56 protein-coding genes (2 of these 56 only partly in view) are annotated in these 55,306 nt (G+C 72.3%); 28 read left to right on the top strand and 28 right to left on the bottom strand.

Annotated features, from left to right (window positions below; all coding sequences use genetic code 11):
- From BR98_RS05355 to BR98_RS05320, 8 genes are all read left to right on the top strand, one after another.
- A protein-coding gene (locus BR98_RS05355) for a bifunctional 3,4-dihydroxy-2-butanone-4-phosphate synthase/GTP cyclohydrolase II (protein WP_035840624.1) crosses the window boundary here: on the top strand, positions 1–818 show its 3' portion. Its footprint begins 463 nt before the window's first position; only the last 818 of its 1,281 coding nucleotides appear in the window; its start codon lies off the left edge, out of view; it ends in the stop codon at positions 816–818.
- Between the two features lie 49 nt (positions 819–867).
- Positions 868–1,353, top strand: coding sequence for a 6,7-dimethyl-8-ribityllumazine synthase (gene ribH / locus BR98_RS05350; protein WP_035840621.1), 486 nt, complete (start codon positions 868–870; stop codon positions 1,351–1,353).
- Between the two features lie 114 nt (positions 1,354–1,467).
- Complete coding sequence (locus tag BR98_RS05345) at positions 1,468–1,740, top strand: phosphoribosyl-ATP diphosphatase (protein ID WP_035840620.1); 273 nt, start codon at positions 1,468–1,470, stop codon at positions 1,738–1,740.
- A gap of 48 nt (positions 1,741–1,788) precedes the next feature.
- Positions 1,789–2,634, top strand: coding sequence for an ATP phosphoribosyltransferase (gene hisG / locus BR98_RS05340; protein ID WP_035840618.1), 846 nt, complete (start codon positions 1,789–1,791; stop codon positions 2,632–2,634).
- Positions 2,635–2,660: 26 nt separating this feature from the next.
- The gene (locus tag BR98_RS05335) at positions 2,661–3,131 is read left to right on the top strand and encodes a PH domain-containing protein (RefSeq protein ID WP_035840616.1); all 471 of its coding nucleotides are present in this window, start codon (positions 2,661–2,663) and stop codon (positions 3,129–3,131) included.
- 169 nt (positions 3,132–3,300) lie between these two features.
- Entirely contained in the window at positions 3,301–4,611 is a 1,311-nt protein-coding gene (locus BR98_RS05330; RefSeq protein WP_035843068.1) for a hemolysin family protein, read from the top strand.
- Positions 4,608–5,669, top strand: a complete 1,062-nt coding sequence (locus tag BR98_RS05325; protein WP_035840614.1) for a hemolysin family protein — start codon at positions 4,608–4,610, stop codon at positions 5,667–5,669. The genes BR98_RS05330 and BR98_RS05325 overlap by 4 nt, the downstream gene beginning before the upstream one ends.
- Before the next feature lie 302 nt (positions 5,670–5,971).
- On the top strand, positions 5,972–7,099 hold the full coding sequence (locus tag BR98_RS05320) for an MFS transporter (RefSeq protein ID WP_051969604.1): 1,128 nt from the start codon (positions 5,972–5,974) through the stop codon (positions 7,097–7,099).
- 31 nt (positions 7,100–7,130) lie between these two features.
- On the opposite strand, the gene BR98_RS05315 is transcribed toward BR98_RS05320, so the two are convergent.
- Both BR98_RS05315 and BR98_RS05310 read right to left on the bottom strand, forming a co-directional pair.
- Positions 7,131–9,044 carry an AAA family ATPase gene (locus tag BR98_RS05315; protein WP_083976360.1) on the bottom strand — a complete coding sequence of 638 codons (1,914 nt, stop codon included), beginning with the start codon at positions 9,042–9,044 and terminating at the stop codon, positions 7,131–7,133.
- Between the two features lie 324 nt (positions 9,045–9,368).
- The gene (locus BR98_RS05310; RefSeq protein ID WP_051969330.1) at positions 9,369–10,004 is read right to left on the bottom strand and encodes a uridine kinase family protein; all 636 of its coding nucleotides are present in this window, start codon (positions 10,002–10,004) and stop codon (positions 9,369–9,371) included.
- Between the two features lie 126 nt (positions 10,005–10,130).
- Between BR98_RS05310 and BR98_RS05305 the strand changes: the two genes are divergently transcribed.
- Complete coding sequence (locus tag BR98_RS05305) at positions 10,131–11,294, top strand: acyl-CoA dehydrogenase family protein (protein WP_035840608.1); 1,164 nt, start codon at positions 10,131–10,133, stop codon at positions 11,292–11,294.
- Between the two features lie 52 nt (positions 11,295–11,346).
- Here the strand turns inward: BR98_RS05305 and BR98_RS05300 are convergent, their stop codons facing one another.
- Positions 11,347–11,805: a hypothetical protein gene (locus BR98_RS05300; protein WP_051969329.1), complete on the bottom strand. Its 459-nt coding sequence runs from the start codon at positions 11,803–11,805 to the stop codon at positions 11,347–11,349.
- A 194-nt stretch (positions 11,806–11,999) separates the two neighbouring features.
- Between BR98_RS05300 and BR98_RS05295 the strand changes: the two genes are divergently transcribed.
- The 4 genes from BR98_RS05295 (at position 12,000) to fxsA (ending at position 16,512) form a co-directional block, all read left to right on the top strand.
- Positions 12,000–12,440 (top strand): Lrp/AsnC family transcriptional regulator, encoded by a 441-nt coding sequence (locus BR98_RS05295; protein ID WP_035840605.1) that lies wholly within the window; start codon positions 12,000–12,002, stop codon positions 12,438–12,440.
- Between the two features lie 44 nt (positions 12,441–12,484).
- On the top strand, positions 12,485–14,083 hold the full coding sequence (locus BR98_RS05290) for an amidohydrolase (RefSeq protein ID WP_035840602.1): 1,599 nt from the start codon (positions 12,485–12,487) through the stop codon (positions 14,081–14,083).
- A 151-nt stretch (positions 14,084–14,234) separates the two neighbouring features.
- On the top strand, positions 14,235–15,905 hold the full coding sequence (lnt, locus tag BR98_RS05285; RefSeq protein WP_051969328.1) for an apolipoprotein N-acyltransferase: 1,671 nt from the start codon (positions 14,235–14,237) through the stop codon (positions 15,903–15,905).
- A gap of 46 nt (positions 15,906–15,951) precedes the next feature.
- Positions 15,952–16,512, top strand: coding sequence for an FxsA family membrane protein (fxsA, locus tag BR98_RS05280; protein WP_035840601.1), 561 nt, complete (start codon positions 15,952–15,954; stop codon positions 16,510–16,512).
- A gap of 103 nt (positions 16,513–16,615) precedes the next feature.
- Here fxsA and BR98_RS05275 read toward each other — a convergent pair whose 3' ends face one another.
- The 3 genes from BR98_RS05275 to BR98_RS05265 all read right to left on the bottom strand — a co-directional run bounded on the left by BR98_RS05275 (position 16,616) and on the right by BR98_RS05265 (position 19,169).
- Complete coding sequence (locus BR98_RS05275) at positions 16,616–16,990, bottom strand: RNA polymerase-binding protein RbpA (protein WP_035840598.1); 375 nt, start codon at positions 16,988–16,990, stop codon at positions 16,616–16,618.
- A 223-nt stretch (positions 16,991–17,213) separates the two neighbouring features.
- Entirely contained in the window at positions 17,214–18,818 is a 1,605-nt protein-coding gene (locus BR98_RS05270; protein WP_051969327.1) for an FtsK/SpoIIIE domain-containing protein, read from the bottom strand.
- Between the two features lie 156 nt (positions 18,819–18,974).
- Positions 18,975–19,169 carry a hypothetical protein gene (locus BR98_RS05265; RefSeq protein WP_035840595.1) on the bottom strand — a complete coding sequence of 65 codons (195 nt, stop codon included), beginning with the start codon at positions 19,167–19,169 and terminating at the stop codon, positions 18,975–18,977.
- 277 nt (positions 19,170–19,446) lie between these two features.
- On the opposite strand from BR98_RS05265, the gene BR98_RS05260 reads away from it, so the two are divergent.
- The 3 genes from BR98_RS05260 to BR98_RS36025 all read left to right on the top strand — a co-directional run bounded on the left by BR98_RS05260 (position 19,447) and on the right by BR98_RS36025 (position 21,397).
- Positions 19,447–19,866 carry an ankyrin repeat domain-containing protein gene (locus BR98_RS05260; protein ID WP_035840593.1) on the top strand — a complete coding sequence of 140 codons (420 nt, stop codon included), beginning with the start codon at positions 19,447–19,449 and terminating at the stop codon, positions 19,864–19,866.
- Between the two features lie 77 nt (positions 19,867–19,943).
- A complete protein-coding gene (locus BR98_RS05255; protein ID WP_035840591.1) occupies positions 19,944–20,432 on the top strand; it encodes a GNAT family N-acetyltransferase in 489 nt (162 codons plus the stop codon).
- Between the two features lie 317 nt (positions 20,433–20,749).
- A complete protein-coding gene (locus BR98_RS36025) occupies positions 20,750–21,397 on the top strand; it encodes an acyl-CoA thioesterase (RefSeq protein ID WP_051969326.1) in 648 nt (215 codons plus the stop codon).
- Positions 21,398–21,505: 108 nt separating this feature from the next.
- On the opposite strand, the gene BR98_RS05245 is transcribed toward BR98_RS36025, so the two are convergent.
- Genes BR98_RS05245 through BR98_RS41925 form a run of 3 tightly spaced genes read right to left on the bottom strand, consistent with a single transcriptional unit; the run spans position 21,506 to position 22,831 of the window.
- Positions 21,506–21,913 carry a RidA family protein gene (locus tag BR98_RS05245; protein ID WP_035840589.1) on the bottom strand — a complete coding sequence of 136 codons (408 nt, stop codon included), beginning with the start codon at positions 21,911–21,913 and terminating at the stop codon, positions 21,506–21,508.
- Between the two features lie 46 nt (positions 21,914–21,959).
- On the bottom strand, positions 21,960–22,700 hold the full coding sequence (locus tag BR98_RS05240) for an IclR family transcriptional regulator (protein ID WP_035840587.1): 741 nt from the start codon (positions 22,698–22,700) through the stop codon (positions 21,960–21,962).
- On the bottom strand, positions 22,697–22,831 hold the full coding sequence (locus tag BR98_RS41925; RefSeq protein WP_267886039.1) for a hypothetical protein: 135 nt from the start codon (positions 22,829–22,831) through the stop codon (positions 22,697–22,699). The genes BR98_RS05240 and BR98_RS41925 overlap by 4 nt, the downstream gene beginning before the upstream one ends.
- A gap of 116 nt (positions 22,832–22,947) precedes the next feature.
- Between BR98_RS41925 and BR98_RS05235 the strand changes: the two genes are divergently transcribed.
- The 3 genes from BR98_RS05235 to BR98_RS38995 are packed head-to-tail and all read left to right on the top strand — an operon-like array spanning position 22,948 to position 25,945.
- Positions 22,948–24,210 carry a type III PLP-dependent enzyme domain-containing protein gene (locus tag BR98_RS05235; RefSeq protein WP_035840585.1) on the top strand — a complete coding sequence of 421 codons (1,263 nt, stop codon included), beginning with the start codon at positions 22,948–22,950 and terminating at the stop codon, positions 24,208–24,210.
- On the top strand, positions 24,210–25,805 hold the full coding sequence (locus BR98_RS05230; RefSeq protein WP_035840582.1) for an N-acyl-D-amino-acid deacylase family protein: 1,596 nt from the start codon (positions 24,210–24,212) through the stop codon (positions 25,803–25,805). Before BR98_RS05235 ends, BR98_RS05230 begins: the two co-directional genes overlap by 1 nt.
- Complete coding sequence (locus BR98_RS38995) at positions 25,802–25,945, top strand: hypothetical protein (protein ID WP_157537407.1); 144 nt, start codon at positions 25,802–25,804, stop codon at positions 25,943–25,945. Before BR98_RS05230 ends, BR98_RS38995 begins: the two co-directional genes overlap by 4 nt.
- 36 nt (positions 25,946–25,981) lie before the next feature.
- Here the strand turns inward: BR98_RS38995 and BR98_RS05225 are convergent, their stop codons facing one another.
- The 3 genes from BR98_RS05225 to BR98_RS05215 all read right to left on the bottom strand — a co-directional run bounded on the left by BR98_RS05225 (position 25,982) and on the right by BR98_RS05215 (position 29,582).
- The gene (locus BR98_RS05225) at positions 25,982–26,857 is read right to left on the bottom strand and encodes an SGNH/GDSL hydrolase family protein (RefSeq protein WP_035840579.1); all 876 of its coding nucleotides are present in this window, start codon (positions 26,855–26,857) and stop codon (positions 25,982–25,984) included.
- Between the two features lie 179 nt (positions 26,858–27,036).
- Positions 27,037–28,605, bottom strand: a complete 1,569-nt coding sequence (locus BR98_RS05220; protein WP_051969118.1) for an IS1182 family transposase — start codon at positions 28,603–28,605, stop codon at positions 27,037–27,039.
- 68 nt (positions 28,606–28,673) lie between these two features.
- Positions 28,674–29,582: a hypothetical protein gene (locus tag BR98_RS05215; RefSeq protein ID WP_035840576.1), complete on the bottom strand. Its 909-nt coding sequence runs from the start codon at positions 29,580–29,582 to the stop codon at positions 28,674–28,676.
- A gap of 215 nt (positions 29,583–29,797) precedes the next feature.
- Between BR98_RS05215 and BR98_RS05210 the strand changes: the two genes are divergently transcribed.
- The 6 genes from BR98_RS05210 (at position 29,798) to BR98_RS05185 (ending at position 37,054) form a co-directional block, all read left to right on the top strand.
- Positions 29,798–30,238 carry a DUF6299 family protein gene (locus BR98_RS05210; protein ID WP_035840574.1) on the top strand — a complete coding sequence of 147 codons (441 nt, stop codon included), beginning with the start codon at positions 29,798–29,800 and terminating at the stop codon, positions 30,236–30,238.
- Positions 30,239–30,753: 515 nt separating this feature from the next.
- On the top strand, positions 30,754–32,391 hold the full coding sequence (locus BR98_RS05205) for an APC family permease (RefSeq protein ID WP_035840573.1): 1,638 nt from the start codon (positions 30,754–30,756) through the stop codon (positions 32,389–32,391).
- A gap of 199 nt (positions 32,392–32,590) precedes the next feature.
- Positions 32,591–33,853 carry an esterase/lipase family protein gene (locus tag BR98_RS05200; RefSeq protein ID WP_035840572.1) on the top strand — a complete coding sequence of 421 codons (1,263 nt, stop codon included), beginning with the start codon at positions 32,591–32,593 and terminating at the stop codon, positions 33,851–33,853.
- Positions 33,854–33,864: 11 nt separating this feature from the next.
- Positions 33,865–34,890 (top strand): alpha/beta fold hydrolase, encoded by a 1,026-nt coding sequence (locus tag BR98_RS05195; RefSeq protein WP_083976358.1) that lies wholly within the window; start codon positions 33,865–33,867, stop codon positions 34,888–34,890.
- Positions 34,891–34,934: 44 nt separating this feature from the next.
- The gene (locus BR98_RS05190; protein ID WP_232247249.1) at positions 34,935–36,002 is read left to right on the top strand and encodes a right-handed parallel beta-helix repeat-containing protein; all 1,068 of its coding nucleotides are present in this window, start codon (positions 34,935–34,937) and stop codon (positions 36,000–36,002) included.
- A gap of 23 nt (positions 36,003–36,025) precedes the next feature.
- Positions 36,026–37,054 carry a methyltransferase gene (locus BR98_RS05185; protein ID WP_035840563.1) on the top strand — a complete coding sequence of 343 codons (1,029 nt, stop codon included), beginning with the start codon at positions 36,026–36,028 and terminating at the stop codon, positions 37,052–37,054.
- Positions 37,055–37,060: 6 nt separating this feature from the next.
- Here the strand turns inward: BR98_RS05185 and BR98_RS05180 are convergent, their stop codons facing one another.
- From BR98_RS05180 to BR98_RS05135, 10 genes are all read right to left on the bottom strand, one after another.
- Positions 37,061–38,443: an acetyl-CoA carboxylase biotin carboxylase subunit gene (locus BR98_RS05180; RefSeq protein ID WP_035840561.1), complete on the bottom strand. Its 1,383-nt coding sequence runs from the start codon at positions 38,441–38,443 to the stop codon at positions 37,061–37,063.
- 12 nt (positions 38,444–38,455) lie between these two features.
- A complete protein-coding gene (gene accB / locus BR98_RS05175; RefSeq protein WP_232247248.1) occupies positions 38,456–38,989 on the bottom strand; it encodes an acetyl-CoA carboxylase biotin carboxyl carrier protein in 534 nt (177 codons plus the stop codon).
- Positions 38,986–40,713, bottom strand: a complete 1,728-nt coding sequence (locus BR98_RS05170; protein ID WP_051969323.1) for an acetyl-CoA carboxylase carboxyl transferase subunit — start codon at positions 40,711–40,713, stop codon at positions 38,986–38,988. The genes accB and BR98_RS05170 overlap by 4 nt, the downstream gene beginning before the upstream one ends.
- A gap of 1 nt (position 40,714) precedes the next feature.
- Entirely contained in the window at positions 40,715–41,038 is a 324-nt protein-coding gene (locus BR98_RS05165; protein WP_035840558.1) for a TcmI family type II polyketide cyclase, read from the bottom strand.
- 19 nt (positions 41,039–41,057) lie between these two features.
- Complete coding sequence (locus BR98_RS05160) at positions 41,058–41,519, bottom strand: SRPBCC family protein (RefSeq protein WP_035840556.1); 462 nt, start codon at positions 41,517–41,519, stop codon at positions 41,058–41,060.
- A 1-nt stretch (position 41,520) separates the two neighbouring features.
- On the bottom strand, positions 41,521–41,778 hold the full coding sequence (locus tag BR98_RS05155; protein ID WP_035840555.1) for an acyl carrier protein: 258 nt from the start codon (positions 41,776–41,778) through the stop codon (positions 41,521–41,523).
- A 28-nt stretch (positions 41,779–41,806) separates the two neighbouring features.
- Positions 41,807–43,063 carry a beta-ketoacyl synthase N-terminal-like domain-containing protein gene (locus BR98_RS05150; protein WP_232247247.1) on the bottom strand — a complete coding sequence of 419 codons (1,257 nt, stop codon included), beginning with the start codon at positions 43,061–43,063 and terminating at the stop codon, positions 41,807–41,809.
- Positions 43,060–44,346 carry a beta-ketoacyl-[acyl-carrier-protein] synthase family protein gene (locus BR98_RS05145; protein ID WP_035840552.1) on the bottom strand — a complete coding sequence of 429 codons (1,287 nt, stop codon included), beginning with the start codon at positions 44,344–44,346 and terminating at the stop codon, positions 43,060–43,062. The genes BR98_RS05150 and BR98_RS05145 overlap by 4 nt, the downstream gene beginning before the upstream one ends.
- A complete protein-coding gene (locus tag BR98_RS05140; protein WP_035840550.1) occupies positions 44,343–44,732 on the bottom strand; it encodes a cupin domain-containing protein in 390 nt (129 codons plus the stop codon). Before BR98_RS05140 ends, BR98_RS05145 begins: the two co-directional genes overlap by 4 nt.
- Positions 44,733–44,804: 72 nt before the next feature.
- Positions 44,805–45,968, bottom strand: a complete 1,164-nt coding sequence (locus BR98_RS05135; RefSeq protein WP_035840547.1) for a SchA/CurD-like domain-containing protein — start codon at positions 45,966–45,968, stop codon at positions 44,805–44,807.
- 161 nt (positions 45,969–46,129) lie between these two features.
- On the opposite strand from BR98_RS05135, the gene BR98_RS05130 reads away from it, so the two are divergent.
- Positions 46,130–47,749: an FAD-dependent oxidoreductase gene (locus tag BR98_RS05130; RefSeq protein WP_035840543.1), complete on the top strand. Its 1,620-nt coding sequence runs from the start codon at positions 46,130–46,132 to the stop codon at positions 47,747–47,749.
- A 48-nt stretch (positions 47,750–47,797) separates the two neighbouring features.
- On the opposite strand, the gene BR98_RS05125 is transcribed toward BR98_RS05130, so the two are convergent.
- From BR98_RS05125 to BR98_RS05110, 5 genes are all read right to left on the bottom strand, one after another.
- Complete coding sequence (locus BR98_RS05125) at positions 47,798–49,045, bottom strand: multicopper oxidase domain-containing protein (RefSeq protein WP_035840540.1); 1,248 nt, start codon at positions 49,043–49,045, stop codon at positions 47,798–47,800.
- 244 nt (positions 49,046–49,289) lie between these two features.
- Positions 49,290–49,739: an SRPBCC family protein gene (locus tag BR98_RS05120; protein ID WP_035840538.1), complete on the bottom strand. Its 450-nt coding sequence runs from the start codon at positions 49,737–49,739 to the stop codon at positions 49,290–49,292.
- Between the two features lie 4 nt (positions 49,740–49,743).
- A complete protein-coding gene (locus BR98_RS38990) occupies positions 49,744–49,893 on the bottom strand; it encodes a hypothetical protein (protein WP_157537405.1) in 150 nt (49 codons plus the stop codon).
- 153 nt (positions 49,894–50,046) lie between these two features.
- Positions 50,047–50,745: a thiaminase II/PqqC family protein gene (locus tag BR98_RS05115; protein ID WP_198042127.1), complete on the bottom strand. Its 699-nt coding sequence runs from the start codon at positions 50,743–50,745 to the stop codon at positions 50,047–50,049.
- Between the two features lie 125 nt (positions 50,746–50,870).
- On the bottom strand, positions 50,871–51,779 hold the full coding sequence (locus BR98_RS05110; protein ID WP_035840526.1) for a glutaminase: 909 nt from the start codon (positions 51,777–51,779) through the stop codon (positions 50,871–50,873).
- Between the two features lie 92 nt (positions 51,780–51,871).
- Here BR98_RS05110 and BR98_RS05105 point away from each other — a divergent pair, with 92 nt between their 5' ends.
- Together BR98_RS05105 and BR98_RS05100 are read left to right on the top strand one after the other, a co-directional pair.
- Positions 51,872–52,738 (top strand): Fpg/Nei family DNA glycosylase, encoded by an 867-nt coding sequence (locus BR98_RS05105; RefSeq protein WP_035840523.1) that lies wholly within the window; start codon positions 51,872–51,874, stop codon positions 52,736–52,738.
- Between the two features lie 84 nt (positions 52,739–52,822).
- Positions 52,823–54,460 (top strand): AMP-binding protein, encoded by a 1,638-nt coding sequence (locus BR98_RS05100; protein ID WP_035840521.1) that lies wholly within the window; start codon positions 52,823–52,825, stop codon positions 54,458–54,460.
- A gap of 15 nt (positions 54,461–54,475) precedes the next feature.
- On the opposite strand, the gene BR98_RS05095 is transcribed toward BR98_RS05100, so the two are convergent.
- A protein-coding gene (locus tag BR98_RS05095; protein ID WP_035840519.1) for an elongation factor G-like protein EF-G2 crosses the window boundary here: on the bottom strand, positions 54,476–55,306 show its end. Its footprint extends 1,281 nt past the window's final position; the window shows 831 of its 2,112 coding nt (coding positions 1,282–2,112); the start codon falls outside the window, past its right edge; the stop codon is at positions 54,476–54,478.

Here is a 55,306-nt window from a genome sequence, read left to right as displayed (position 1 = left end):
TGGTCCGCCCCGGACACACCGAGGCCGGCGTCGACCTGGCCCGGCTCGCCGGACTGCCCCCGGCCGCCGCGATCTGCGAGGTGGTCAACGACGACGGCACCATGGCCCGGCTGCCCGAGCTGGTCGCCTTCGCCCGTGAGCACGGCCTGTCGATCATCTCCATCGAGGACCTGATCGCCTACCGCCGCCGCACCGAGCAGCACGTGGAGCGGGTCGCGGTCACCTCGCTGCCCACCGAGCACGGCGACTTCACCGCGGTGGGCTACCGCGGCACCATCGACGGCATCGAGCACGTCGCCCTGGTGGCCGGCGGCCTCGACGCCGAGGGTCGGCTGCCGGAGGGCGAGGACGTACTGGTCCGGGTCCACTCCGAGTGCCTGACCGGCGACGTCTTCGGCTCGCTGCGCTGCGACTGCGGCCCGCAGCTGCAGGCCTCGCTGGCCCAGGTCGCCGCCTCCGGCAAGGGCGTGGTGCTCTACCTGCGCGGCCACGAGGGGCGCGGCATCGGTCTCGGCCACAAGCTGCGCGCCTACCAGCTGCAGGAACAGGGCCGCGACACGGTGGACGCCAACCTGGAGCTGGGCCTGCCGGCCGACGCCCGCGACTACAGCATCGGCGCCCAGATGCTCACCGACCTCGGTGTCCGGTCGCTGATCCTGCTCACCAACAACCCCGACAAGCACGCGGCGCTCACCGAGCACGGCCTCAAGGTCAAGGGCCGCGAGCCGATCCCGGTGCAGGCCGGCGAGCACAACCTCGCCTACCTGCGGACCAAGCGCGACCGGATGGGCCACGACCTGCCGTGGCTCGTCGGCTGAACTCCCAGAGCCGAATCCCAGAACTCGAGCAGAACCCAAGGAGAACATCGTGGCTGGCCACGGAGCCCCCGAGCTGACCGTCAAGAACGCCCAGGACCTGCGGGTCGCGGTGATCGCCGCCCAGTGGCACACCCAGGTGATGGACGGGCTGCTGAACGGTGCCCACCGCGCCCTGAAGGAGCTGGGGATCAGCGAGCCGACCGTCGTCCGGGTCCCCGGGACCTTCGAACTCCCGGTCGCGGCGAAGCAGTTGGCCGAGCGCGGCTATGACGCGGTGGTCGCCCTCGGGGTGGTCATCCGCGGCGGCACCCCGCACTTCGACTACGTCTGCGAGGCCGCCACCCTCGGCCTCACCCAGGTCAGCGTGAACACCGGCGTGCCGGTCGGCTTCGGCGTGCTGACCTGCGACAACGAGCAGCAGGCGCTGGACCGGGCGGGCCTGCCGGACTCCGCCGAGGACAAGGGCCACGAGGCGGTCACCGCCGCCGTGGCCACCGCCGCCACGCTGCGCGGGCTGCGCGAGCCCTGGCACTGAGCCCGGTCGCGAGCCCGCGGGTGGGAGGCGTCCCGCACGGCCGTCCCAGACGGGTGTCCACCGTCCGGGACGCTTCCCACCAGCTCCGCGATTGCCCGTATGGTGAGTCCCATCATGGCTTCGAAGACATTCGAGGAGCTCTTCACCGAGCTCCAGCAGAAGGCCGCCTCCGGCGACCCCGCGTCCTCCCGTACCGCCCAGCTCGTCCAGCAGGGCGTCCATGCCATCGGCAAGAAGGTGGTCGAGGAGGCAGCCGAGGTCTGGATGGCCGCCGAGTTCCAGACCAAGGAGCAGACCGCCGAGGAGATCTCGCAGCTCCTGTACCACCTTCAGGTGATGATGGTCGCCCGCGGGCTGACGCTCGACGACGTCTACGCCTACCTCTGAACCACCCTCCGTACCACCATCCGCGACCTAGCGAAGGATCCTCCTCCCATGCTGCGCATCGCCCTCCCCAACAAGGGTTCGCTCTCGGGTCCCGCGGCGGAGATGCTGCATGAGGCCGGCTACCGCCAGCGCAAGGACCCCAAGGAACTGGTCCTGGTCGACCCCGAGAACCAGGTCGAGTTCTTCTTCCTACGCCCGCGCGACATCGCGGTCTACGTCGGCTCCGGCCGGCTGGACGTCGGCATCACCGGGCGCGACCTGCTGCTGGACTCCGCCTCCAACGCCGAGGAAGTGCTCGCCCTCGGCTTCAGCGGCTCGACCTTCCGGTTCGCCGGACCGGTCGGCTCGCCCAAGGACGTGCACGGCCTGCAGGGTCTGCGGATCGCCACCTCCTACACCGGCCTGGTCGAGCAGCACCTGGCCGAGCACGGCGTGCAGGCCACCGTCACCAAGCTGGACGGCGCGGTCGAGACCGCGGTGCAGCTCGGCGTCGCCGATGTGATCGCCGACGTGGTGGAGACCGGTACCAGCCTGCGCAACGCCGGCCTGGAGGTCTTCGGCGAGCCGATCCTGGTCTCGGACGCCGTGGTGATCCGGCCCAAGGGCGCCGGCGAGGACCAGGCCGTGGATCAGTTCCTGCGCCGCCTGCAGGGCGTGCTGGTGGCCCGCCGCTACGTGCTGATGGACTACGACATCCGGGCCGAGAAGGTCTCCGAGGCGGTCGCCCTGACGCCGGGTCTGGAGTCGCCCACGGTCTCCCCGCTGCACACCGAGGGCTGGGTCGCGGTCCGCTCGATGGTGCTCCGCAAGGAGGCGCAGCGGATCATGGACGACCTCTGGGGGATCGGCGCCCGCGGCGTCCTGGTCACCAACATCCACGCCTGCCGTCTCTGACCGGCACCTTCAGGAGTACCAGCGCCATGCCCGTCGGAGAGCTGCCCGAGCTGCCCACCCTGCCCGTCACCTGGCTGCCGCGTCGCAACCGCGCGGTCCTGCTGACGGCCAGCGGGGTGCTCGCGGTGCTCTTCGTCGGCATGGCGCTGGCGCTCCCGGCCAACTGGCAGCTGAACGACCGGGTGATGCTCACCTGCCTGGGCCTCGTCTTCTCCTCGGTCGGCCTGATGCTGGCCCGCCCCAAGGTGGTCGCCGACGCCGACGGGGTGACCGTGGTCAACCTGGTCCGGATGCGGCGGCTGCACTGGGCCGAGATCGTCCGGGTGAACCTCCGTCAGGGCGACCCCTGGGTGACCCTGGACCTGGCCGACGGCACCTCGCTGGCCGCCATGGGAATCCAGCCCAGCGGCGGGCGGGAGCAGGCCGTCCGGGCCGCCCGCGCACTGCGCGACCTCGCCGAATCCCATGGCGCGGCCGCCGAGCCCGCCACTGCGTGACCTTCCGCAGCAATCGAACAGGTATCGTCTAGGCTGGTAAAGCCGGGGCAAAGTACGCCCCTGTGTGGAGCCCGCGACCTGAGGAGTGAGCCTTCCCCTCGATGGACGATCCGTCCGGTAGTACCGACGCCGCCGTGCACCCGATAGCCGGAGAGCAGGCGGCACTGTGATCACCGCCTGGCTGCTGTTGCTCGCGGCCCTGCTGCTCATCCTGGCCAACGGCCTCTTCGTCGCCGCCGAGTTCTCCTTCGTGACCGTGGACCGCGGCGAGGTGGACCGGGCCGCCCAGGCCGGCGACCGCCGCGCGGTCGGTCTGCGCAAGGCGCTGCGCAAGCTCTCCTTCGAACTCTCCGGGGCCCAGCTCGGCATCACCATCACCTCGCTGGTCGTCGGCATGCTCGCCGAACCGGCCCTGTCGGTGCTGCTCCGCCCGCTCTTCCGCGGCCTCGGCGTGCCCGCGGCCGGCGCCACCGGAGTGGCGCTGGTGGTCGGCATGCTGCTGGCCACCGTGCTGCAGATGGTGATCGGCGAGCTGGTCCCGAAGAACTGGGCGATCTCCCGCCCACTGCAGGTGGCCCGCGCGGTGGCCGCCCCGCAGCAGCTCTTCTCCACCGCCTGCCGCCCGCTGATCAGCGCCCTCAACGGCTCCGCCAACCGCCTGGTCCGGGCCCTCGGCATGGAGCCCGCGGAGGAGTTGGACCAGGCCCGGACCCCCGGCGAACTGGCCTTCCTCGCACAGCACTCGGCCAAGGCCGGAGCCATTGCGGAGGACGCGGCGCTGCTCTTCGTGCGCACCCTGAGCCTGGGCGAACTGACCGCGGAGAGCGTGATGACGCCCCGGGTGGACGTCGCCGCGCTGCAGCAGGACGCCACCGCCGCCGACGTGGTCAACCTGACCCGGGCCACCGGCTTCTCCCGCTTCCCGGTCTACCAGCACAACCTGGACGAGGTCACCGGCACGGTCACCCTCAAGGACGCGCTCGGCGTGCGGCCCGAACGCCGCGCCGAGGTGACGGTGGCCCAGCTGGCAAGCGCCCCGCTGCTGGTCCCCGAGACCCTGCCGGCCGAGCGGCTGCTCGACCAGCTGAGGCGCCGTCAGCCGATGGCCATCGTGATCGACGAGTACGGCGGTACAGCCGGCGTGGTGACCCTGGAGGACATCGTCGAGGAGATCGTCGGCGAGGTGCGCGACGAGCACGACCCGGGCGCCACCCCCGAACTGCTCGCGGTGCCGCCGGCGGCCGGCCACCCGGCCTGGCTGGCCGACGGCCGGGCCCGGCTCGACCAGCTGGAGTCGATCGGGCTGCACGCCCCGCACGGCCCGTACGAGACGCTGGCCGGACTGCTGGCCGACCTGCTCGGCAAGATCCCGGACCCCGGTGACACGGTCACGCTGCCCGGCTGGCAGCTGACCGTGCGGGCCGTGGACCGGCACCGGACCACCCAGGTGCTGCTGGTCCACCAGGGGGAGTCGGCGTGATCTTCCTCCAACTCCTCGCCTCGCTCCTGCTGCTGCTCGGCAACGCGTACTTCGTCGGTGCCGAGTTCGCGGTGATCTCGGTGCGCCGCAGCCAGGTCGAGCCGCTCGCCGAGGCCGGCGACAAGCGGGCCCGCACCGTGCTGCACGCGCTCTCCAACGTCTCGGCCATGCTGGCCGCCGCCCAGCTGGGCATCACGGTCTGCTCGCTGCTGCTCGGCGCGCTCGCCGAGCCGACCATCGCGCACCTGCTGGAAGGCCCCGCCCAGGCGGCCGGCCTGCCCGACGTCCTGGTGCACACGCTCGCCTACGCGCTGGCGCTGGCCCTGGTGGTCTTCCTGCACATGGTGATCGGCGAGATGGTGCCCAAGAACATCGCGCTGGCCTCGCCCGAGCGGGCCGCGCTCTGGCTCGGCCCGCCGCTGGACCGGCTGGCCCGGCTGCTCGCCCCGGCGATCCGCTTCCTGAACGCCTTCGCCAACCTGGTGCTGCGGCTGTTCAAGGTGGAGCCCAAGGACGAGGTGGAGACGGTCTTCACCGCCGAACAACTGCTCTGGATCCTCGCCGAGTCGCGGGCCGCCGGCCTGCTGGAGGCGGGGGAGCAGGAACGGCTGGAGGACGCCCTGGAACTGGGCCGCCGACCGGTGCGCGAGGTGCTGCTGCCGCTGGACCGGCTGGTCACGGTGGACGCCTCGGTGACGGCCCGGCAGGTGGAGGAGCGGGCGGTGGCCACCGGGTTCTCCCGCTTTCCGGTGGTCGACCCGGCCGGCTCCATCCTCGGCTACCTGCACGTCAAGGACGTGCTGGAGGCCGAGGACCCGGACGCCCCGCTGCCGGTCCGGCTCTGGCGCCCGGTCACCGTGGTGACCGACCGCCTCCCGCTGGACGACGCGCTGACCGCGATGCGCCGCGCCGCCGCCCACGTGGCCGCCGTCACCACCCCCGACGGCCGCACCCTGGGCCTGGTCACCCTCGAGGACGTCCTCGAGGAACTGGTCGGCGAAATGCACGACCCCGACCACCGGACTGCTACTCGCCCACTCGCCTCCGGGCCCCTCTGACCCGGTGTCGACGTTCTCCCCCAGCCTGGCGGCTGGGAGGTGCCCCCACGCTCCGGCGCTCCCTCGTTCCTCGGTCGCTTGTCCCTCGTCGCTTTCGACACCGGCGGGGCCCTTCGGCTCGGGGCGGGTCGCCCGCTCGCCTCCGGGCCGGGTCGTCCGCTCAACTGACGGAAATGCCAGTGGTGGTCGAGAAGGCTCACTAGGTTGGGGGCGTGATCGTTCAAGACGCAGGGACTCAGGGCACAGCGACAGGTCGCGCCCGCGGCTGGTACCTCGCGGCCGCGGGGGTGTTCGCGGTCGGCATGGCGGGCACCACGCTGCCGACGCCGCTCTACGGGCTCTACCGGGAACAGATCGGGTTCTCCGAACTGATGGTGACGGTGGTCTTCGCGGTCTACGCGCTCGGCGTGATCGCCGCACTGCTGGTCGCCGGTGACTTCTCCGACGTGCTGGGCCGGCGCCCGGTGCTGCTCTTCGCGCTGGGGCTGTCGATCCTCAGCGCGGTCTGCTTCCTGGCCGAGGACGGGCTGCCGCTGCTGTTCGCCGGGCGGTTGCTGTCGGGCTTCGCCGCCGGGCTCTTCAGCGGGGCCGCGACGGCCGCCGTCCTCGAACTGGCACCTCCGGGGCAGCGGGCCCGGGCGGGACTCGCCGCCACGGCCGCCAACATGGGCGGCCTGGGCTGCGGTCCGCTGCTGTCGGGGATCCTGGCGCAGTACACCCGACGGCCGCTCCAACTCCCCTTCCTGGTGCACATCGCGCTGCTCCTGGCGGCCTTCGTGGTCACCCGCGCGCTGCCCGAGACGGTGGCCCGGCACACGCCCCGGCCGCCGCTGCGCCCGCAGGGGATGGTGGTCCCCGAGCAGACCCGCGCGGTGTTCGTGCCGGCCGCGCTGGCCGCCTTCGCCGGCTTCGCCCTGTTGGGGCTGTTCACCGCGGTGTCGCCCAGTTTCCTCGCGCAGACCCTCGGAGTGCACAACCTGGCGGTGACCGGCCTGGTCGTTTTCACGGTGTTCTGCTCCTCCACCGCCGGCCAGCTGCTGATGAGCCGGGTGGGCGTGCGGCGCGCGCTGCCCGCCGGATGTGCGGTGCTGACGGTCGGCATGGCCGTCGTGGCGGCCTCCCTGCTGCTGGAGTCCCTGCCGGTGCTGGTCCTCGGCGGAGTGGTCGGCGGGCTCGGCCAGGGCCTGGGGTTCCGAGCGGCCGTGACCGGGGTGAGCGCCGCGGCACCGGCGGAGCACCGCGGCGCGACGATCTCGGCCTTCTTCGTCGTCGCCTACGTCGGAATCTCCCTGCCGGTGGTGGGGGTCGGGGCGCTGACCCTGGCGCTGGGGCTGCGTGGTGCGGGGCTGGTCTTCGCGGGCTGCGTGATCCTGCTCGCGGCCGGCGTCGGGGTGTTCCTGGCGCGGCGCTCCGATCCCGTGGCCCCCTAGGGCCTGTCCGGCAAGATCGGCCGGACAGGCCCTAGTTTCGGCCGTCGATGAGTTCGCCGTAGGCCTGGACCAGGTCGGGGAGCCGCAGAGTGGCCAGGTCCTCGCGGTCGGGGAGTTCGCGGGAGAGGGAGAGCCGCAGGTCACGGTAGGCGCAGGACTTCTCGTAGAGGGTTCTGATGAACCGTCCGTTGCCCAGCTCGTCGATCCACCCCTCGCCGACCACGTGGGCGCAGATGCTGGCCAGCTCGTCGGCCGCGTCCTCGTCCCAGCTGTCGCCGTCCCGGGCGGCCAGCGCGCTGCCGATCGCGGTCAGCTCGACGGGGCGGTAGCTGGGGAAGTCGACCCGGGTGGTGAACCGCGAGTTGAGCCCCGGATTGGCGGCCAGCAGGCGGTTCATCCCCTCCGGGTAGCCGGCCAGGATCACCACCAGCCGGTCGCGGTTGTCCTCGGCCCGCTTGAGCAGCACCTGCAGCGCCTCGTCCCCGTAGGCATCGCCCTTGCTGTAGCCGGAGTTGGCCAGGCTGTACGCCTCGTCGATGAAGAGCACGCCGTCCAGCGCCGAGTCGATCAGCTCGTTCGCCTTGACCGCCGTCTGGCCGAGGAACTCGCCCACCAGGTCGGCTCGCTGGGCCTCCACCAGGTGCTCGCCGGAGAGCAGGCCGAGGGCGTGGAAGACCTGCCCGAGGATCCGCGCCACGGTCGTCTTGCCGGTGCCGGACGGGCCGGAGAAGACGAAGTGCCGCTTCGGCGGCTGTACCGGCAGGCCCTGCTCGGCGCGCAGCCCGGCCATCCGCAACTGTGCGGACAGCGCTCGTACCTGGCGCTTCACCGGTTCCAGTCCGACCATCCGTTCGAGTGCGGCGAGTGCCGCGTCCAACCGCTGCTGGCTGCCGGCCGGTTCGATGGCCGGTCCGGGTTCGAGCAGTGCCCTCCCGCGCAGGGCCGGCGCGGGTGCGGCGCCGCCCGGGCCCTCGGTGGGGCCGTCGCCGCCGCCGTCGCCGGAGCGCTCCGCCAGCGGCAGCGGATCGGGCTCCGTCTCGCCGACGTACTCGGGTGAGTAGTCCTGCGGGTACGGGGCTGCCGCGATGCCGCTGATCAGGTCGAGGGTCGCCGCGTCGGTCAGCCCGCCGAGGCCGTCGCCCGAGCCCTCGCCGAGCCCCTCGCCGAGCCCGTCCCCGAACCCGTCCCCGAGTCCCTCGCCGATGCCGAAAGCCGGCAGCTCCTCCAGCAGCCCGAGCCCGTCCTCGGCGGCGATCGCCGCCAGTCGTGCGGCGGCGTCCATGAACGCGGGGTCGGCCCGGTGCACCGAGCGGTACAGCGGCAGCGCGGCCGCACTGCGCCCGGCTCCCTCGTAGGCCCGGGCCAGCCAGTACCGCAGCTCCTTGCGCTGCGGCTGCTCGGAGCGGCAGCGGGCCAGCGAGGCGGCCAGCGGGGCCTGGGCCTGGGCGCACATGTCGAGTCTGACCCGGGCCATCCCGCCGAACAGGCCGGCCTCGATGCCGAGCAGTGCGTCGTCCAGCAACTGGTCGGTCTCCCTGATCAGTTGCTCCCAGTCCTTGAGCAGATAGCAGCGGCAGGCGTGCAGGAAGCGCACCGAGGGGTCCTGATCGGGCGCGGGGCACTGGGAGATCGCGCGGTCCAGCTCGGCCAGGTGCCGGCCGTCCAGCCAGTGCGAGGCGTGGGCGAGGGCCAGGTCGCGCTCGTCCTCCAGGACCGGCTGGACCCACCAGCCCAGCCAGTACCAGGAGCTGAGCGGCCGTTGGTGGCGGCGGCGCTGCTCGCCGAAACGTTTCTTGTGGCGGTTCATGGCCAGCAGCGCACCCGAGGTGTCGCAGCGCAGCGCGTGCAGGCCGAGCCAGGCGTCGGCCATGCCCGGGTCCAGTCGCACGGCCGTGCGGAACTCCTCCTCGGCGCGGGCGTAGGCGCCGGCCGTGTAGGCGTCCATGGCACGCAGCCAGGCCCGGTCGGCCGGCCCATGTGGGCCGGAACTGCCGGAGTTGTCAACCGTGATCACTCACGCCCCCCGTGATGTGCACCGAGGCCCGGTCGTTGGCGGGTCAGCGCCGCGCACCCGGGGCGCGTATGCGCCTGCCGGAATCGTACCCGGGTGAGGCTGATCCGGAAGCGTGTTGCACGAGGCCAAATCGCCGCCATGGGTAGACCGTTGGCGTACCGACGGGTTGTCGCCGGGGGTGTCCGGGCAGACGAAACGGCACCTCCGGCTCACGGGGGAACAAGCCGGAGGTGCCGCATCTTGTTGCGCGATCAACTAATCCGGCAACGAGGGAAAACTTAGTTCCTCCCCACCTTCCCGGTCAAGCGACCGCTTAGCCCTCTGGGGCCGCAGAAACTCGCCGGTCCGGCCGTCCACCATGAGCTGCGCGAACGGCCGGCTCGGGTCCGCGGCGAAGTGCGCCGTCTCGGCCGCCGACCAGCGCTCCCAGAAGTCGGCCAGCCCCGGACCGTCCCGCCGCAGGCCACGTGCCCGGGCGTCGTCGAACGGCAGCTCCATCCAGATCAGGGCGGCCAACCAAGGGCGCAGCAGTCGGCGCCCGGCGCCCACTCCCTCCAGCAGCACCGCGGGCGCGGGCGGAACCGCGCGCGCCCCTTGGAAGCGCTCCGCCACCCAGTCGTAGGCCTCGAAGCGGGCGGTCGACCCCTGGGAGAGCGGCGCCAGCACCCGGTCGAGCAGCCGTTCGGTCCAGCCGAAGAACTCCTGCTGGGTGGCGAAATCGTCCAGGTGTACCACCGGCGCGCCGCCGAGCGCCTCGGCCAGTCGCCCGGCGAAGGTGGTCTTGCCCGATCCCGCATGACCGTCCACCGCGACCAGCCGCACTGGTCCGCAGGACGGCGGCTGTGCGAGGAGGTGGGTGGCGAGCGCGGACAGGCCCCTCGGGTGCTCCATGCGGCGAACCCTACGCCGTCTGACCAGGCATTGTGCCGGGCCGTGACGGACGGCTCGGGATCGGGCATACTCACTTCGCACCCCATGTGAACGCTCGTTCACCGCGCCCAGGAGGCGACCGTCCTGATGAACGCCGCACCGCCCAAGCCCGTCGAGCGCCAGCTGCCCAGCGAGGAGGCGCGCGCACTGCTCACCCTGACCCGCGAGCTGGTCCACCGTGAGCTGCTGCCCCGGGCCGCCGAGGACGAGGCGGCCGGCCGGTTCCCGCGCGAGGTCTTCGCCACCCTGGGCGAGGCGGGCCTGCTCTCGCTGCCCTACCCCGAGCAGTACGGCGGCGGCGAGCAACCCTACGAGGTCTACCTCCAGGTCCTGGAGGAGCTGGCGAGCGGCTGGCTGGCGGTGGCCCTGGGAGTCAGCGTGCACACCCTCTCCTGCCACGCCCTGGCCGGCTTCGGCGCCGAGGAGCAGCGCGGACGCTGGCTGCCCGGCATGCTCTCCGGCGCCCAGCTCGGCGCCTACTGCCTCTCCGAGCCGCAGGCCGGCTCGGACGCCGCCGCACTGCGCACCCGCGCCGACCGGGAGGGCGAGGACTACGTCATCCGCGGCACCAAGGCCTGGATCACCCACGGCGGCGTGGCGGACTTCTACAGCGCGATCGTGCGCACCGGCGAGGACGGCCCGCGCGGCATCAGCTGCCTGCTCGTCCCGGGCGAGGCCGAACAGCTCTCGGCCGCACCGCCGGAGCACAAGATGGGCATGAACAGCTCGCCCACCGCGCAACTGCACTTCGACGGCGTCCGGGTGAACGCCGACCGCCTGATCGGCGAACCGGGCCAGGGCTTCCAGATCGCGCTCGCCGCCCTGGACTCGGGCCGGCTCGGCATCGCCGCCTGCGCGATCGGCCTGGCCCAGGCCGCCCTCGACCTCGCGGTCCAGTACGCGGGCAGCCGCAAGCAGTTCGGCCGCCCGATCGCCGAGTTCGAGGGCCTGTCCTTCATGCTCGCCGACATGGCCACCCAGATCGAGGCCGGCCGCGCGCTCTACCTGGCCGCAGCCCGCCGCCGGGACGCCGGACTCGCCTTCGGCAAGGAGGCGGCGATGGCCAAGCTGTTCTGCACCGACACGGCGATGCGGGTCACCGTCGACGCCGTCCAGGTGCTCGGCGGCTACGGCTACACCCAGGACTTCCCGGCCGAGCGGTTCCTGCGCGAGGCCAAGGTGCTGCAGATCGTGGAGGGCACCAACCAGATCCAGCGCCTGGTGATCGGCCGTCACCTCAGCAGCGGCTGAAGGCGCCTGAGGGAGGGTCAGCCCTCGTGGGGCCCCGCCCTCCCTCGGTCGCTCAGTGCCGGACCAGCCGCTCGCGCTGCGTCGGTACCCGGCGCACCAGCGGCACCGAGGCGGGGTCGGCCACGTGCGAGAAGGGCTGGGTGCGCCAGTCCAGCTCGGCCGGGAGGCTGAGCAGCGCCTCCAGCGTGTCGGCCGGACGGGTGCCGGGCTCGGACTCGACCTCCTCGAGGTCGTCCGTCGGCAGCCCGGAGCCCGGGCAGAGCGCGGGCGAGAACGGGTGCCAGGCGGTCCGCAGTACGGCGTGCTGCGGCAGCTGCTCCTCGTCGCCCACCAGGGCGATCGCCCGGTGGCACTCCGGGCAGTGCACGCGGATGATCTCCCAGGTCTCGGCCTCGCCCGGGTCACTGCCCGGGGCGTGCGCCGAACCCGGGGCGAGATCCTCGCCCTCCGGTTCGTCGTGCGAGGTCAGGGTGGAGTCGGCGCGCAGAACGCGCTGCTCGGCTGCAGGCATGTGATCCCCCTTGGATCGGGCCCGGCCAACTCGGCCAGGGCCAACACCAGCACTTCCCGGTGGCGGGGTGTCATAACCCTGCAGGTGGTGGCAAGGTGATGCACCGTGGTGTGGCCTTCGCCACATTCCGCTGGCATGTGCCCCGGGCGCCGCCCGGCAGTCGGCACTCCGGCGGTCGGGTAGGTTTGACGACTGTGGAGGATCTCGACCAGCGCATCGTTCAGCTGCTCGTCCAGGACGGGCGGATGAGCTACACCGATCTCGGCAAGGCCACTGGCCTGTCCACTTCGGCGGTTCACCAGCGGGTTCGCCGCCTGGAGCAGCGCGGGGTGATCCGCGGCTACTCGGCCATCATCGACCCGGACGCCGTCGACCTCGCGCTGACCGCCTTCATCTCGGTCAAACCCTTCGACCCCAGCGCCCCGGACGACGTGCCCGAGCGGCTGGCCCCGCTGCCGGAGATCGAGGCCTGCCACAGCGTGGCGGGGGACGAGAGCTACATCCTCAAGGTACGGGTCGGCGCCCCCGGCGACCTGGAGGACCTGCTGGCCCGGATCCGCAGCGCGGCCGGCGTCTCCACCCGCACCACCGTGGTCCTCTCCACCCCGTACGAGGCTCGCCCGCCCAAGCTCTAGGGTCGATTCATATACCCGGACAACACGGGTGCAGACTGTCCCTCATGACCGAACGCACCTCCCGCACCGTGCTGCTGCGCGGCGGCACCGTCTACAGCCCGGCCGACCCCTTCGCCACCGCGATGCTGATCGAGGGCGAGCAGGTCGCCTGGGTCGGCAGTGAGGGCGCCGCCGATGCGTATGCGACGGTCGCCGACGAGGTGGTCGACCTGGCCGGTGCGTTGGTCACCCCCGCCTTCGTGGACGCGCACGTGCACGCCACCTCCACCGGCCTGGCCCTCGCCGGGCTGCAGCTGGGCGACGTCGCCTCGCTCACCGAGGCGCTGCACCGGATCGCCGGCCACGCGCGGTTCAACGGCGGCATCCTGATCGGCCACGGCTGGGACGAGACCCGCTGGCCCGAGGGCCGTCCGCCGACCCTGGACGAGCTGGACCGTGCCGTGGACGGCGCCCCGCTCTACCTCTCCCGCACCGACGTGCACTCCGCCCTGGCCAGCACCGCGCTGCGTGAGCTGACCCCCGGCCTGGCCGAGCTGCCCGGCTACCACCCCACCGGCCCGCTCACCCGCGACGCCCACCACGCCGTGCGCCGCACCGCGCTGGCCTCGCTGACGGACGATCAGCGCCAGGAGGCCCAGCTCGCCACCCTGCGCCAGGCCGCCTCGCTCGGCATCGCGGCCCTGCACGAGTGCGCCGGCCCGGAGATCTCCTCCACCCAGGACCTCGCCGCGCTGCTCGAGCTGGCCGCCAAGACCGACGGCCCCGAGGTCTACGGCTACTGGGGCGCGCTCGACGACACCGAGACCGCCCACCGGCTGGGCGCTCTCGGGGCGGGCGGCGACCTCTTCGTGGACGGCTCGATCGGCTCGCACACCGCCTGCCTGCACGCCCCCTACCAGGACGGCGACCACACCGGCGTCGCCTACCTGACGGCCGATCAGATCGCCGACCACGTCACCGCCTGCACCCAGGGCGGCCTGCAGGCCGGCTTCCACGCGATCGGCGACGCCGCCCTGACCGCCGTCATCGCGGGCGTGCGGATCGCCGCCGAGCGGCTCGGCCTGCCCGCAGTGAAGGCGCTGCGCCACCGGGTGGAGCACGCCGAGGCGCTGGACGAGGCCGCCATCGCCGCCTTCGCCGAGCTCGGCCTGGTCGCCTCGGTACAGCCCGCCTTCGACGCCGCCTGGGGCGGCCCGGACGGCATGTACGCCCAGCGCCTGGGTGCCGAGCGGGCGGCCGCCCTCAACCCGTTCGCGGCCCTGCTGCGGGCCGGCGTCCCGCTGGCCTTCGGCTCGGACGCGCCGGTCACCCCGCTGGACCCCTGGGGCACGGTGCGCGCCGCCGCCTTCCACCAGACCCCCGAGCACCGGATCTCGGTCCGCGCCGCCTTCGCCGCGCACACCCGGGGCGGCTGGCGGGCGATCGGCCGCGACCAGGAGGGCGTGCTGGTCCCCGGCGCCCCCGCGACCTACGCCGTCTGGCGAACCGGTGAGCTGGTGGTCCAGGCCCCCGACTCCCGGGTGGCCGGCTGGTCCACCGACCCGCGCTCCGGCACCCCCGGCCTGCCCGACCTGACCCCCGGCACCGAGCTGCCCGGCTGCCTGCGCACGGTGGTCCGTGGGAAGACTGTCTACGAGAGCTGACCTGGGGCTTTCTCACCCGCCCCCCAATCGCCGGCCGGTCTTACTCACCCGCTGGTGACTACCGGCGGGTGACCAGGAGAGGTACCTTCGTCAAAACCCGGTCGCTTCGGAGATCCCAGCGTCCGGAGCTCCCAGAAAGAATGGTGCGCAGGTGGCAGTGCCCGTCGACGCGGCTCCCCACGCCGTCGACCCCACCCCGCGGGGCCCGGGCGACGCCCCGCGCCCCGGCCGCCTGGCCCGCCTGCGGGCGAAGGCCCGGGCCGGCTGGAAGCGCAGCGCGCTGGCCGCCGGAGCGGGGCTGCTGCTGGCCGCCGCCTTCCCGCCCTACGACCTGTGGCCGCTGTCCATCCTCGCGGTGGCGGCGCTCTCGCTGTTGACCTACGGGCGCACCGTCCGCCAGGGCCTGTGGACCGGCTTCGCCTTCGGGCTGCCGTTCTTCCTCTGGCTGCTGGTCTGGATCCGGGTGATCGGTTCGGACGCCTGGATCGGGCTCTCGCTGGCCGAGACGCTCTTCGTCGGCGCGCTCGGCGGCGGCCTGGCGCTCACCTCGCGGCTGCGCGGCTGGCCGCTCTGGGGGGCCTGCCTCTGGGTGGCCGAGGAGTGGGCCCGCGACCGGCTGCCGCTGGGCGGGTTCCCGTGGGGACGCCTGGCCTTCGCCAACACCGCCAGCCCGTACACCCCGCTGGCCGCGCTCGGCGGCGCGCCCCTGGTGACCTTCGCGGTCGCGCTGACCGGCACCCTGCTCGGCTACCTGGTCCTGCTCCGGGTCCGCCGGTCCCGGCAGCCCGCCGGACCGCAGCGGATCCTGCGTCCGGCCGCCGCCGTGCTCTGCGCGGCGGTCGTCACCGGCAGCGGCATGATCGTCCCGGTGCCGACCAAGGCCGCCGACCACGTGCACGTCGCGCTGATCCAGGGCAATGTGCCGCGCCCCGGGATGGACTTCCTGGGCCGCCCGATGCAGGTGCTGGACAACCACGCCGCTGCCACCGAGCAGCTGGCCGCCGAGATCAAGTCCGGTCAGGTGCCCCGCCCCGACCTGGTGATCTGGCCGGAGAACTCCTCCGACCTGGACCCGTTCAGCGATCCGCTGGCCTACCAGCGGATCGACCAGGCGGTCCGCGCGATCGGCGTGCCCACCCTGGTGGGCGCGCTGGTCGACGGTCCGGACGCCCAGCACGTGCAGAACGAGGGCATCGTCTGGGACCCGGTCACCGGCCCCGGTGCCCACTACACCAAGCAGCACCCCGTCCCGTTCGGCGAGTACGTGCCGTTCCGCTCGGTGCTGATGAAGGTGATCACCCGGCTGCAGCGGGTCGCCCACGACTTCTACCCCGGCAAGGGCCTGGGCGTGATGCAGCTCGGGCCGGCCAGGATCGGCGATGTGATCTGCTTCGAGGTCGCCTACGACGAGATCGTCCGCGACACCGTCAACGGCGGCGGCCGGGTGCTGGTCGTCCAGACCAACAACGCCACCTACGCCAAGAGCGGCCAGCCCGACCAGCAGTTGGCGATGTCCCGGCTGCGCGCCGTCGAGCACGGCCGGGCCGTGCTGATCGCCGCGACCAGCGGGATCAGCGCGGTGATCCGTCCGGACGGCAGCATCGAGAGCCGCACCCAGGAGCTGACCGCCGCCCAGCTGGCGGCGGACGTCCCGCTGCGCGACGGCCGGACCGTCGCGGACCGGGTGGGCGCGGCCCCCGAGTGGGCGCTGTCCGTCCTAGGCCTGCTGGCCTGTGGCGCCGCCGTGCTGGTCAGCCGCCGGCGCGGCCGCTCCGCCGGAACACCGGTGTCGGTCCAGCCGTTGGACAAGGTGGCGCCCTGACCGCTCGGGACCAGCCCGACCGGCGCCGGCGGAGTGGATTCCTACTGTGACCCAGCACCTTGACCCGAGCCGTGCCCCCGGAACCCCCAGCGAACCACCGACCGGCCGGCGACGCAGCCGACTGCGCCGGGTGCTGCCGCTGCTGGTGGCCGTCTGGCTGGTGCTGGAGATCTGGCTGGTCGTCCAGGTGGCCTCGGTGATCGGCTGGCTGCTGGTGCTGCTCCTGCTGGTGCTCGGCGCGGTGCTGGGCGGTCGGCTGATCAAGCGGGCCGGGCTGAAGGCCTTCCGTGCCGCCTCCGCCTCGCTGGAGCAGGGCACCATGCCGCCGTCGGGCGCCGCCGAGACCGGCACCAGCCTGACCGTGCTGGCCGGACTGCTGCTGATCCTGCCCGGCTTCCTCTCCGACCTGCTCGGCCTGACCATGCTCTTTCCGCCGACCCGGGCGATCTGGCGCGCCGTCGGCCGGCGGGTCGCGCGCAAGGCGCTGCGCGCCGCACCGGCGGGTGATCCGCTCGCGGACGCGCTCCGCCTGCAGGAGCAGCTGCGCATCCACCGGCCCGACGGCAAGGTCATCCAGGGCGAGGTCGTCGACCCGGACCACAAATGAGCCGCACGTGCCACCAGTGAGCCGCACGTGACGAAGGGCCCCGATCCTCTGGGAGGATCGGGGCCCTTCGGCTGTCGCCAGTTCTTCGGTGCTTCGTCGGGTATCAGGCGCTCTTGCGGGTGTCACGCGGGTGCACCGCGAGGTTCATCCCACCGGAACGGAGCACGGCCAGCCGCTCGGCCAGCACCTCCTCCAGCTCCTCGCGGGTCCGGCGCTCCATCAGCATGTCCCAATGGGTGCGGGTCGGCTTGACCTTCTTCTCTTCCGGCTCGTCACCATCGAGCAGGACTGCTTCGGTGCCGCAGAACCGGCACTCCCAAACCGAGGGGATCTCCGCCTCGACGGAGAAGGGCACCTCGAAGCGGTGTCCGTTCTGACATGCGTACTCGACGGTCTGGCGCGGGGCCAGGTCAATGCCACGGTCGGTCTCGTAGCTAGTGGCGCCGAGTCGCGTGCCTCGGAGAGCTCGCTCGCTCATGAATCGTGCCTCCAGGGCTTATGGCCCACAGGACTAGTTGGGGTCGCTGTCTTCGTCGTTCGGTCAACGCTCGGCCGCCGACGAAGATTCCCGTCCCGGGACATGCTCGTCTGTCGTGCCGTCCCTGTTTGTACCCATCTCCGTCCGATTTGTCACATCTGGACTGCGTTATCACCCTGAGTGTCATGAATTTCGCACCCCGTGACCGAATCGGCATTCGGCATTACCCAATTCGCTCCTTGCCCAGTTCGACCCTAGTCGGTGTCGCCTGCTGGGCCTCGGGGGCGGGAGCGGCCTCGGCGGGGACCATCGGCTGGTGCTCCGGCATCGGCGGGGCGGCCGCCTCGATCCGGGTGTCGCGGTGCGGCAGCAGGGCGATCACCGCGTCGCGCAGCCTGGCGGGCGCGTCCTCGTCCAGCGGGTCGACCACGGCCGGCACCTGAAGGCGGACCGGCGACTGGGTGCCGATCCGGGCGTAGCCGCGGCCGGGCGGGGTCTGCGCGGCGGGGGCGATCTCCAGCGGGGTCCCGAGCGCGGTCTGCAGGTCCAGCGCGGTCTGGGTGCCGAGCACCACCCGGGCCCGAGTGGTGGTCCGCACGGTGGGGGAGATCCGGTCGGCGGCCTCGATCGCGTCGACCACCACCACGGTGACCCGGGCGGCGCGGCCGTGCCGCAGCGGGATCTCCAGCAGCTCCTGCGGATCGGGGCGGCCCTCGGCCTGGGCGAGCTCGCTGAGCTCGGTCGGGTGGTCGAGCAGCAGCCAGAGCGGGCGGGTGACGTCGGCGGGGGCCGGCTCGCCCTGGTAGCGGGCGGTGTTCAGGGCGGCGAGCCGGCGCTCGGTCTCCTGCGCGGCCCAGTCCAGCGCGGCCAGTGCGCCGTGCAGGCTGGTCTCCACGGTGTGCACGCCGGGACGGTTGACCAGGCAGGCGTGCTCGCCGGTGCCGGCCCCGTCGATCACCATCAGGTCGCCGTGGGTCAGCGCCTGCAGGGCGATGGTGCGCAGCAGGGTGGAGGTGCCGGAGCCGGCCGCGCCGAGCGCGAGCAGGTGCGGCTCGGCCGAGCGGGGGCCGGTGCGCCAGATCACCGGCGGCTGGTGGCCGGGGCCGCCGTCCTGGCTGACCGGGATCATCCGCTGGGTGGCCTGGGTATCGGTGAAGCCGAGCACGATCTCGCCGGGGGTGGTCACCCAGGTCTGCGCGGGGACGTCCACCGGCAGCGGGGCCAGCGCGGTGACCTGGAGCTTGTTGCACTCCTGGTCCCAGTCGAAGCGGTACTCCCGGGCCCGGCCGGCCTTGCCCTGCACCACCTGCTCGATCCGGCCGCGGGCGGCGGGCTCGGTGTCGGGGAAGTAGGCGGGATAGCCGATCTCCAGCGCGGCGAGCCGGCCCTCGGCGTCGAACGCCCAGCCGGCGAAGGCGTCCTGGTAGCCGCCGTCCGGACGGTAGAGCGGGCAGACGTCGTCCGGCGAGGCCAGGTAGGGGGTGAGCGCGGCGTACAGAGCGGGCAGCTTGACGTCGGCCGGGTCCGGCTCGGGGGCGGCGGCGGCCTTGGGCTCGCGGCCGGTCCAGGCGGCGCTGGCGACCAGTGCGACCACCGCGAGCAGCGGGCCGTGCGGCAGCAGGAAGACGCCGACCAGGGCGGCGGCGGTGAGCAGCAGGGTGGGGCCGCGCCGCTCCTTGGGCGTGGCCTGCCAGCGGGCCCTGGCCCAGCCGGCGTGCCGTCGCAGGCCGCGGCCGATCAGGGTGAGCGGCGCGAACATGTCGGCGGCGTGGTCCCCGGCGGTGCGGGCGAGGTCGCGGCCGCGGGTCAGGTGGCGGTTGAGGGACATGGTCTCCTGGATTCCCCGAGCGGGCGGATCGGACGAATTGGCCCGGGGCGGTGGGACCGCGCCCGGGCCGGTGCGTGCGGTGGCGCCGAGAAGGTGACGTGTGGCAGGTGACGCCGAGAAGGTGACGTCTGGGAGGTGACGTCTGGGAGGTGGCGCCTAGAACTTGATGCCGCCCAGCAGGTTCGCCAGGCTCGCCCCGCCCGCCTGGATGCTCGGCGCGATCGCGGTGCCCGCCAGGTAGAAGCCGAAGAGCGCGCAGACCAAGGCGTGCGACACCTTGAGCCCGTCCCGGCGGAAGAAGAGGAAGGCGATGGTGCCGAACAGGACGATGCCGGAGATGGACAGGATCACGGGACTGCTCCTCGGTCAGGCGGGGACTGGGCCACTGCGGGGACAGTGTCACGGAAAGTTCTCTCATCGTGACAAAAAGTAATAGATGATGGAACGGGGCAAATGGGTGGTCTTCGCCCGTAGCTCTCCCGCTGAGGCCGGAAAGAGCTGAAACTACGGCCCCACAGCCCCCGTCGACCCGACCCCGGAAATTCGCTCGAATGGCCGCGTAACCGCAGGCCAGGTGTGTCGTCCGCTACGGTTCCGATGGCCGACCGTCACGATTGAGAGGATCCCGATGTCCGACACGCACGACCCCCAGGCGTCCGACGCCGAGACCGAGGAGCAGCTGATCGAGCTGGCCGGCCGGATCTTCGAGGCCGCCCGGGGTGGCGACGCCGCCGCACTGGAGGCCTTCCTGGCCGCCGGGGCGCCGGTGAACCTGGCCAACGAACGCGGTGACACGCTGCTGATGCTGGCCGCCTACCACGGCCACGCCCAGGCGGTCCGGGTGCTGCTGCAGCACGGCGCCGACCCGAACCAGGTCAACGACCGCGGTCAGACCCCGCTGGCGGGCACCGTCTTCAAGGGCAACGACGAGGCGCTGGACGCGCTGCTGGCCGGCGGCGCCGACCCGCACGCCGGCCAGCCCTCGGCCTTCGCGACCGCGCAGATGTTCCAGAAGGACGAGCTGCTGGCCCGGTTCGCCCAGCAGTAGCAGGCGGCACCAGGGCGTCTGGAGCAGGCCCGGCCGCCCGATCATCGGATGATCGGGCGGCCGTATGCTTGGCGCCTATGGAGCTTCGCACTACGGGGTACGACCACCCCGACGCCGCCTTCCTCACCGCCGAGGTCCAGCAGGAGTACATCCGCCGCTACGGCGATGTCGACCAGACCGAGATGCGGGCCGAGCACTTCGTCGCCCCGCAGGGCATCTTCGTGGTGGGCTACCTGGACGGTGCCCCGGTCGCCTGTGGCGGCTGGCGGGTCAAGGACGGCAGCAACGCCTTCCTGCGGGACGGGGACGCCGAGCTCAAGCGGATGTTCGTGGTCGAGAAGGCGCGCGGCCGTGGTCTGGCCCGCCTGCTGCTGCGGCACCTGGAAGCCGCCGCGATCGCCGCCGGCCGTCGCCGCCTGGTGCTGGAGACCGGTACCGAGCAGCCCGAGGCGGTGGCTCTCTACGAGTCCGAGGGATATTCGCCGATCACCAAGTTCGGCATCTACCGGGACTCCCCGGAGTGCATCTGCCTGGGCAAGGAACTGGTCACCGTACCGGTCGCCTGAGCGGCGCGCATTTTCCCGGATGCTGCCGCCGATTGGCTGGACACGTGACTGGTGTCGGTGAATTATCCGTACTCCGGACGTGGGGTCGTACCACTGCACGGCGGAATATCGGCGAATTGGGTGCGTGAGCTGGGTTAGCGTCAACCCTGCTGCGTCTCACGACCGCGTCCGGAAATCCGGGCGCGGTTGTCCCTGCTCAACCGATGATTTCCGGGAGACACCGTGCACGAAAATCGCCAGCCGGACAGCAGTGCGGCGGCCGCCGACCACCACGCCCGGTTGCAGCGCGCGCTCGCGTCGGTGCGGGGGTGAGCGCGATGACGGCATACCGCAACGCCCATGTGCTGCGCTGCCCCACCCGGTGGAGCGACGTGGACGAGAACGGCCACATCAACAATGCCCGACTGGTCGGCTACATCCAGGAGGGAATCTACGATCTCTTTCACCACCACGCGAAGGCGGTGCGGGATTCGCTCTTTCCGGCCGGATTCCTGATCGCGCGGCACGAGATCGACTATCTGGAACAGTTGCACCACCAACCGGAGCCGCTGCTGGTGCGGCTGATGGTGGAAGGGCTCGGGCGCAGTTCGGCACGGGTGCGGGTGGACGTCTGCCGGGACCCGTTCCGGTACATGACGGCGCGCACCGTGGTGGTGGCCCGGGACCGGGCTTCGGGGCGCTCGCGCAAGTTGAGCCAGTCCGAGCGGCATTTCCTGTCGGACTATATGACGACGTCCTCGTCCTTTGTCTCGCCGGGCATTCCGACACCCGCGAAGCCGGTGGACGCGGCGCCGCCCCGGATCACGCCCAAGGTGATGCCGCAGCGGGCGCCCAGGACGGTGATGGCCCGTCAGAGCCACCAGACGTACCAGAGCCACCAGACCCTGTCGGCCCACCAGGCCGCTCCGGCGCGCAAAGTGCCGGCGCCCAGCCGGTTGCCGGCCCGAGTGCTCTGCCGGGTCTGACCGGCACGCCGGGGTCTGGCCGGCACACCGAGGCCTGGCCGGCGCGCTGGGGTCCGACCAGCACGCGTCCCGTGGTGCCGGCCGCGGCACCACGGGACGCCGGGCGGATCAGTCGAGCACGGCCTGCGCGTCGATCTCCACCAGCATCACCTCGTGCGGCAGCTCCACGAAGACCGTGGTGCGGCACGGCTTGACCGCGCCGGCCGGCAGGTTCTCCTCGAGGAACGTGGCATAGACCTCGTTCATCGCCGCGAAGTCCGCCCGCTCGGTCAGGTAGACGCGGAACATCACCACGTCCGCCACGCTCGCGCCGCCAGCCGTCAGGATCGCCTTGACGTTCTCCAGGGTCCGCCGGGTCTGCGCCTTGACGTCGCCCTGGTGCAGGTAGGCGCCGGTCGCCGGATCCTGCGGACCCTGTCCGGAGACCTGCAGGATCGGGCCCTTGCGGACGGCCTGGGAGAACACCCAGGCCGGGGCCGGGGCGCCGTCGGTGCGGATCTCGATCTTCTCGCTCATGTGTGCACTTTCCTCGGGGGATCCTCGGGGGATCAACGGGGTACGGTCAGTCGGCGCCGCACTCGGCGGAGATCGCGGCGGTGGCGGCGAGCAGCTGGGGCAGCAGCTCCAGCACCCGCTCGTAGGGCAGGGACAGGTCGGGGACCGACAGCGAGGCGGCCGCGACCACCCGGCCGGTGGCATCGCGGATCGGGGCGGCCACGCAGTTCACGAACGGCTCGTGCTCGGCGTGGTCCTGCGCCCAGCCCTGCTCGGCGACCACGGCCAGCTCGGCCAGCAGCGCCTTCGGGGTGGTCAGGGTGCGCTCGGTGAACGGGGTGAACTCCAGTTCGGACACCAGTTTCTGACGCTCCGTCGGCGGTAGGTCGGCGAGCAGGACCTTGGACACCGCCGCGCAGTGCATCGGCACCGTCAGCCCGATCCTGGAGTACATCCGCACCGGCTGGCGCGACTCGTACTTGTCGATGTAGACCACCTCGCCGCCCTCCAGGGCAGCCAGGTGCACGGTCTGGCCGGTGGCCGCGTTCAGCGCGGCCAGCCTGCCGGCCGCGAGGCGGCGGACCGAGCGCTGCTCCAGGGCCCGGCTGGACAGGGCGAACAGGCCGGCGCCGAGGTGGTAGCGGTACCCGGCGTCGCGGTAGACCAGGCGGGCCTCCTCCAGGCTCTGCAGCAGGCGCAGCGCCGTGGTCTTGTGCACGCCGAGCAGGGCGGCGAGCTGGTCGAGGGAGCGTTCGCCCTCGGCGAGTTCGGTGAGCAGGGCCAGGGCGCGGGAGACGGTCTGACTCATGAGATCCCCTTGGAGGTCACCCGGGTGGCGGCCCACTGCTCGGGTGCGGCGGCCGGCAGGGCGGCCCTCAGTCGGGCCGGCGGCAGCACGGCCATCGACTCGCCGAGGCAGACCGCCTGCACTGCTTCCACCAGGCACGCTCCTTCGTTGACCCGTGTGGCTCCGCATGTTAGAACAGCGTTTGCAACATACGCAAAGAGCGTTGCATATGTTGCAACACTGCAGTTCGTGGCCTGGAGGCGGCGTGATGGACAGGGCAAGGGTGGGCGAACTCGGGGCAGAGCGCCTGGACTGGCGCTTCAAGGCGCTGCCGGCCGCCGCCTGGGGGCTGACCGTCCGGGAGTACCTGGCCACCGGGCCCACCCTGGACGAGTTCGGCACCCCGCTGCTCACCCTCGACGCGGGTGCACTGGACCACAACCTGCGCGCCATGGCCGCCTGGTGCGAGCGGGCCGGCGTCCGGCTCGCCCCGCACGGCAAGACCACCATGGCCCCGGCCCTCTGGCAGGCCCAACTGGACGCCGGCGCCTGGGGCATCACGCTGGCCAACCTGCCGCAGCTGCGGGTCGCCCGGGCCTTCGGCGTGCAGCGGGTGCTGCTCGCCAACACGCTGCTCGACCCGGCCGGACTCGCGTGGCTGGCCGGGGAGTTGGACACCGATCCGGAGTTCGACTGCATCTCCTGGGTGGACTCGGTGGCCGCCGTGAAACTGATCGACCAGGCGCTGCGGGCCGCCGGCGCCGAGCGCCCGATGGAGGTGCTGGTCGAGCTCGGCGGGCCGGGAGGCCGCACCGGCGCCCGGGATCTGGCCACCGCGCTGGCCGTGGCGGCGGCGGTGGCCGAGGCGCCGACCCTGCGACTCGCCGGCCTCGGCGGCTACGAGGGCGCCCTCGCCCATGACAGCACGCCCGCCTCGCTCGCCGCCGTCGAGGCCTACCTGGCCCGCCTGGTCGAACTGCACGACCGCCTGCGCGCGGACGGCTCGCTCACCGGCGACACCGGCGAGGTCATCGTGACGGCCGGCGGCAGCGCCTACTTCGACCAGGTCGCCCGGGTGTTGGCGCCGCTCGGCCGGACCGGGACCTCGGTGGTGCTGCGCTCGGGCGCCTACCTGGTGCACGACGACGGCTTCTACCGGGCCATCTCCCCGCTGGTGCGCGGCGCCGCCGGCGAACCGCTGCGCTCGGCCATGCACGGCTGGGCCCGCGTGGTCTCCCGCCCCGAGCCGGCACTCGCCCTGCTGGACGGCGGCAAGCGCGACTTCCCCTACGACGAGGGCCTGCCCACTCCCCAACTCACCCGCTCGGGGCGGCCGGTGACCGGAACCGTCACCGCCGTCAACGACCAGCACGCCTTCCTGCGGGAGAGCGACGCGGAGGTCGGCGAGGTGGTCCGCCTCGGCCTCTCGCACCCCTGCACGGCCTTCGACAAGTGGACCCTGATCCCAGTCCTGGACGACGCCGAGGCCGCCCACCCCCGGGTGGTCAACCTGGTGCGGACCTTCTTCTGATGCCCACCCTGCTCTTCCGTGGCGCCACCGTGGTCGACGGCAGCGGCGCCGACCGCCGGCCGGCCGACGTGCTGGTCCGCGACGGACTGATCGCCGAACTGGGCCGGAACTTGACGGCCGATCAGATCATCGACGCCCGGGGACTGGTGCTGGCGCCCGGTTTCATCGACATGCACGCGCACTCCGACCTGCGCCTGCTGGTCGAGCGCGCCCACCCGTCCCGGGTGACCCAGGGAGTCACCTGCGAGGTGCTCGGTCAGGACGGGCTCTCCTACGCCCCCGTGGACGACACCACACTCCCGGCGCTGCGCCTCCAACTCGCGGGCTGGAACGGCGATCCCGAGGACTTCGACTGGGACTGGCGCAGCGTCGGACAGTACCTCGACCGGCTCGACCGCGGCATCGCCGTCAACGCCTGCTACCTGGTCCCGCACGGCACCCTGCGGGCTCTGGTACTCGGCTGGGACCGCCGCCCGCCGAGCCCCGCCGAACTCGACCGGATGCGCCAACTCCTGGCCGAGGCGCTGCGCGAGGGCGCGGTCGGCCTGTCCAGCGGCCTCAGCTACACCCCCGGCATGTACGCCGACACCGCCGAGCTGGTGGCGCTCTGCGAGGTGGTGGCCGCGCATGGCGGCTACCACTCGCCGCACCAACGCTCCTACGGCGCCGGGGCCTTGCAGGGCTACGCCGAGATGGTGGAGATCTCCCGGCGCTCCGGCTGCCCACTCCACCTGGCGCACGCCACCATGAACTTCGCCGTGAACCAGGGCCGGGCCGGCGAGCTGCTGGACCTGCTCGACCAGGCCCTCGCCGAGGGCTGCGACCTGACCCTGGACAGCTACCCGTACCTGCCGGGCTCCACCACCCTGGCTGCCCTGCTGCCCAGTTGGGCCGCCGAAGGCGGACCCGAGGCCACCCTGGCCAGGCTCGCCGACCCCACCGCCCGCGAGCGGATCCGGGTCGAGCTGGAAGAATGCGGCAGCGACGGCTGCCACGGCGTGATCGCCGACTGGAGCACCGTGCAGCTGTCCGGCGTACGGAACCAGCGGCTCGCCGCGCTGGTCGGCCGGACCGTCGCGGAGCTGGCCGCCGAGCGGGGCAGCAGCGGCACCGAGCTCTTCTTCGAGCTGCTGCGCGAGGACGAGTTGGGCACCACGATCCTGCAGCACGTCGGCCACGAGGAGAACGTCCGGGCGATCATGCGCCACCGGGCGCACACCGCAGGCAGTGACGGCCTGCTGGTCGGCGCTCGCCCGCACCCCCGCGCCTGGGGCACCTTCCCGCGCTACCTCGGCCGCTACAGCCGCGAGTTGGGCGTACTCACGCTCGAGCAGGCGGTGCACCGGATGACCGGCCGCCCGGCCCGCCGGCTGCGGCTGACCCGGCGCGGCCTGATCCGCCCCGGCTACCACGCCGACCTGGTGCTCTTCGACCCCGACACGGTCGCCGACACCGCCGACTACCAGGACCCGCGCCGCCCGGCAGTGGGCATCCAGCACGTCTACGTCAACGGCACCGCCGTACTGAGCGACGCCCGCCCGACCGGTGCACTGCCCGGCCGCGCGCTGCGCCGCACCGACCGAGGAGTCCGGTGAGCGCCTTCCGTGCCCAGCTGGCCGCCGACCCGGTGATCGCCGTGGTCCGTGCCACCCTCGCCGAGGGCGGTATCCGGTGGGCCGAACTCACCCGCCGGGCCCGGACCTTCACCGAGAAGCTGGCCGCCCGCCGGACCTGAGGGCCCGGCGGGCCGACCGGATCAGCTTCGCCGGGCTCAGAGCTTCGCGAGGAAGGCGTCCGCCATCACCTGGTAGCCGGTGTCGTTGGCGTGGATGTCACCACGGGACATGTTGGTCCAGCTGAGGATCCGCGCCACGTTCAGCGGCACCTGCTGCCCGCCCAGATCCACCAGCGGGAAGAAGGAGTTGGTGCTGAACGCCTTCGCCACATCCGCCGTCGGCACCCCGTGCACCGCGTCCACGCACTCCAGGGTCGCGTTCAGGGTGTCGGCCAGCGGCACCGACAGGCCGGCCAGCACCTTGCCCTTGTCGCCGGTCACCCAGGCGGCCAGGAACGGGTCGTAGAGGTTCATCCCGACGATCCGGGTGTGCGGACCGGCAGCCGCTCTGAGCCGGCTCAGCACGGTGCCGAGGTTGCGGCCGGCCGTGACGATGCCCTGGGCGGCGCAGGCCGCGTCCAGGTTGCCACCGGCGGCGCAGCCGTCCACGTCGTTGGCGCCGATGTCCAGGGTGACCACCAGGTCGTCCTTGTGATGGGCCTTCAGGTAGGCCACCGCGGCGTCCAGTTGAGCGCCCGGGAAGGAGTGCGGGTAGGGGCAGCCGCCGTTGACCATCGAACCGGAGGTCTCGCCGGGGCAGCCCAGGTCGGTGAAGGAGAACGGGTGGCCGGCCGCGGCGGCCCGCTGCTCCAGGGTGCGGGCCAGGTCCTGCGCGTAGCCGTGGCCGACCTCGTGGCCGCCGCCGGGCAACGACTGGTAGCCGGCCGCCAGCGAGTCGCCGAGCGCCAGGTAGTAGCGCGTGTGCTTGGTCTCGGCGGCCGAGGCGGGCCCGGCGCAGACACCGAGCAGGGTGGCGCCGAGCACGCCGGCGGCGGCCGCCGCGCGCAGGCGGCGGGACAGAGAAGAACGCATGAACCCTCCCGAGACACCCGCGCGCGGCCCCGATGGCGGCACGCGGGTGGGACGCGGGTGAGGTTACTGCCAGGTAGCGGGCAGGGTAAGGGGTGGTGCAGCAGATTCCCGCGTGGTGCCAGGGCCGGACGGGCCCTAGAAGACTGATGAAGATCTTGGTGTGATCCGGGCGGCTGCCCTCAGGCGGTGGCCCGGATGTGCCAGGTGGTGCCGTTGTGGTCGAGTCCGAGGTTGATGAGTGTTCGGAGGTTGAGGGCGGCAGCGCGGGTGTGGAGCCAGGCGTTGTTCTTGATCGTTCCTCGATAGCGCAGTCGGCGGTTTCCGTGTCCGACGAGCCAGGCCACGGCTCGTTCGACCGGGGGCCGCCATCGGCGGTAGGCGGCCTGCCAGGCGGGATCGGCGGCTTGTTGCCGTGCGGCGCGCTGGAGGTCGTAGCCGGGCTGGATCCGCAGGGCCTTGCCGGTCTTGGAGGTCGTGCACCGCTCACGGAGCCAGCAGCCGGTGCACCGGTCCCCGAAGTTTGCCGAGCGGGGAAGGTCAGGGCCTCGATCGCGCGAGAGCGCAACGGTCGTGCCGGCTGGGCAGGCGACCGTGCCCCCGGCGGTATCAATGCGGAAATCGTCCAGGACGAACCCGCCCGCAACAGCGGGTCGTTGCGGCACCGGCTTGAAGTAGAGGCGGTGGCCGGCCAGGGCCTGGCGGGTCCCTCCGGTGGAGTACGCGGTGTCGCCGAACGCCTCCACCGGCTCGGTCTCGGCAGCGAGTAACTCGGCAGCGACGGCCGCCTCGTGGTGTTCACTGCCGCTACCGGGGGTGAGCTCGACGTCGGTGTAGATCACGGTCTCGGGTTCGACGGCGAGGTGGGCCTTGTAGCCGTCCTGGTGTCGGGTGCGGGTCTTGTGGACGTGCCGGGCCTGGGGATCGACGGTGGAGATGACGCGGTCAGGTGCCGTCCCTTGGGTAATGCGCCAGCGCCCGTCACGCCCGTCGGAGCCGTCGGCCGGCTCGACGTCCTGCCCGGCGACCAGGGCCAGGATCCCGACCGCGTTCGCTGCCTTCTCGCCCAGTTGCTGCTCGGGCAGGTGCCCGAGCAGCCGCAGCGCGTCGCCGACCAGGGCGTCCACCAGATCGGCCCGGGCCTGCTGGTCGTTCCAGGCGATGCGGGGCTTGCCCGGATCGCGGTAGTCGTGCGCGGTGCATTGCACGGCTGCGACCGCCTCGGCGCCGGGGACCTCGCGGATCACCGCCCGGACGGCGGCAATCAGCTGGGTGACGGTGTCCTGAGTGGCGACCGCGTCGTCCAGCACGGTCGAGTCAAGCGCTCGCTTCTGGCGGCCCTTCAACACCCCGGTCGCCTTCACGACCTCCCGCACGGCCTCGAACACCCGGTTGGGCTGGGCAGAACGGGCCAACCGGCGGCGGAAGTAGGACAGCAGCGACGGGTCGAACGCCGTGTCGTACAGGCCCAGCCCGCAGGCGGCCTTCCAACGAAGGTCACACCGTAGTTCCTGCACCGTCTCGAAGTCGGACAAGCCGTGCAGGGCCTGCAGCGTGATCGCCGCGGCCAGGATCTGCGGAGGCATGCTCGGGCGGCCGTTCGCCGACGGATACATGTCCGCGAACATCTCCACTGGAAACACCCGGCCACGATGCTCGGCCAGGAACGCGAACACACTGCCCACCGGGATCAACTCCCGGCAGGTCTCCCACACATCCGGCCCGACCGTCTCCCCGGCCCATTCCCCCATCGCCACAAGACGAGTCTGGCCCCACCGCTTGCTCGGTGGGGCCAGAACCCAACATCTTCATCAGCCTTCTAGGGGATCGTGACCAGGCCCAGCGCCACCAGGTCCGCCAGCGGCTCGGCGATGCTGCAGGTGCCGAAGGCGGTGAACGCCGCGCGGGCCGCGCGCTGCTGCTCCCCGGTCAGCTCGGCCAACCGGCCGGCCACCGTCTCGCCGTCGCGCTCCTTCAGCAGCGCGGCCAGCTCGCCGTGCTCGGCTCCGTCCAGCGCCGCATGGGTGGCCAGCAGCACGTTGAGGAAGCCGTGGTGCGCGAAACCGGTCTCCTGGTCGTCGTGCCGCAGTGCGTGGTGCAGCCCGGCCGTGCACTTGAAGGAGAGCTTGCGGTAGAGCGCCGCGTACAGGAAGGAGGCCAACTCCAGCTCGCCCGGGAAGGCCTGCGCGGTGGTGCCACCGGTGCGGAACTTCGCCCGGTACGGGCCGCCCTCCAGCTCGTCCAGCGCCGAGAGCAGCTCCGGCCCGCGGGCCACCTCGATCGCCGTCGGCGCCTCGGGCGCGTACTCGGGCAGCAGCCGGTCCAGCGCCTCGCGCACCCGGCGCACACCCTCGGCCGGCGCCACATCCTGGTCGGCCAGCACCTCGATGCCCTCGATCCGCAGCCGCGGGTCACCCGCCACCGCGCGCAGCGCCGGCTCCAGGCCCGCGCTGCCGTCCGGCACGATCAGGCCGACCCGCAGTTCGCCCTCGCCCAGCCGGCCCTTGCCCAGCCGGCCCTCGCCGAGCTGGTCGGAGAGCGCGCCGATCCGCCCCGCGCCGCAGAGGAACGGACCGACCAGGTCCGCGTACCAGGCCGAGCGGTGGGCCAGGTGGGCGGGCACCGCCTGGGGGAGCGGGAGGTCACCGGGCGGGAAGATCGCCGCGTCGTCGCAGAGCCCGGCGAAGAGCGAGGGGATCGCGCTCTGGGGGGCCTGAGGGGTCGTCATCGAGGGTCGTCCTTCGGGGTCGCGGCGGGCACGCCGGTGTGCCCCCTGGTCCCGAGCCTGCCGCAGGCCGCCCGGCCAGGGCAAGAGGGCCCTGCCGACAGCCCGGGACACGCCACCGAACGGATCAGTATGCGGCCGCCGCCGGGCCGGGGGCGGTACCACTGGGCGCGAACGCACGGTAGCCCATCGTGTTGACTCTGTTACAGGAGGTAGTCGTGGCCCTTCGTTTTCCCGCCGCCGCCACGGTGGCCGGCACCCTGCTGCTCACCCTGCTGACGGGTGCCGCCCCGGCCGGCGCCGCGGACTCCCGGTCGATGTCGGACGAGGTGACGGTATCGCCGACCGGCGTGCTCGGCTCCGACGGCACGGTCACCCTCTCCGGCACCTACCGCTGCTCGGCCTCCGGCACCGTCTTCGTCAGCAGCAAGCTGCGCGCGGGCGCCGAGGAGCACGGCATCGGCGGCAGCTCGGCCAAGTGCGACGGGCGCCGGCACAGCTGGACCAACCGCGACACCCCGCGGCGCTCGACCCTGGCGACCGGACCGGCGGAGGTCGAGGCGACCGTGATGAAGCTCGACACCTCCTCGGGGTTGCCGATGCCCAAGCTGCTGGCCACGCAGCGCCAGTTCATCACCCTGGTCGCGGAGAACGGCTGAGCCGGGCCTGAGCCGAGCTCGAGCCACGCCTGAGCCGAGCTCGAGCCACGCCTGAGCCGAGCCTGAGTCGCGCCTGAGCCAAGCCTGAGTCGAATCCGAGTCGAATCTCCATCGAATCTGCGTCGAATCCAGGCTGATGCGGCGTCAAACCGGCGGTCCAGCGTCCCGAGCCGCCATTACGGCAGCTGATTCGGCTGCCCCGCCGACTGCATCACTATGCGGCGGAGATAAAGGATATAACCCCCTTGGGCATCCATATTGGATGGCTCGGGGCGAAAGCTCAAATGGTGCTCAAATATTGGTACGGACTTTGCGGAGGTGTAAGTGGTCAACTGCCCTGACGGCTCTGACCTGCGCTGATGCTGGCAGGTAGCGGCTGGTCGGAGACTCTCAAGAATCTGTGCTAAGGGGCGGGCAGAACATAACTATTCGGGATTGGGGTCTTTGCAGATCCCTAATCGCCCGCTAGCGTTCACCGCACTCTCACCCGCCATCTTTGAAGAGGGTCCCCACACATGGCAGTTGTTGACAAAATAGCTCCGCCGACCGCCGGGTCCGGCACCAGGCTCAAGCGGGACATCGGTCTCGTCGGGCTTCTCTGGGCCTCGGTGGGCTCGATCATCGGATCCGGTTGGCTCTTCGGAGCGAAGAACGCGGTGGTCGTCGCCGGCCCGGCAGCGATCATCTCGTGGGGGATCGGGGCCGTCGCGATCGTGCTGCTCGCGCTGGTCCACGCCGAGCTCGGCGGGCTGTTCCCGGTGTCGGGCGGCACCGCGCGGTACCCGCACTACGCGTTCGGCGGCCTGGCCGGCATGAGCTTCGGCTGGTTCTCCTGGCTGCAGGCAGCGACCGTGGCACCGATCGAGGTCGAGGCCATGATCGGCTACTCCAAGTTCTGGGTAGGCGGTCTGCAGCATGACAACGGCACGCTGACCGTCACCGGTTTCGTGGTCGCCGTGGTCCTGATGGCGGTCTTCGTGGCCGTCAACTTCCTCGGCGTGCGCCTGCTGGCGCACACCAACAGCGCGGCTACCTGGTGGAAGATCGCCGTTCCGCTGGGCCTGATCTTCATCCTCGCGCTGACCAACTTCCACCCGGGCAACTTCACCTCGCACGGCTTCCTGCCGTACGGCGTCAAGGGTGTGCTCGGCGCGATCAGCACCAGCGGCATCATCTTCTCGCTGCTCGGCTTCGAGCAGGCGATCCAGCTCTCCGGTGAGAGCAAGAACCCCAAGCGTGACATCCCGCGTGCCGTCATCGGCTCGGTGATCATCGGCACCCTGATCTACACCCTGCTGCAGGTCGTCTACATCGGCGCGCTGCCCGGCAGCTCCTTCGTCAAGGGCTGGGCCGACCTGGCCTACCAGGGCATCGAGGGTCCGTTCGCCGGTCTGGCCACCGTCATCGGCCTCGGCTGGCTGGCGTTCGTCCTCCGGCTGGACGCGATCATCTCCCCCGGTGGCACCGGCCTGATCTACACCACCTCCACCTCCCGGATCTCCTACGGTCTGAGCCGCAACGGCTACGCGCCGAAGGCCTTCGAGAAGACCGACGCCCGCGGCGTGCCGTGGTTCGGCCTGCTCATGTCCTTCGTCACCGGCGTGATCTGCTTCCTGCCGTTCCCGAGCTGGCAGCAGCTGGTCAGCTTCATCTCCTCGGCCAGCGTGCTGATGTACGCGGGTGCCCCGCTGGCGCTGGGCGTCTTCCGCAACCGCCTGCCCGACCGTGAGCGTCCGTACAAGCTGCCGGCCGCCGGCTTCATCTCCCCGGCCGCCTTCGTGATCGCCGGTCTGATCATCTACTGGGCCGGCTGGGACACCCTGTGGCGTCTGGGTGCGGCGATCATCATCGGTTACCTGCTGCTCGGCTCGTACGCCGCGTACGCGATCAGCAAGAACCTGCCGAACGCGCCGAAGCTGAACTGGAAGGCCGCGCAGTGGCTGCCGGTCTACCTGATCGGCCTGCTGGTGATCTCCTACCTCGGCGGTTTCGGCGACTCCGCCCGCAACGTGATCCCGATGTGGTGGGACATGGCGCTGGTTGCCGGCTTCTCGCTGGCGATCTACTACTGGGCTCGCGCCGTGGCGCTGCCCGCTGCCGAGATCGAGGCGAACATCGGCTCCATCGAGGTCGTCGACGAGGGCGGCCACTGACAGTCCGTCACCTCCGCTGAAGCCGCAGGCGCGTCACCCCCGACCGGGTGGCGCGCCTGCCGCGTTACCGGGCGCGTAGGACAGGTGGCGGGACCACATGCCGGCCGGCCCGAAGTGTGGCCCGCCGCCATGGGTCGATCTCACCCCGCCCGCCTACCGTGTCCCGGAACGGCCCTCGGCGTGGAGGAGTTGACGCGGCGTGCGCAAGCGATACGGGTGGATTCTGGCGGTGGTGCTGGCACTGACCGGCGCCTTCGCCCAGGCGGCGCCGGCCTCGGCGGCCGCCGCGCCCGCCTATCTGACCATGGAGGCGAGCTACGGCAGCGTCGCCAACGGCTGGGACCACGTCGAGCGCTACCTCGACACCACCACCGGCTTCCACCAGGAGCAGTACCCTCCGGACGGCCGCGGCGACCAGGACGGCCAGCGGCTCACCTTCTTCGGCGGCGTGAAGAAGCCGTACTCCGGCCGCTTCCTGCTCTACTCGGCCCCCGGCTGGAACACCGGCGCGCACCAGGTCCCGGTGCTGCTGGTGCACGGCGCCAACGACAACCCCGACCGCGCCTGGGCCAACCCCGGCGAGTCCGGCGGCTACGGCTGCGGCGCCGCCTCCTGCCCCAGCACCGGCCTGATGCAGTACCTGTCGGCACGCGGCTACCGGGTCTTCGCGATCGGCTTCGCGCACAAGCAGGGCGACAACCTGATGCAGGCTCAGGAGGTCGGCGACGCGGTCGCGCTGATCCGCGCCAAGCTCGGCGTCCCGCAGGTGGACCTGGTCGGCTGGAGCAAGGGCGAGATGTCCACCAGGGCCTACGTCTCCTCGGTGAAGCCGTCCTGGGGACGGCCGTACGCGGGCGACGTCCGCAAGCTGATCACCCTCGGCGGGCCGAACGGCGGCTACGACTACCCCTACGCCCACGGCTGGGCCCACGACTTCAGCATCTGGCCGGAGTGCGGAGGCACGGTCAACGCCCCCTCCCCGCATCTGCACATGACCTGCTACGGCAGCTATGTCGCGCACCCCGAGTACTCCTTCACCCCCAGCGGCGGCTACGACGACTACCCCGGGCAGCGGCAGATGCTGGCCCGCTTCGACGCGGTCTACGGCGTCGACCAGACCCAACAGGACTGGTACACCACCTACTACGGCGGGCAGGGCTTCTACACCGACGGCGGCGGCATCCAGGCCGCCATCGACGCCGGTTCGCTGATCGCGCCGCTGCAGCGGGCCGGGGTGCCGTCCGCCGTCCGGACCTACCTGCTGGCCGGCGGCACACCGAGCATCGTCGGCATCTTCAACGAGGACCGCGGGCCCAGTGACGGCGTCGTCTTCGAGAGCAGCGCGCTGGACACCACCGGGATCGCGACCGTGGGCGGCACCGCGCTGGTCGCCACCGCCAACCACCTCGAACTCGGCTGGGACAGCGCGGCGAACGCGCAGGTCGCCGGCTGGCTGAACTGAAAGTGACCGCCGTGACAGTCGACCGACGCCTCGCCACCTCCCGACTGACCGTCAACTACGCCGAACTCGAGGGCCGGACCGGCGAGCCCGTGCTGCTGGTGCACGGCAACGTCTCCGCCGGCGCGTTCTGGCACTCCACCATGCTCGAACTGCCCGAGCGCTACCGCCCGATCGCCCCCGACCTGCGCGGCTTCGGCGCCACCGACCCGCTCCCGGTGGACGCCACCCGCGGCCTGCGCGACTACAGCGACGACCTGGCCGCACTCACCGAGGCCCTGCGGCTCGGCCCGGTCCACCTGGTCGGCTGGAGCCTCGGCGGCGGCGTGGTGCTGCAGTACCTGCGCGACCGGCCCGGCCTGGTGCGCTCGGTGACCCTGCTCAACCCGGTCTCCCCGTACGGCTTCGGCGGCACCCACGGCCTGGACGGCACCCTCAACTCGCCCGACGGCGCCGGTTCGGGCGGCGGCGCCGCGGCCCCCGAGTTCGTCCAGCGGCTGGCTGCGGGGGACACCACCGCGGACTCGCCCTTCTCGCCGCGCAACGTCTTCAGCTCCGCGTACGTGAGCGAGCCGGTGGACCCGGCGGAGTACCTCCCCGCGATGCTGAGCACCCGCTGCGGCGACGACCACTACCCCGGTGACAGCCGAGCCAGCGAGACCTGGCCCGGCGTCGCGCCGGGCGACCGCGGGGTGCTCAACAGCCTGGCGCCGACACACTTCCGGATCGACGACCTGGAGGTGATCGAGCCGAAGCCACCCGTGCTCTGGGTGCGCGGCGCGCAGGACGTGATCGTCTCGGACACCTCGCTGTTCGACCTGGCGCACCTGGGCGCGATCGGCGCGGTGCCGGGCTGGCCGGGGGAGCAGGCCTGCCCCGCGCAGCCGATGGTGAGTCAGACCCGGGCGGTGCTGGAGCGGTACGCGGCGGCCGGCGGCTCGGTGCGCGAGGTGGTGGTGGCGGGAGCGGGGCACAGCGTGCAGCTGGAGCGGCCGAAGGAGTTCCTGGCGGCCCTGACGGCGGTACTGCGCGAGGAGTAGCCGGCGAGTGGCGGAGTGTGACGGTCGCGGTTAGCTTCGGACTCATGTCGCCACAGATGTCCCGCCGCACGCTGCCGCGCGTGCTGACCGCCGCGGTCACCCTGCTCCTTCCGTCGCTCTGCTCGCTGCCCGCGCACGCCGCCGCCGTCCGGCTGGTCCACCCGGGTGAGTCGATCCAGCACGCCGTCGACCTGGCGGCCCCGGGGGACACCGTGGAGATCCTCCCGGGCACCTACCACGAGAGCGTCCAGATCTCGGTCTCCGGGCTCACCCTGCGGGGGCTGGGCGCGAAGACCGTGATCACCCGGCAGAACGAGCCCGGCGACCAGCCGTGCGCCAAGGCGGGCCACGGCATCTGCGTCACCGGAACGGCGGATCACCCGCTGACCGGTGTGACCCTCGAATCGCTGACCGTCGCGAACTTCGCCAAGAACGGGATCTCCGCCTCGCAGACCGACGGAATGACGGTCCGTCGCGTGCTGGCCGAGGACAACGGCGAGCAGGGCATCAGCCAGGAGAAGTCCGTCCGGGGCCGGTTCCTGCAGAACGAGGCCCGGCGCAACGGCCAGGCCGGGATCTTCCTGGCCAACATCGCCGACGGCAAGGGCGGGGCCGTCGACACCGGCGGCGCGCTGATCTTCGGCAACCGGCTCACCGACAACCGGATCGGCGCGGTGGTGCGGCGGCTGCGGAACCTGAGCGTCGAGCACAACACCATGACCGGCAACTGCACGGGGATCTTCGTGGTCGGCGACGACGGCCGGCCCCGGGCCGGCGCACTGAGCGTGCGGCACAACCGCGTCGACGACAACAACACCTACTGCCCGCCGAACGGCCGGCTGCCCTTCCTCCAGGGCAGCGGCATCGTGCTGACCGGTGTCGAGTCCACCCAGGTGACGGACAACCACGTCACCGGGAACGTCGGCGCCTCGCCGATGTCCGGCGGCATCGTGCTGTTCCGCAGCTTCGTCGGCGGCCCGAGCACCGACAACACCATCGGCGACAACCTGGTCACCGGTAACCAGCCCGCCGACCTCGCCGACCGCGACAGCGGCCAGAACACCTTCACCGGCAACCAGTGCACGACCTCCGAGCCCGTCGGCCGGTGCTGACGCTTCCACGCAGGGAGAGACGTATGACCACCGTACAGAGCGACGACCCGCGCGCCCCGATCCGGCTGCGGGAACTCGTCTTCGGCGCGGCCTGCGCCGCCGCCGTCCGGGCGGCGGCGCGACTGCGCCTGGCGGACGCGCTGGGCGACACGCCGGCGGGGGTCGAGGAGCTGGCGGCCGCCGTGGACACCGAACCGCGCCCGCTCGCCCGGCTGCTGCGAGCCCTGTCCTGCTACGAGATCTTCGAGGAGACCCCGGACGGCCGCTACGCGCACACCGCGATGTCGCGGCTGCTGCGCGAGGACGCGCCGGGCAGCCTGCGCTACATCGCGCTGTGGTGCACCGAACCGTGGACCTGGGAGGCCTGGCCGCGGCTGGACGACGCGGTCCGGTCCGGGAGCCACGTCTTCGAGGACCTCTACGGCAAGGACTTCTTCAGCTACCTGCACGCCGACGCGGGGGACTCGGCCCGGGTGTTCGACCAGGCGATGACCGCCTCGAGCCGCCAGTCCGCGCACGACATCGCCGAGTTCCTCGACCTCGACGGGATCGGCTCGGTGGCGGACATCGGCGGCGGCCAGGGACACGTGCTGGCCGGCCTGCTGGAGAAGCACCCGGCGCTGAGCGGCACCCTGCTGGACCTGCCCACGGTGGTGGCGAACGCCGATCCCCGGCTGCGCGAGGGCGGCTCGCTCGCCTCCCGGGTGCGGCTGGTCCCCGGCGACTGCCGCGAGGCGATCCCGGTGCAGGCCGACCTCTACATCATCAAGAACATCCTGGAGTGGGACGACGACAGCACCCGCCGGACGCTGCGTCAGGTGGTCGCCGCCGGGCGCCCCGGGGCCCGGGTCCTGGTCATCGAGAACCTGGTCGACGACAGTCCCTCGATGCGCTTCACCACCGCGATGGACCTGCTGCTGCTGCTCAACGTCGGTGGCGCCAAGCATTCCAAGCAGAGCCTGACCGGCCTGCTGGCGGAGGCCGGTCTGGACGTCCGGGACATCCGGCCGGTCAACTCCTACCTGCACGCCTTCGACACCGTCATTCGCTGAGCCGGCTCAATCGCTGAGTTGCGCCACCGGTGCGGGCTCGCGCATCCTCGCGACCAGGCCGGTGGTGTGGCGGCCGGCCTGGAAGAGCGGATGGTCGAGGGTCTCGCCCAGGAAGCCCAGCGTGGTGGACACGCCGGGCCCGTCGACCCGGAACTCGCCCAGCGCGCGCCGCATCCGGGCGATCGCCTGCTCGCGGTCCGGCGCCCACACCGCGACCTTGGCGAGCAGTGAGTCGTAGTCGGGGCCGATCCGCCAGCCCGTGAAGGCGTGGGTGTCCACCCGGACGAACGGCCCGCCGGGCGGCACGAACTCGGTCAGCAGCCCCGGTGCCGGCGCGAAGTCCCGCTCCGGAGCCTCGGCGTTGACCCGGCACTCCAGCGCCACCCCGCGCGGCAGCACGTCGGCCTGGCGAATCGAGAGCGGCCGGCCGGCGGCGACGGTGATCTGCTCCCGGACGATGTCGACCCCGGTGACCAGCTCGGTGACCGGATGTTCCACCTGGAGCCGGCAGTTGATCTCCATCAGGTAGAACTCGCCGGTCGGGGTCAGCACGAACTCGAAGGTCCCGGCGCCGACGAAGCCCACCGCCGCGGCGCCCCGCACCGCGGCCGCGCAGATCGCCTCGCGCAGCTCGGGCGGCAGGTTCGGCGCCGGCGACTCCTCGACGAGCTTCTGGTGCCGGCGCTGCACCGAGCAGTCCCGCTCGCCCAGGTGGACGACCGCGCCGTGCCGGTCGCAGAGCACCTGCACCTCGATGTGCCGGGCGTCCTCGACGAAGCGTTCGAGGTAGAGCCGCTCGTCGCCGAAGACCGCGCGGGCGTGGGCCCGGGTCTGGTGGTAGGCCAACCGCAGGTCGCCGGCGGCGCGGACCACGGCCATGCCCCGGCCGCCGCCACCGGCCACCGCCTTGAGGATCACCGGGAAGCCGACCTGCTGGGCGAGCGCCTCGGCCTCGGCGGGGGAGTTCAGCGCGCCGGTGCTGCCGGGCAGCACCGGCAGCCCGGCCTCGGCCATCAGGGTCCGGGCCGCGGCCTTGTCGCCGAGCTGCTGCATCACCTGCGCGGGCGGGCCGATGAAGACCAGGCCGTGCGCCTCGCAGATCTCCGCGAAGTCCGGGTCCTCGGAGAGGAACCCGTAGCCGGGGTGGATCGCCTGTGCGCCGGTCTGCTGGGCCGCCTCGACGATCGCGGGCATGTTGAGGTAGCTGCCGCGGGCGGGAGCCGGACCGATGTGGACGCTGCGGTCCGCGAACCGGACCACGGCCGAGTCGCGGTCGGCGCTGGAGTACACCGCCACGGTGCGGATGCCGAGTTCGCGACAGGCGCGGGCCACCCGCAGGGCGATCTCGCCCCGATTGGCGATCAGGACGGTTGAGAACGGTGCGTTCATCGCGACCGGCCCCTACTTGGTCCCGGCCGTGGGCTCCAGCGCGATCAGGCGCTGATCGAACTCCACCGGCTGCGCGTTCGGTGCGAGCAGCTCGACCACCCGCCCGTCGGCCTGCGCCTCGATGGTGTTCATCATCTTCATCGCCTCGAGGACACCGACCGGCTGGCCGGCCGTGACCAGGTCGCCGACCTTGACGAAGGGCGGCGCGTCCGGCGAGCCGGCGTGGTAGAACGTGCCCACCATCGGGGCCTTGACGTAGGTCAGCTCGTCCTCGGCGGCCGGTGCGGGCTCTGCCGCCGCTGCGGGCGGGACCGGTCCGGGCGTCGGGTCGGCGCCCACCGGTTCGGGCCACTCGATCTCGACGACGGTCTGTCCCGACTGCAGTCGGATCCGCTGCGGCGGCGTGGGCGCCGCAGCGGTCAGCTGGGCCACGCTGCGGCAGAGCGCCGCCAGCGTGCCGTCCGGGCCGTCCGGCTGACGCCTGTTCAGTTGACCGTCCGGACCGCCGTTCATCCGGTGGTCCGACTGCTCGTGTTCCGACTTCACGAAACTCCCTGTCCAGCGCTCGGGGCGGTTCCGAGACCGAAGCGATGGAAGCGGCCGCCGCGCTCCCGCAGCAGCCGCTGCGGTTCCCACGACTGAAGCTCCGCCAGCGCGGCGGTCACGGCATCGCCCAGCAGGGCGGCGGCCTGCGAGTGATCCGTGTGCGCACCACCCGGCGGTTCGGGTACGACACCGTCGACGATACTGAGCCGGAGCAGTTCTTCGGCGTCGACGCGCAGAGCGGCGGCGGCAGTCGGTGCCGCCTCGCTGTCCTTCCAGAGGATGGCCGCGCAGCCCTCGGGACTGATCACCGAATAGACGGCGTTGGCGCAGACCAGCACCCGGTCGGCGACCGCCAGCGCCAGCGCCCCGCCGCTGCCGCCCTCGCCGGTGATCACGGCGACGATCGGCACCGGCAGCCGGGCCATCAGCCGCAGGTTCTCCGCGATGGCGACCGCCTGGCCGCCCCGTTCGGCGTCCGGGCCCGGGTTGGCGCCCGGGGTGTCGATCAGCGTCACCACCGGCAGGCCGAGCTTGGCGGCCAGCCGCATCAGCCGGGCCGCCTTGCGGTAGCCGCCGGGGCTCGGCATGCCGAACTTGCGGTGCTGACGCTCGGTCAGTTCGGTGCCGCCCTTCTGATGCCCGATCAGCATCACCGGCCGCCCGTTCAGCCACCCCGGGCCGCCCACCACGGCCGGGCAGTCCTCGGCGATCCGGTCGCCGTGCAGCTCGTGGAAGCCGTCCAGCAGGTGGGCGGCGTAGTCGAGGGTGGTGGGCCGCTCGGGGTGCCGGGCCAGTTGGACGGTCGCCCAGGCATCCGGCTTCGGCAACTGCTCGGCAGGCTCGTGCGGCTGCGTGGCCGGGGTGGCCGAGGTGGCCGAGGTGGCTGAGGTGGCGGGGGCGGCCGGGCGGGCGCCCGGATGCTGCAGGCTCAGCAGTTGGCCGAGCACCGGCCGCAGCGCACCCCGCTGCACCACGTCGTCGATCAGCCCGTGCCCGCGCAGGAACTCGGCCTGCTGGAAGCCGGGCGGCAGGCTCCCGCCGATGGTCTGCTCGATCACCCGCGGGCCGGCGAAGCCCAGCCTGGCCCCGGGTTCGGCGATGATCACATCGGCGAGCGTCGCGAAGGAGGCGGCCACGCCCCCGTAGGTCGGGTCGGTGATCAGCGAGAGCACCAGCACGCCGGCCTCGTCCAGCTCGGCCAGCGCGTGCGCGGTCTTCGCCATCTGCATCAGGGAGAGCACGCCCTCCTGCATCCGGGCCCCGCCCGAGGCGGTGATCAGCAGCAGCGGGATCCGCAGCCGCAGGCTGGTCCGGGCCGCCTCGGCGATCTGCGCGCCGACCGCGCAACCGAGGCTGCCGCCGAGGAACCGGAAGTCCATCGCGCAGGCGATCACCGGCTGACCCTCGATCAGCCCCCGGACGCAGAGCACCGCCTCGGCCAGTCCGGTGCTGGCCCGAGCCTCCGCCAGCCGCTCGGGGTAGGGCCGCAGGTCGACGAAGCCGAGCGGGTCGGCCACACAGTCGACCTGGTCGAGCGGCTGCGCCGAGCCCTCGTCCAGCAGTTGGTCCAGCCGCTGCTGCGCGGTGAGTCTGGCGTGCGACCCGCAGTCGGGGCAGACCAGCAGCGCACGGCTGAACCGCTTGCCGTAGACGAGCGTGACGCAGCCCTCGCACCGGACCCACGCGGTCGGCGAAGCAGCGGACTCCCGCGTGGTGTCGGTCATGTCAGTCCCGTTCCCAACGGTAGAACTCGTGGGCCATGGCGTCCTTCGGCTCCCGCCAGGTCTGCGGGTCGTAGGCGCTGACGTAGGCCGCGAGCCGGGCGCTGACGTCGCGGAACTCCGGATGCTCGGTCAGCTTGGCGACCGCCGGGCCGGGCGGCCGGTCGGCCTCGATCAGGTGCAGGTAGAGGTCGCCGAACTGGAAGAGGCTGCGACCGGTGACCCCGACCAGACCGGGCAGTTCACCGCGGTCGGAGTCGGCGAAGGTCTCGGCGATCCGCGCGGCCGAGTCGGGTCGCATCCGGGCGACGATCAACGAGCGGTGCATCAGGGGCGTCCCTTCGGGCTCAACGAGCGCTCTCGCGGGCGTGCTGCTCGACCTTGTCGCGGATCAGCGCCATCTGGATCTTGGAGTTGCGGTTGATGTGCTCGGTCATCCCGGCGTCGTCGACCGGGGCGGTGGGCTTCATCGCGAAGTCCTGCACCCAGCGCATCGAAGTCCCGCCGTCCACCTCCCGGTACTCCCAGAAGATGTCCATGTGCTCGAACGGGCCGGTCTCCACCCGGCGGGCCCGCACCGTGCCGGCGGTCCGGTCGGCCTCCCGCTCGGAGACCCAGCTCCACACCCGGCCCTCGTCGTCCGGGTGCATGGTCAGCCGGAAGGTGGTCTTGTCGCCCTGCCGCTCGATGATGTCGACGGTGGCGTACTCGCTGAACAGTTCCGGCCAGCGCTCCAGGTCGTTGGTGAGGTCCCAGGTCAGGTCGAGCGGGGCGGCGATCAGGATCGTGTTGTCGGTGTGTCCGGTCATCTCAGGCTCCAGCGTTGAGTTGTTCGTTGACCTGGGTCAGGAACTCGGTGGGGGTCTTGCAGCGCTCCGGCTCGTTGTCGATCGACCGGCCGTAGCGGTTCTCCAGCTCGGAGACGATGCCGAGCAGACCGAGCGAGTCCAGGTTGTAGAGCTCGAAGGGGTCGTCGGGCCGGGCTGCGAGCTGCTCCGGGTCGACGGTCAGGCCGGCTCGGGACTTCATCAGCAGGGCGAGCTCTTCGATGGTCACAGGACCGTTCATGGCGGATCTCCTTCGGTTGGGCGGGTGGTTACGGTCGGTCGTCGCCGGCCCGGCGCAGGACCAGCGCCGAGTTGCAGCCCATCAGGCCGCGGCTGAGCACCAGTGCGGTGCGCAGCGGTGCCCGGTGGGCCCGGCCGGTGACCAGGTTCAGTCCGTGCTGGACTTCGGTGACGTTCGGCGTGGGGGGCACCACGCCGTGCTCCAGCGCGAGCATCGCGGCGGCCACGTCCAGCGCCGAGGCGGCCGAGTAGGCGCGGCCGAAGCCGGTCTTGGGGGCGGTCACCGGGACGTCGGCGGCATGCGGGCCCAGGGCGTCGGCGATCGCCAGCACCTCGGCCTGGTCGGCGGCCGGCACGCCCAGCGCGTCCGCGAAGACCACGTCGACCTCGCCGGGCGGGCACTGGGCCTCGTCCAGGGCGCCGCGGATCGCCCGGGCCAGCCCCTGGCGGGACTTCTCCCAGCCGGAGGTACCGGTGAAGGTGGCCGCGTGGCCGGCGACCACGGCCCGGACCCAGGCGCCGCGGCGGCGGGCCGCGTCCTCCTCCTCCACCACGAACATCGCGCCGCCCTCGGCGGGCACGAAGCCGCATGCCTCGTCGGTGAACGGCAGGTAGGCCCGGTGCGGGTCGGCGGCCAGGCTGAGCTCCGGGTAGCCGAGCTGGCAGACCACGGAGTAGGGCGCCAGCGGCGCCTCGGTGGCGCCCGCGACGACCACGTCGGTGCCGCGCCGGATGCTCCGGCAGGCCTGGGCGAAGACGTCCAGGCCGCCGGCCTCGTCATTGGCCAGCACCCCGCACGGCCCGCGGAAGCCGCCGCGGATCGAGATCTGACCCGTGCTGGCCGCGTAGAACCAGGCGATCGACTGGTACGGGCCGACGAAGTGCGGTCCGCGACCCCAGAGTTGCTGCAGCTCGCCCTGGCCGAACTCGCCGCCGCCGGAGCCGGCCGCGGTCACCACGCCGACGCCGAACGGCTGTTGCTGCCCGGCATCCACCTGGGCGTCCGCCAGGGCGAGTTCGGCGGCGGCCATGGCGAAGTGGGTGAACCGGTCGGTCTGCACCAGGAAGCGGTCCTCGATCAGCTCGGCCGCCTCGAAGCCGCGCACCTCGCCGGCCACCCGCAGCGGCAGCTCGGTGCAGCCCTCCCGGGTGACCGGGCCGAGGGCCGAACCGCCCTGCTGCACCGCCTTCCAGAAGGCGGTGGCGCCGATGCCGTTCGGCGCGATCACGCCGAGGCCGGTCACCACCGCCCGCCGGCCCGCTCGTTCGATCCTGCGCCGACTCACTGCGTCCTCCCGTCAGTTCGGGCCAGTACCACCGCGGACTGGAAGCCGCCGAAGCCGCTGCCGACCGAGAGCACCGTGCGCAGCTTGGCCTCGCGCGCGGTCCTGGGCACGTAGTCCAGATCGCACTCCGGGTCCGGGGTCTGGTAGTTCGCGGTCGGTGGCACCACGCCGTGGGCCAGCGCCAGCGCGCAGGCGGCCAGCTCGATCGCACCGATCGCGCCCAGCGAGTGGCCGACCATCGACTTGATCGAACTCATCGGGACGGCGTACGCGTGCGCGCCCAGCGAGCGCTTCACGGCAGCCGTCTCGTGCCGGTCGTTCTGCTTGGTGCCCGAGCCGTGCGCGTTCACGTAGTCGATGTCGCTCGGGTCGATCCGGGCCTGCGCCAGAGCGCGGTCGATCGCCTCGGACATCTCGCGGCCCTCGGTGGTCAGCCCGGTCATGTGGTAGGCGTTGCCGAAGGTGGCGAAGCCGCGGATCTCGCAGTAGATCCGGGCGCCGCGCGCCTGCGCGTGCGTCAGCTCCTCCAGCACCAGGACCGCGGAGCCCTCGCCCAGCACGAAGCCGTCGCGGGCGGCGTCGAAGGGACGGGAAGCGTGGGCCGGGTCGTCGTTGCGGGTCGAGGTCGCCTTGATGGCGTCGAAGCAGGCCACCGTGATCGGGGAGATCGGCGAGTCGGAGGCGCCGGCCACGATCACGTCGGCCCGGCCCTCCTCGATCAGGTGGAAGGCATGGCCGACGGCGTCGAGCCCCGAGGTGCAGCCGGTCGAGACGGTCTGCACCGGACCCTGCGCCCCGACCTGCTCGGCCACCTCGGAGGCCAGCGCGCTGGGCGAGAACGCCCGGTGCAGGTGCGGCCCGGCGGGCTGCGACTCGACGTCCCAGCGGGACCCGCCGGCGCTGACCGCCACGTAGTCGTGCTCCAGCCGGGTGGTGCCGCCCACGGCCGAGCCCAGCGACACGCCGACCCGCCAGGGGTCCATCGTGGCGATCTCGAGACCCGAGTCGCGGACCGCCTCGCCGGACGCCGCCAGGGCGAACTGCACATAGCGGTCGGCCCGCGCGGCCCGGTCCGGGTCCAGGCCGCAGGCCAGCGCGTCGAAGTCGCACTCGGCGGCGATCCGGGAACGGAAGCCGGCGGGATCGAAGAGGGTGATCCCCCGGGTCGCGGTCCGCCCGGCGGTGAGCAGCTCCCAGAAGGCCGGGACGCCGATGCCGCCCGGGGCGACCACGCCCAGCCCGGTGACGGCCACCCGGCGCTCGGCGCTGCCCCGCTCGGTCACGCCACTTCCTCCGTGTCCACGTGCCCCAGCTCCGGGCGGGGTGCCAGCGGACCGAGGTGGAAGACCATCCGGGCCTCGGCGGTGCCCACGTTGCGGAACCGGTGGCGCATCTCACGGGGGATCATCAGCCCGTGGTCGGGCCGCAGTTCGTGGGTGACCCCGTCCAGGTCCACCTCCAGCTCGCCGCTGACGACGAAGACGAACTCCTCGGAGTACGGGTGGTAGTGCTCGTTGATCTGCTCACCGGGCTCGATCAGGGCGACGCCCATGAAGCCGCTGGTGGACCCCACGGAGGTCGGGGTGAGCATGGCGCGCAGGTCGCCGCCGCGCTTGCGGTTGGGCGTGGTCGCGTCGAGAGGGACGATGCGGACGGACTGAGTGGTCATGGCTCGCTCTTTCTGCGGGGCCTGCTCGTTCTGCAGGGCTTGCTCGTTCTGCGGCGGAGGGAGGATGCGGGTTCAGAGGTCCTGGGCCTGGCGGTCGGTGACCAGCTCCATCGCGCAGTCCTCCAGGAAGCGCGCGATGCCGGGCGTGGTCGTCAGGTCCGCGCCCGGGCCCGGCTGCAGGAACTGGCGCAGCGCCCAGGACTCCTCACCGGGCGCGATGCCGGCCGCGGCCGCCGGGGCCTGCTGCCAGGGCACCCGCAGGTCGACCAGCCGCACCAGCAGTCCGTCGCGCAGGAACATCGTGCTGCTCGCCAGCGGATGGCCGTCGGCCGCGGCCGCCAGGGCGTCCTGCTCGGCCAGCAGGATCGCCACCGCCTCGCCGCAGCCCTGGCGCACCGGGTAGCAGAAGGCGTACCGGGTGGTGCCGTCCGGGGTGGCGGCGTCCTCGGTGGTCTTCTCGGTGGCGAAGTGCTGCACGGCGGGCAGTGCCGCCCGGGCGAAGAAGGCCCGCGCCGAGGTCGGATCGGTGAGGTCGCGCTCCTCCTCCAGGTACGGGTTGACCGCCTCCTCGACGGCCCGCACCTCGGGCTGGGCGGCGACGTGCCGCAGCGCGTTCGCCAGGTCGCCCTGGACCTCGACGGCCCGCACCACCCGGTTGCCCTGCATGTACAGCGAGGTGCGGCAGAGCCGGGTGGTGGCGTCGACCTGCGCCCGGGGCGACTGGTAGTCGGCGAGGATCTTCGCGACGGCCTGCTCGCTGCCCGGCTTCACCGTGAAGGTGATCGCGTGGTGCACGACGCCGCCGGCGCTCAGCGGCGGCGCGGGCACCGGGTCGGTGCTCTGCAGCTGCGGCCGGGCTCCGAGCCCGCTCGGCCGGCGCGGGACCTGCCCCTGCTCGGGCGTCTCCCGGGCGATCACGAACCGCAGCGAGCGGGTGTCGCGGACGCAGTTGTGCAGCGGTTCCACCATCTTGCGGTGGGCGGCGCTGTCCACCCAGCGCAGGAACGGCTCGGCGCTCTCCCACTCGCTGGTGATCAGCCACTGGGCGGCATTGCCGAGTGACTGGCACAGCTGGTCGCTGATGTGCCCGGGGACGTCCGCCACCTGGTGGCGGATCTGCTCGTAGGCAGCGAGAAAGTCCTGCTCATGGCCGTCGTGGACGTCCAGCAGCAGGACGACGCGCAGGCGCGGCGGCTCGGTGGGGGTGGCCTGCGGTCGGTCGGACGCGATCGTCACGGCACTCGTTCCTCTCCACGGTCTAGGCGATTGACGGCCCCCCGAATCGCATACGTCCGATGCTCACGCGCCGCGAGGCGGTGTGCGCGGTGCGTGAGTCAGCCGGGTGAAGATCCGGCCGGCGGGCACCCGACTGGAGTCCGCACGGGAATAGCCGTCCTATGTCATCGAAAATCGACCAACACGTGTCGGTGCTGATCGTGGGCGGCTCGCTGGTGGGGCTGTCCGCCTCGCTCTTCCTCGGGAGGCTCGGCGTCGAGCACCTGCTGGTGGAACGGCACCCGCGGACCTCGCACCACCCGCGCGGACGTGGCAACAACGTGCGCACCATGGAGCTCTACCGGACCGCCGGCGTGGAGCAGCTGATCCGCGAGGCCGCCTCGGTGCTCGCCGACAACCACGGCATCCTGCAGGCCGGATCGCTGACCGGCGAGGACCAGGAGTGGCTGTTCCGGCAGATCGACCCGGGCGGCGGGCTGGCCCGGCTCAGCCCGTCCGGCTGGTGCCTGTGCAGCCAGAACGACCTGGAGCCGGTGCTGCTGAGCAGCGCCCGCGAACTCGGCGGCGAGCTGTGCTTCGGCACCGAACTGGTCTCGTTCGAACAGGACGAGCAGGGGGTCACGGCGGTCCTGCGAACGCGCGAGACCGGGCGGACCCGCACCGTCAGGGCCGACTACCTGGTCGCGGCCGACGGCCCGCGCAGCCCCGTGCGGGAGGCGCTCGGCATCGGGCACACCGGCGCGGGCGACCTGTTCCACAACGTCAGCATCACCTTCCGGGCCGAGCAGCTGGCCGAGGTGGTGGGCGACCGGCGCTTCATCGTCTGCTACCTGACCAACCCCCAGGGCGCCGGCGCCCTGCTGCCGGTCGACAACGAGCGGGACTGGGTCTTCCACGCGCCCTGGCACCCCGACCGCGGTGAGACGCTGGAGGACTTCACCGACGAGCGGTGCGCCCAGCTGATCCGGACCGCGACCGGCGTGCCGGACCTGGCGGTCGAGGTCACCGGAAAGGCGCCCTGGCACGCCGCCGAGCGGGTGGCCGAGCGGTACGCCCACGGCCGGGTCTTCCTGGTCGGGGACGCGGCCCACGAGATGTCCCCGACCGGCGCCTTCGGCTCCAACACCGGGATCCAGGACGCGCACAACCTGGCCTGGAAGCTCGCGGCGGTGCTGCGCGGCTGGGCCGGCCCCGGACTGCTGGACAGCTACGACGCGGAGCGGCGCCCGGTCGCGCTCGCCACCAGCGCCCGCGCCTCGGCCCGCTCCGCCGAGCACCAGCACCCGGGCTACGACGTCGCGCCGGGGGTCGGGCGGCAGGCCGGGATGATGGCCGTGGTGCTGGGCTACCGGTACGCCTCCAGCGCGGTGCCGGGCGCGGATCCCGGCTCGCTGGACAGCGCGGTGCCGATGGAGTTCCGCCCGGTCGCCACGCCCGGCGGTCGCGCGCCGCACCTGTGGCTGAGCAGGGCGGGCACCCGGGTCTCCACCCTGGACCTCTACGAGCAGACCCCGGTACTGCTCAGCGGCCCCGAGGACGGGGCCTGGCAGGCGGCCGGCGAGCGGGTCGCCGAGCGGCTCGGCGTGCCGGTCAGCTGCCTGCGGGTGGGCCAGGACCTGCTCGTCGACGGCGATGCCGACTGGGCCGGCCTGCACGGCGTGGACCCGTCCGGCGCGGTGCTGGTGCGTCCGGACGGGTTCGTGGCCTGGCAGTCGCGGGGCTCGGTGGCCGAGCCGGAGCCGGTGCTGGCCGGCGTGCTGGGCCGGATGCTCAGCCTCTGACGGCGGCCCGGGGATTCTGCTGCCTCAGCCTCAGGAGCCTCAGGAGCCTCAGGGGCTGACCCGGTAGCGGCCTGCCATGCCGCCCATCAGATGGTGGGTGGCATGGCAGTGGTAGATCCAGTCGCCGGGGTTGTCCTCGGTGTACTCGATGGTCAGCGTGGTGGCCGGCCCGATCAGCTCCGAGTCCACCGCGCCGTGGGCCAGCCGGCTGCGCCAGCGGTGTCCGTGCAGGTGGAAGACGTGGAGCTCGTTGCCCAGCGAGACGACCCGCCAGCGCACCCGGTCCCCGACCTTCGCGGTGAAGGTGGGGGTGTTGTCCAGGTAGGCGCCGCCGTTGAGCAGGTTCAGCGACATCGCCATTGACGGGATGTCGGTCCGGTAGACGTCGTGCAGGACGACGACGCATTCGCGGTCCACCGGAGCCGTCCGTTGGTCGGTGATCGCGAGCACGCCCAGCAGGCCGAGCTCGGCACCGATCTCCATCACCGGCTCGGCCGCCGCCGCAGGGCCGTCCGTCGCGGAAGCGTGCGGGTCGGCGCTCTGCGGGGTGGCACCCTTCGGCGCCGGGACCGTCTGGGGCATCGAGTGGTCGTGGTAGGGCCAGGTGCCCACCGAGCCCGGCGTGCAGAACCAGCTGTAGGTGTAGTCGGCGCCGTACGGGACGGCAGTCCCCGGCGCCTGCGGGTCCTCGGCGAGCCAGCCGCCGTCGTGCTCGGGGCTGTAGCGCACACCGTGCGGGTGCATGCTGTGCGGCCACTTGTAGTGCTCGTCGTTGTTGCGGAAGTGCACCCGGAGCTCGTCGCCGACCTCGGCCCGCAGCACCGGTCCGGGGATGCCGCTGTTGGCGCCGATGCCGCTGGGCCCCAGGTCGGCGTCGAGCGGCTGGCCCCAGCCGGGGGTGTAGGCGCGGAAGCCGATCGCCCAGAAGGTGGTCTGGGCGGGGGTGAAGCGTTTGCCGGACATCGGGTCGTGGCCGCTGGCCACCGCGTTGTGCTCGAAGGAGTCGGCCTGGATCCAGTACTCGCGGACCCGGCCGTTGGACTGGAAGGCGTCGACCTCGAAGGGGTCGTCGGTCGGCCCGCCCAGCGGCCAACCCGCCGGCGGGGTCGGCAGGGCGGCGGCGGGCGTCGACAGCGCGGCCGCCCCGGCCAGCGCGGCGGTGCCGCCCAGCAGGGTGCGGACCAGGCCTCGGCGGTCCTGGCCGCCCGAGTCCGACCAACGGCTCCGCTCGGTGGTGGTCCCTTCGGTGGTGGTCCGCTCGGTGGTGGCCTGCTCTTCTGTGTGGTCGACCGGCATGAAGTCCCCTTCCGGCGATGGCATCCTGACGATGCGTCAGCTCCCGGTGAGCGTAGGCATGCCGGTCGGCCACATCCGGCAGCCTCCCCGCCGCTGTCCCCCGGCCAGCCGAGCGGGCGGCCCGGCACGGGGTCGGCTCGGCACGGGGGCGGGGCGGCGCAGGGCACGGCGATCCGCCCGGCCGCTGAGCGCGCCGGGCGGATCGGTTCTCGGTCGGACTGCCGTTGCCGGGTCAGTGGCCGGGTCAGGGGCCGCCCGGGAGCGGGCGCTCGCTCTCGACCAGCTGCTTGAACTGTTCGAGGTCGTGGCGCACGGTGCGCTCGATCGCGCCGGACTGGGCGAAGCCGTGCGGGCCGCCGAAGGCGTCGTGGACGGCTTCCGGCTCGTACTCGACCCGGACCTGCACCTCGGTCGAGCCGGTGTCCAACTCGCGCAGCACCACGGTGCCGTGCAGGTGCGCACCGTCCAGGGTCCGCCAGTCCATCACCTGGTTGCCGCCGAGGTCCTTGATCGTCGTCTCGAAGACGCGTTCCTTGCCGTCCACCTCGATGTCGAGGTGGGCCCGGTGATTGCCGTGGGCGTGGGCGTGCATCACGCCGTCCACGAACCGCGGGTAGTCATGGATCCGGTGCAGTTGCTCCCAGGCCACCTGGACCGGGACCTCGATCTCGATCTGCTCTTCCAGCGTGTGCATCCGATCACTCCGGGTCCTCGTAGGGCTCGCCCTCCGCGCGGGACTCGTCCTGCGCGTGCAGCACCTGCTCGGAGGTGACACCCTCCAGCCGCTCGTCCTCTTCCTTGGCCGCTTCGGCGGTCTGCTCGGCGCGCTCCGGGCTGACGGTGGACATCTGTCCTCCCTGTGGTTCAGGGGCCGGCCGGGATGGCCCGCCGACACATCCAGACTGCTCCTTGCGGCGCGTGGCGGCCAACCAGAGCGGGGAGTGCGTGGGCTGCGGTGCCGGTGCCGGTGCCGGTGCCGGTGCCAGTGGCAGTGGCAGTGGCTAGGCCAGACCGAGGCCCGAGTCGGTCTCCGGTTCGGTGCTCGAGGAGAGATCGGCCAGCGTGTTCCAGAACATCAGCTCGTAGGACTGCAACAGCCGCCCGTACTGGCGGCCCTCGGCCAGCCGCGGCTGGTCCAGCCCGCCGGCCTCGAGCACGGCGACCGCCTCGTTGTCCAGCTCGGGCGCGGGCTCGGCGAAGAAGTCGAAGAAGGCGCAGGCGGCGTCCGAGAAGCCGTAGTGGCGGCGCAGGGCCCGCGCGGTGATCGCGCAGTAGTTGCCCCAGGCGGCGAAGTTGGCGGCCAGCGCGAGCACCACCGCGGTCGGCTCGCCGTTCAGCGCCAGCCAGGCCATCTGCCCCGGGTAGGCCTGGCAGCCGGCCAGCGGCTCGCGGGCACGCAGCGCCGCCTCGTCCAGGCCGCAGGCGTCCGCGTAGGCGGTGAGCGCGGCGAGAGCCGAGGACTCGCCTTCGGCCAGCTGGGCGAAGTAGCCGCCGGCCGGGGTGTCGGCGCAGCGAGCGGCCAGCACCAGGAAGCTGCGGCGGTCGCTGCGGATGATCCGGTGCTGCTGGGCGGCGAGTTCGGCGAGGACCGGGAGCGGGGCCAGGCCCTGCTCGATCCGCGGGACCAGCCGGTTGTCGTGTTCGGCCGGGGCCAGCTCGTGGCGGATGGTCTGCAGGGCCTCGCGGGGCGTCGGGGTCATCGGCGGCGGCTCCTCTGTTCGCGGCGGCTCCGCCGGTTCCTCGGGCCCGCTCAGCGTAGCCGTGACCTGCACGGAGTCGGCGCAGCTCGCTGAGGTGTCGTCAGGCGGTGTCGGATCATGTCGAATCAGAAGACCGACCACCCGGTGGCGGTGGTGAAGGCGTCCAGGGCCGCGACCGCGCCGACCGAGTTGCCCGCCCGGTCCAGCGCCGGTCCCCAGGCGCAGAGCGTGCCGCGGCCGGGTACCACCGCGAGGATGCCACCGCCGACCCCGCTCTTGCCGGGCAGGCCCACCCGGTAGGCGAAGTCGCCGGCCGCGTCGTAGGTGCCGCAGGTGAGCAGGACGGCGTTGATCCGCTTGGCCTCGCTGCGGGAGAGCAGTCGGCTGCCGTCGGTGCGCACGCCGTGCCGGGCCAGGAAGAGCCCGGCCAGCGCCATGTCGCGGCAGCTGGCGGCGATCGCGCAGTGTGCGTAATAGTGGCCGAGCACCGCCTCGACCGGGTTCTCCAGGTTGCCGTAGCCGGCGATGAAGTGCGCCAGGGCCGCGTTGCGGTGGCCGTGCTCGGCCTCGGAGGCGGCGACGGCGAGGTCCGTGTCGAGCAGCGGGTTGCCGGACTCGGCGCGCAGGAACTCGCGGACGGCGCCGCCCGCGTCGCCGGTCAGGGTGAGCAGCCGGTCGGTGACCACCACGGCGCCGGCGTTGATGAACGGATTGCGCGGGATGCCCTGCTCGGACTCCAGCTGGACCAGCGAGTTGAACGGCGTGCCGGACGGCTCGCGCCCGACCCGGTGCCAGAGCGACTCGCCGGTGGCCAGTGCCAGCGCGAGGGTGAAGAGCTTGGAGACGGACTGGATGGAGAAGGGCGTCTGCCAGTCCCCGGCCCCGTACAGCTCGCCGTCCACGGTGGCAAGGGCCAGGCCGAAGGCGGTCGGGTCGGCTTCGCCGAGCGCCGGGATGTAGTCGGCCACCCGGCCGGTCGCCAGCACCGGGCGCGCGGCGTCGACGGCGCGCTGGAGTTCGAGCTGATAGTCCATATGCCGACACTATCGACCGACCATATTCCTGGCTTGGCGCGGTCCGCCGGGATTCCTGGCGTGGCATGGGCCGCCGGGGCAGACTGGGAGGCGTGCCCGAGCTGCCCGAGGTCGAAGCGCTGAGCGAGTTCCTGAACGAGCGCTTGGTCACGCGTGCGATCGGCCGGGTCTACCCCGTCGCGGTGAACGTGCTCAAGACCTACGACCCGCCGCTCACCGCCCTGGAGGGGCGCACGGTCGAGGCCGTCGGGCGGCGCGGAAAGTTCCTGGTGATCACCGCCGGCGAACTGCACCTGGTGACCCACCTGGCCCGCGCGGGCTGGCTGCGCTGGCAGCAGAAGCTGCCCGCCGAGCCGCCGCGACCCGGCAAGGGGCCGTTGGCCCTGCGCGTACGGCTGGCCGACCCCACCACCACGGGCTTCGACCTGACCGAGGCCGGCACCCAGAAGCGGCTGGCCGTCTACTGCGTGCACGACCCCGGCGAGGTGCCCGGAATCGCCCGCCTCGGGCCCGACCCGCTCGACCCCGGCTTCACCGAAACGGTGCTGCGCGACCTGCTGAGCGGGGAGAAGCGGCAGCTCAAAGGGGTGCTGCGGGATCAGAGCGTGATCGCGGGAATCGGCAACGCCTACTCCGACGAGATCCTGCACGCGGCCCGGATGTCGCCCTTCAAACTGGCCGCGCGGCTGACCGAGGAGCAGACCGAGACGCTGTACCAGGCGATCGGCAGCACCCTGCGGGAGGCGGTGGAGCGCTCGCGCGGACTCGCGGCCGGGGAGTTGAAGGCGGAGAAGAAGACCGGGCTGCGGGTGCACGGGCGGGCAGGCCAGGCCTGTCCGGTCTGCGGGGACACGATCCGCGAGGTCTCCTTCGCGGACTCGGCGCTGCAGTACTGCCCGACCTGCCAGACCGGCGGCAAGCCGCTGGCGGACCGGCGGTTGTCGCGCCTGCTCAAGTAGCTTCCGGGGTATGGCCCGGACCCGGGTGGGTATGGCAGCCTCGCTTGCGCCGGTCCCCACCCTCACCAGCCACGGAGCCGCCCGATGCCCGCCGCCGCCCAGCTCAGCCACGCCCGCGGTGCCACCGACACGCCCCTGCTGGCCGACACCATCGGTGCCAACCTGGCCCGCGCCGTGGCCGCCTTCGGAGAGCGCGAGGCGCTGGTCGACGTGCCGAGCGGCCGGCGCTGGACGTACCGTCAGCTGCTCGCCGACGTCGACGTGCTGGCCCACGGCCTGCTCGCGCTCGGGGTGCGCACCGGCGACCGGGTCGGCATCTGGTCGCCGAACTGCCCGGAGTGGTTCCTGGTGCAGTACGCGACGGCGCAGATCGGCGCGGTCCTGGTCAGCATCAACCCGGGCTACCGCACCCACGAACTGGAGTACGTGCTGCGCCAGTCCGGCGTCCGCACCGTGGTGGCCATGCCCGCGTACAAGACCTCCGACTACGCCGGCATGCTGGCCGAGGCCCAGCCGCGCTGTCCAGAACTGCGGGACGTGCTGCTGATCGGCGAGGAGTCCTGGTCCGCACTGCTGACGGCAGGTCAGGCTGCCGTCGACCCGGTCGCCCTGGCCGCCATCGGGGACGGGCTGAGCGCCGACGATCCGATCAACATCCAGTACACCTCGGGCACCACCGGCTTCCCCAAGGGCGCCACCCTCTCGCACCGCAACATCCTCAACAACGGCTACTTCGTCGCCGAGCTGTGCGAGTACACCGAGCAGGACCGGATCTGCGTGCCCGTCCCCTTCTACCACTGCTTCGGCATGGTGATGGGCAACCTCGCCGCCACCTCGCACGGCGCCTGCGTGGTCATCCCGGCCCCCTCCTTCGAGCCCGCCGCCACCCTCACCGCCGTCGCCGCCGAACGCTGCACCTCGCTCTACGGCGTCCCGACCATGTTCATCGCCGAGCTCAACGACCCCTCCTTCGCCACCCACGACCTCTCCTCGCTGCGCACCGGCATCATGGCCGGCTCACCCTGCCCGGCCGAGGTGATGAAGCAGGTCATCGAGCGGATGGGGATGCGCGACGTGTCCATCTGCTACGGCATGACCGAGACCTCCCCGGTCTCCACCCAGACCCGCACCGAGGACAGCTTCGAGCAGCGGATCCACACCGTCGGGCGGGTCGGACCGCACCTGGAGGTCAAGGTCGTCGACCCCGCCACCGGCGCCACCGTGCCGCGCGGCACCGCCGGCGAGCTGTGCACCAAGGGCTACTCGGTGATGCTCGGCTACTGGGAGGAGCCCGCCAAGACCGCCGAGGCGGTCGACGCCGAGGGCTGGATGCACACCGGCGACCTGGCCGTGATGGACCAGCACGGCTTCCTCGCCATCACCGGCCGGATCAAGGACATGGTGATCCGCGGCGGCGAGAACATCTACCCGCGCGAGATCGAGGAGTTCCTGCTCGGCCACCCCGACGTGCTGGACGTACAGGTGATCGGGGTGCCCGACGAGAAGTACGGGGAGGAGCTGATGGCCTGGATCCGGCTGCGCCCCGCCGCACCCGAGCTGACCGCCGAGACACTGCGCGAGTACTGCACCGGGCGGCTCGCGCACTACAAGATCCCGCGCTACGTGCACCTGGTGGACGCGTTCCCGATGACCGTCACCGGGAAGGTGCGGAAGGTGGAGATGCGGGAGGAGGCGGTCCGGCTGCTGGCGGATCGGTCCTGAGGTCTGTGGGGCGGGTCAGCGGGTCGCGCGGTCGGCGGTGGGCCTGGCGACCTTGGCAGCCAGTGCCGGGGGCATCGCCTCGTAGCGCAGCGGCGAACGGGTGAACGAGCCGGTGCCGTGCGAGAGCGAGCGCAGGTCCACGGCGTAGCGGGTCAGCTCCAGCTCCGGCACCTCGGCGCGGAGCAGACTCTGCCCGGGGCCGCCCGGCTCGGTGCCGAGGACCCGGGCCCGGCGCACCGACAGATCGCTGAACACGCCGCCCAGGTACTCGTCCGGCACCAGGACGGCGACCTCGGCCACCGGCTCCAGCAGCCGCACGCTGGTCTGGCCGGCCGCGTCCTTGAGCGCCATCGCCCCGGCGGTCTGGAAGGCGGCGTCGGAGGAGTCCACCGAGTGCGCCTTGCCGTCCAACAGAGTGACCCGGACGTCCACCAGCGGATAGCCGTCGCCCACGCCGTGCTCCAACTGGGCGCGCACGCCCTTCTCCACCGAGGGGATGTAGTTGCGCGGCACGGCGCCGCCGACCACCTTGTCGACGAACTCGAAGCCGCTGCCGCCGGGCAGCGGCTCCACCAGCAGCTCGCAGATCGCGTACTGGCCGTGCCCGCCGGACTGCTTGACCAGCCGGCCGTGGCCGGTCGCGGTCCCGCCGAAGGTCTCGCGCAGCGCCACCTGGTACGGCACCTGGTCCACCTGGACGCCGTACAGCTCGGCCAGCTGGTGCAGCACCACGCCGGCGTGCGCCTCACCGGTGCACCAGAGCACCAGCTGCTTGGTGGCGGCGTTCTGCTCGACCCGGACGGTCGGATCCTGCGCGGTCAGCCGGGCCAGACCCTGGGCGAGCTT

This window comes from Kitasatospora azatica KCTC 9699 (assembly GCF_000744785.1).
GTDB classification, from domain to species: domain Bacteria; phylum Actinomycetota; class Actinomycetes; order Streptomycetales; family Streptomycetaceae; genus Kitasatospora; species Kitasatospora azatica.
The sequence above is the reverse complement of the archived record's forward strand: the minus strand, read 5'-3'. Positions and strand labels throughout refer to the sequence as shown.

Excerpts from the sequence above, each read along its gene's own strand:
- BR98_RS05310 (WP_051969330.1), bottom strand. The coding sequence starts at position 10,004 with ATGGAGCACCCGAGGGGCCTGTCCGCGCTCGCCACCCACCTCCTCGCA.
- BR98_RS05300 (WP_051969329.1), bottom strand. The coding sequence starts at position 11,805 with ATGCCTGCAGCCGAGCAGCGCGTTCTGCGCGCCGACTCCACCCTGACC.
- BR98_RS05220 (WP_051969118.1), bottom strand. The coding sequence starts at position 28,605 with ATGGGGGAATGGGCCGGGGAGACGGTCGGGCCGGATGTGTGGGAGACC.
- BR98_RS38990 (WP_157537405.1), bottom strand. The coding sequence starts at position 49,893 with ATGTCCACCGTCAGCCCGGAGCGCGCCGAGCAGACCGCCGAAGCGGCC.
- BR98_RS05255 (WP_035840591.1), top strand. The coding sequence starts at position 19,944 with ATGGAGCTTCGCACTACGGGGTACGACCACCCCGACGCCGCCTTCCTC.
- BR98_RS05100 (WP_035840521.1), top strand. The coding sequence starts at position 52,823 with ATGCCCGCCGCCGCCCAGCTCAGCCACGCCCGCGGTGCCACCGACACG.
- BR98_RS05205 (WP_035840573.1), top strand. The coding sequence starts at position 30,754 with ATGGCAGTTGTTGACAAAATAGCTCCGCCGACCGCCGGGTCCGGCACC.
- BR98_RS05185 (WP_035840563.1), top strand. The coding sequence starts at position 36,026 with ATGACCACCGTACAGAGCGACGACCCGCGCGCCCCGATCCGGCTGCGG.
- BR98_RS05130 (WP_035840543.1), top strand. The coding sequence starts at position 46,130 with ATGTCATCGAAAATCGACCAACACGTGTCGGTGCTGATCGTGGGCGGC.
- BR98_RS05225 (WP_035840579.1), bottom strand. The coding sequence starts at position 26,857 with ATGCGTTCTTCTCTGTCCCGCCGCCTGCGCGCGGCGGCCGCCGCCGGC.
- BR98_RS05270 (WP_051969327.1), bottom strand. The coding sequence starts at position 18,818 with ATGTCCCTCAACCGCCACCTGACCCGCGGCCGCGACCTCGCCCGCACC.
- BR98_RS05155 (WP_035840555.1), bottom strand. The coding sequence starts at position 41,778 with ATGAACGGTCCTGTGACCATCGAAGAGCTCGCCCTGCTGATGAAGTCC.
- BR98_RS05180 (WP_035840561.1), bottom strand. The coding sequence starts at position 38,443 with ATGAACGCACCGTTCTCAACCGTCCTGATCGCCAATCGGGGCGAGATC.
- BR98_RS05170 (WP_051969323.1), bottom strand. The coding sequence starts at position 40,713 with ATGACCGACACCACGCGGGAGTCCGCTGCTTCGCCGACCGCGTGGGTC.
- BR98_RS05335 (WP_035840616.1), top strand. The coding sequence starts at position 2,661 with ATGCCCGTCGGAGAGCTGCCCGAGCTGCCCACCCTGCCCGTCACCTGG.
- BR98_RS05125 (WP_035840540.1), bottom strand. The coding sequence starts at position 49,045 with ATGCCGGTCGACCACACAGAAGAGCAGGCCACCACCGAGCGGACCACC.
- hisG (WP_035840618.1), top strand. The coding sequence starts at position 1,789 with ATGCTGCGCATCGCCCTCCCCAACAAGGGTTCGCTCTCGGGTCCCGCG.
- BR98_RS05120 (WP_035840538.1), bottom strand. The coding sequence starts at position 49,739 with ATGCACACGCTGGAAGAGCAGATCGAGATCGAGGTCCCGGTCCAGGTG.
- BR98_RS05140 (WP_035840550.1), bottom strand. The coding sequence starts at position 44,732 with ATGACCACTCAGTCCGTCCGCATCGTCCCTCTCGACGCGACCACGCCC.
- BR98_RS05305 (WP_035840608.1), top strand. The coding sequence starts at position 10,131 with ATGAACGCCGCACCGCCCAAGCCCGTCGAGCGCCAGCTGCCCAGCGAG.
- BR98_RS05110 (WP_035840526.1), bottom strand. The coding sequence starts at position 51,779 with ATGGACTATCAGCTCGAACTCCAGCGCGCCGTCGACGCCGCGCGCCCG.
- BR98_RS05235 (WP_035840585.1), top strand. The coding sequence starts at position 22,948 with ATGGACAGGGCAAGGGTGGGCGAACTCGGGGCAGAGCGCCTGGACTGG.
- BR98_RS05240 (WP_035840587.1), bottom strand. The coding sequence starts at position 22,700 with ATGAGTCAGACCGTCTCCCGCGCCCTGGCCCTGCTCACCGAACTCGCC.
- BR98_RS05315 (WP_083976360.1), bottom strand. The coding sequence starts at position 9,044 with ATGGACGCCTACACGGCCGGCGCCTACGCCCGCGCCGAGGAGGAGTTC.
- BR98_RS05160 (WP_035840556.1), bottom strand. The coding sequence starts at position 41,519 with ATGACCGGACACACCGACAACACGATCCTGATCGCCGCCCCGCTCGAC.
- BR98_RS05345 (WP_035840620.1), top strand. The coding sequence starts at position 1,468 with ATGGCTTCGAAGACATTCGAGGAGCTCTTCACCGAGCTCCAGCAGAAG.
- BR98_RS05245 (WP_035840589.1), bottom strand. The coding sequence starts at position 21,913 with ATGAGCGAGAAGATCGAGATCCGCACCGACGGCGCCCCGGCCCCGGCC.
- BR98_RS05275 (WP_035840598.1), bottom strand. The coding sequence starts at position 16,990 with ATGAGCGAGCGAGCTCTCCGAGGCACGCGACTCGGCGCCACTAGCTAC.
- BR98_RS05215 (WP_035840576.1), bottom strand. The coding sequence starts at position 29,582 with ATGACGACCCCTCAGGCCCCCCAGAGCGCGATCCCCTCGCTCTTCGCC.
- BR98_RS36025 (WP_051969326.1), top strand. The coding sequence starts at position 20,750 with ATGACGGCATACCGCAACGCCCATGTGCTGCGCTGCCCCACCCGGTGG.
- BR98_RS05190 (WP_232247249.1), top strand. The coding sequence starts at position 34,935 with ATGTCGCCACAGATGTCCCGCCGCACGCTGCCGCGCGTGCTGACCGCC.
- BR98_RS05260 (WP_035840593.1), top strand. The coding sequence starts at position 19,447 with ATGTCCGACACGCACGACCCCCAGGCGTCCGACGCCGAGACCGAGGAG.
- BR98_RS05230 (WP_035840582.1), top strand. The coding sequence starts at position 24,210 with ATGCCCACCCTGCTCTTCCGTGGCGCCACCGTGGTCGACGGCAGCGGC.
- BR98_RS05165 (WP_035840558.1), bottom strand. The coding sequence starts at position 41,038 with ATGCACCGCTCGTTGATCGTCGCCCGGATGCGACCCGACTCGGCCGCG.
- BR98_RS05115 (WP_198042127.1), bottom strand. The coding sequence starts at position 50,745 with ATGACCCCGACGCCCCGCGAGGCCCTGCAGACCATCCGCCACGAGCTG.
- BR98_RS05290 (WP_035840602.1), top strand. The coding sequence starts at position 12,485 with ATGACCGAACGCACCTCCCGCACCGTGCTGCTGCGCGGCGGCACCGTC.
- BR98_RS05320 (WP_051969604.1), top strand. The coding sequence starts at position 5,972 with ATGGCGGGCACCACGCTGCCGACGCCGCTCTACGGGCTCTACCGGGAA.